The sequence below is a fragment of the Pseudomonas sp. HT11 genome, from assembly GCF_044875395.1.
Lineage (GTDB): Bacteria > Pseudomonadota > Gammaproteobacteria > Pseudomonadales > Pseudomonadaceae > Aquipseudomonas.
Genome location: NZ_CP173217.1, coordinates 5531411 through 5589081, shown reverse-complemented (window position 1 = coordinate 5589081; position 57671 = coordinate 5531411). Strand labels below are relative to the sequence as shown.

Genomic DNA, 57671 nt, shown 5'->3' with positions numbered 1-57671 from the left:
CACCATGAAAAGCAGCTCTCCATCGAGCCCGCCAGCAGGGCCCGATCCTGATTCAGCAAGCCGCAAGGGAGAGCGCTTGAAGTCGCCCGCGAAAAAACCATCGAGCTTTTACATGAAGCAGATGCGCGCGGGCCTGACGGCCGCCGGTTATGTGAAACACGAGACTTGGGTGCTTCCCGAAAACCGAAGCCTGCTCAAGCAAATGGAGAAACAGCTTCGCCAACCGATTCTGGCTGGCTCATTCATGTCGGAGAATTTCATGAGCGCAGGTACTAACTGGAATATCGATCGCCTCTTCACAGCGCTTCAGGCCTTGGATGAAGTGGTTTCCAACGACATTACGCTTTCTCTCGTTCAGGGCGCCGAGTCCAGCATCAAGCTGGAAATGAACGACTTCGGGGGCTTGCCGATTTACATCGCGGTGGTCGGCGAACAGATCATCGTGGACACCGTGCTGGTCGACGTCGAGTCCATCAATGACGTAACGGCATTCAATGACGCGGTGCTGCGCAGCCGCGAAATGTTCCCGCTTTCGTCGATCGGCATCGAGTCCATGCCTAACGGCCAGGTTGTTTACAACATGTTCGGTGCGTTGAGCTCCGACTCCAGCCTGACCAACATCGTGACTGAGGTGAAAACCCTGGTCGACAACGTGCAGCGCGCCAGCGAAGCCTTCGAACGTTTCTTCAATTAAGTATTCGGGAGTATCCAATGACTCAGTCCATCTGGAGCAAATTGTTCACCGCGCTGCGTGGCGGTGCCAGCGAAGTCGGCGAATCGATCGTTGACCAACAAGCCCTGCGCATCCTCGACCAGGAAATTCGCGACGCCGACACGGCGCTGGCCAACGCCAAGCGTGAGCTGGTGAGCATCATGGCCAAGCACAAACTGGCGACTGATCGCGTCGGCGAGTACGACGCCAAGATCAAGGACCTGGAGTCCAAGGCCATGGCCGCTATCCAGGCCAATCGTGAAGACCTGGCCATGGAAGTGGCCGAAGCCATTTCGACCCTGACCAACGAACGTGACGTCGAGCAAAAGCAGGCCACGGAGTTTGGCGGGTACGCCGACGGCATGCGCAAGGACATCACCAAAGCCGAAAGCCGGATCAAAAGCCTGCGCCAGCAAGTGGACATGGCCAAGGCGCGCGAAAGCGTACAGAAGGCCCAGGTCAGTGCGTCCATCGCCAGTGGTGGCGCCAACGGCAAGCTGGAAACCGCCGTCGGTACCCTGAATCGCTTGCAGGCCAAACAGCAGCAACGTGCCGCTGAACTGCAAGCCCAGGATGAACTGGCTGAGGCATCCACGGGCACCGACCTGGAGCGCAAGCTGCGCGACGCCGGTATTACGCCGGACACAGGCAGCGCCAATGCGATTCTGGAACGCCTGAAGCAAAAGTCGGCCGAGTAAGCCGCGCCGAAGCAAGAAGGGCAGGCGCTGCCCTTCTTTTTTTACATCGAGGTCAGGATGGATGCCCTGAAGGGTTTCAAGACAATCGCAGGCGTGGCGCTGTTGATGGTCGCGCTGCAACTGGTCAATGTGGCGACCGGTTATAGCCTCATGGCATTCGGCCTGATCCCGAGAACGGTGCAGGGGCTGCTCGGCATCCTCACCTCACCGTTTTTGCACGCGTCGTTTGCTCATCTGAGCGCAAACCTGATCGCCTTTTTGGTCCTGGGCACCTTGGTCATTGTCGAAGGAGTCCATCGGTTCATTGCCGTCAGTGCGATCATTATTCTGCTGGGCGGTTCGCTGGTCTGGCTGTTCGGTTTCAGCGGCGTACACATCGGTGCCAGCGGCTGGGTATTCGGGCTCTGGGCCTACCTGCTGTCTCGCGCCTGGTTTCATAGAAGCTGGAGCAACCTGATAACGGCCGGTGTTGTAGCGGTGCTGTATGGTGGCCTGGTCGTGGGTTTCCTGCCTCGTCAGGGGATCTCGTTCGAGGGGCACTTCTTTGGCGCGTTCGCCGGGTTTATTGCAGCCAAGGTACTTCTATCCTCGCCGCGCAGCAGGTTTAATGCCGGGTGAACGCGCTTGAGCCTCCACACGCCGAGGCGATCTTGTCATTCGCAATCAAATACCCAGGGAGTCAGGGGCCAAATGTCGATGTTTCTTTTGTTGCGCCTGCGCGCCGCCTCCCTCTTTCCCCGCTTCTGCATCGCCTCCGCTCGCCTCAAGGAAATCTCCAATGGGATGGTTTAAACAATTGATGGGGCTTGAGGCCCCGAAAGCGAATACAGCGTCGCAATGGACAGCCGGCAACACCCAGCCGGTCACCGGGCCACTGGGCCTGGCACCCGGCAAAGGCGTGATGTTCGACGCGAGCCTGAAATTGTTGCTCGATGAAAAAACCACGGTAGTGATCCCCGGCTCCCAGGAAATCTGGGCCAACGGCACCGTTGATCTCGGCCAGTCGACCTGGCTGTCGCGCTATTACATGAACGACGAAGATTACTGGCTGCAGGTGCACACCACCGGCGAGATCGCCGGGCAGGTCGAGTCGGTGATCCTGTTCAATTACCTCAGTGTCGTCACCATCAGCAGTGAAGCGGAACTGCGTCGACTGGCGGGGCCACAGAGCCTGATCGGGCTGCCGACCTACACCCACAACGGCGTGGAGTACACCCGAGTGTGGGGCAGCGAGGCAGGCCAGACAGAGCTGGTGGCGATGACCGAACAGGTTGTAAACCCCGAGGACGCCTACAGCGTCGAGCACCGTTCGATGCTGTACGCCCGCGACACCGGCCTGACTGATCGTCGCGAGTTTCTGCTGTTTTCCGTCGAAGAAGACGCAGAGGGCACCGTCAGCCTGAGTACGTCGCTGGGCATTTCGCTGTACACAACCGACCTGACTACGCTTTAAAAAAGGAAAACCCCCATGCTGGAAGCTCTCTCTATCTCCCTGAACAAAGCTGCTGTGTTTGGCTTTGTCACCTACATCCTCGGTGCGGCTGTGCTGTTCGCACTGTTCCAGTTCATCTACACCCGCATCACGCCGCACAAGGAGTTCGAACTGATCCGTGCGGGTAACGTGTCGGCTGCGGTCGCCTTGGGCGGCGCTATCATCGGTTTCGCCATTCCGGCCAGCAACGTGATTGCCTACTCGATCAGCCTCCTCGACTTCGTCGTCTGGGCCGTGATTGCCGCCGTCGTCCAACTGTTGGCGTTTCTGCTGACCAGCCTGGTGCTCAAAGGCACGTCCGAGCGCATCAAGAATGGCGAACTCGCCGCCGGTATCTACGTGGCCGCCGTGTCCATCAGCGTCGGCATGTTGAATGCCGCGTGCATGACGCCTACCCAGAACTGATCGCGCACGGAGCTCCCGATGAAACGAAGCAAGTACGTCCAGTTGTCGCTGGCAGCGTCGGTCGCGATGGCGATATCCGGCTGCGGGCCGACCGAAAAAACCTACGATTTGCAAAAGAAGTACAACTTCCAGTCGGTTCAGCAATGCGCCGATGAAAAGCTTCCAGTGGACGTGTGCTCGGACGCCTACATGACGGCCATGGCCGAGCATCGGCGCATTGCCCCGGTGTACGACAGCCAGGCCGATTGCGATGCCGACTTTGTCGCCAACTGGTGTCAGCAGGACTCCAACGGCAAGTTCATCCCCAAACTGGGCGGTTTCGAACTGACCGCCGCCGGCCAGGTGACGCAATCCCAGGTCGATGCGGCCAACGCGCAAGTCGGCGGCGCCCAAGCGAACAGTGGCGGCTCAGGCTTCTCCACCAGCAGTCTGCTGACGGGCCTATTGATCGGCAACATGCTCAGCAACAATCGCAACAGCTACCGCTCCGAACCGGTGTACCGCTACCGCGATGATCGCGGCGATTACGGTTCTTCGACGCTCAACCAGCGGGTCTCGAATGGGGCGACGTTCGGCCGGTCCAACCAGGCCAGGTACGGCAGCAGCAATTACACCAACACGCTGCGCTCCTCCAGCAAGCCGGTGTCCGTGGCGTCCTCGACCTCCCGTGGCGGCTTTGGCAGCAAAGCCAGCGCCCGCAGCGGCTGGGGCGGCGGCGGGTCGAGCAGTTAAGGAAACCGGGCCATGAAAAAGATCCACTGCGCAGAGCGTCATGACTGGAAACGGACCGCCGACAGCCTCGGCTTTCTGTTCCACACCATCGACGACGAACCCTACTGGGACGAGAGCGCGTACTACCAATTCACGCTCGAGCAAATCGAGCGCGACCTCGAAGACCCGACCACCGAAATCCATGACATGTGCATGGACCTCGTGGCCCGCGTGGTGCAGAGCGAAGAGTTGCTTGAGCGGCTGAGCATTCCCGCGCCGTTCTTCGACATGATCCGAACCTCATGGCTCGAAGGCCACCCGCATCTGTACGGGCGCATGGACTTTTCCTACAACGGCAGCGGGCCCGCCAAGCTGCTGGAACTCAACTACGACACACCGACCAGCCTCTACGAGGCGGCGGCGTTTCAATGGGGCTGGCTGGAACAATGCATCGAACGCGGCCTGCTGCCCAAGCACGCAGACCAGTTCAACAGCATCGACACCAAACTGCATCAGGCCTTCGCCCAATTGCAGGTCAACCAGCCGTTCTACTTCGCCTCGATGAAAGACTCGGTCGAAGACAAAGGCACCACCGACTACCTGCGCCTGGTCGCAGAAAAAGTCGGCATCGAATCACGCCACATCGACATCGAAGACATCGGCCTGACCAGTGATGGCCGTTTCGTCGACCTCGAAGATCGCTGGATCCCGCACCTGTTCAAACTGCACGCCTGGGAATTCATCTTCCACGAGCCCTTCGGCGCCGCGATTGCCCAGTGCGATACCCAGTTCTTCGAGCCCGCCTGGAAATCCATCCTCTCCAACAAAGGCATCCTGCCGCTGCTGTGGGAATTCAACAAAGGCCACCCCAACCTGCTCGCGTCCCACCTGGATACCGACCCCGGCAAAGCCGTGCCAAAGGGCTGGGTGCGCAAGCCGTTCTTCTCCCGCGAAGGCGCCAACATCGAACTGCACACCGCCGACGGCCTGATCGTAAAAGAAGACGGCCCCTACACCGACGCGCCGTTTATCCTCCAGGAGTTTGCGCCGCTGCCGCGCTTTGGTGACAGCTACACGCTGATCGGCTCCTGGGTGATTGGCGATCAAGCGGCGGGGATTGGCGTGCGGGAAGACAATAGTTTGATCACCAAGGACTCAAGCCGGTTTCTCCCGCACCTGATCCTCGACTGATCGCGCGGGCTTGCCCCAATACTCAAAGCAGCAAAGATCAAATGTGGGAGCGGGCTTGCCCGCGAAGACGGTGTATCAGTCACCGAATATATCGACTGATTCACCGCCTTCGCGGGCAAGCCCGCTCCCACAGGTTTTTGGGAAACCCTGTCAACCTCAGCCCTGACGCGCTGTCACCGCCGCATACCCATTCATCAAATTCCGATAGTTAGGAATCCGCTGGGACAACAAATTTCCCAACCCTTCCATGTCATTGCGCCAGTCGCCCTGCAACTCACACGCCACCGAAAACCAATTCATCAACTGCGCACCGGCCTGCGTCATCCGGCTCCACGCCGCCTGCTGCACCGTGGTATTAAACGTGCCCGACGCATCCGTCACCACAAACACCTCAAACCCCTCCGCCAGCGCCGACAACGTCGGGAACGCCACACACACATCCGTCACCACACCCGCAATGATGATCTGCTTGCGCCCAGTCGCCTTGACCGCCTTAACGAAGTCCGCGTTATCCCACGCATTAATCTGACCAGGGCGAGCGATATACGGCGCTTCCGGGAACATTTCCTTCAGCTCCGGCACCAACGGGCCGTTAGGGCCTTGCTCGAAACTGGTGGTGAGGATCGTCGGCAAGTTGAAGAACTTGGCCAGGTCGGCCAGGGCCAGCACGTTGTTCTTGAACTCGTTGGGGGAGAAGTCCTGCACCAGCGAGATCAGACCGGTTTGGTGGTCGACCAGCAGGACTACGGCGTCGTCTTTGTTCAAGCGGCTGAGGGTTGGAGTGCTCATGGTTGAAATCCTTTTTTGGTTGGGTTGGTTGGGCGTTGCGTTCAACATGGGCACAGATTAATGGGTGGGAGGTGGGGGATAAATCGGGTGGGGTGAGTCTTACTGTCAACTCAAAGGTGACAGTGGTTGAAGAGCCAGCAGTACCGGTCCCTTTCATTTGCAGGACGTTTCCTAGAGAATCCGAGCGGCTTGCGCCAGCAAAATCCCGCGACTAGGCTGCGGACCGTCACTGCACATTCAGTGATCGGGTTTAGTCGCCCGGACTTCGCTAGGCGCACGCGCCATCCCAAAGCCAGGTGTCTCCTCATCTGCACTTTATGGTGGCTGTGCGCAGGGCACCTTCGGGTGCGCCGGTGCCTAGCGGCCGGTCGACTAACCTGCGTACAGCCGCCACCTCTGCTCGTTTAGTCGCGAAAGGACGGTGGTAATTACTTACCGCTAGAGGTTTTCTATGGATAACGTTGTTTCGGATTCGCTGTTATCGGTTGCGACTGAGCCATTCACTGTTAATGAAGAGCTGAGCTTTGAGGATGCCTGGGGGCGAGTGGCGGAGTTGCTGCAATGTGCGGTGGCTACGTCGCAGGCGCTTGGTGAACCGCTTGGTGCGCCGCATCGGGCGGTGATGCATTTGGTGGAGATGGCGAAGATGGTGGCAGATCGGGCTGTGGAGTGTATGCAGGCTACGTAAGACAAGTCGCCTGCTCTTGCGCTTGAAGTGCAGGCGGCACACCCTTTCCATAATTTATACGCGCTTGTCGTTTCGTGATCGGGGAATGAAGTGCCCGACCAGCATCTCCATATCGCTATGTTCATGTCTTCATTTATCGTTTTTGCGACACGTCTTGCCATCATGTCTTTGCTGGCGAAATATCTATTCGTCCTTTCCAAATTTAGGCAGCAGCCTGCAGCCCAATTGCGCTTGCCGCCAGAATGGAGTGCGACGGTGATAGAGTCGTGAAAAGCTATTTAATCAAGGATGCAGTAATTGCCTATAAAAACGGATGTTTGGACCGTCGGTATTGCCCCGAGCAAGCTACCTCTGGGCCAATTGGTCAGCGAGCAGTTGCTTGAAAATATGATCCTTAACTCGCCTGGCATTCTCTCGGACGAATGGATGCTCATAGGCAAGCAAGTAAAAACCAGCTCGGGTGGACGCATTGACCTGCTGGCAATCGCCCCTGACGGAAACCTTGTACTGGTTGAGCTCAAACGCGACCGCACTCCTCGTGACGTTGTCGCCCAGACGCTCGATTACGCGGCTTGGGTTCAGGGTTTGCAGCCCAATGAGATAGGCGCAATTTATGAGCGATTCAAGCCAGGGAATACCCTCTACGCGGACTTTTTAGCTCGTTTTGGACGCGTCCTGGACGACGATGAGCTTAATCAAAGCCATCAACTGGTCATCGTTGCAACAGAGCTAGATGCAAGCAGCGAACGGATTGTTGAATACCTCAGTAAACGAGATATTCCGATCAACGTGCTGTGCTTTCAGATCTTCCAAATGGGCGAGCATCAATTGCTTAGCCGGTCCTGGCTGCTCGACCCTGTTCAAACGCAAGTGAATGCGGTGTCAACGAGTGAAGGGCATGTCGAACCTTGGAACGGCGAGTTCTATTGTTCGTTTGGAGATTCGAATTCACGATCCTGGGAGGATGCCAGGGAGTTTGGATTTATCTCGGGTGGTGGTGGGGCTTGGTACAGCAGGACTTTGCAGCTGCTTTCTCCAGGTGATCGAGTGTGGGTGAATATCCCTCAGCAAGGTTATGTTGGCGTCGGAAGGGTTCGCAGTAAATCGACCCCAGCAAACGAGTTCACTGTGAGCGTAAACGGTGAGGAGCTGCCTGTGCTCGAGGTTGCTAAGCGCGGCAGTTACCACGCTGAGTTTGTGGATGATGCTGAGCTATGTGATCACTTTGTGTCGGTCGAATGGTTGCAGACCGTGCCAATTGGCCAGGCTGTGCGGGAAACGGGGATGTTTGGTAATCAGAATACGATTTGTCGTCCAAGGACGCAGAAGTGGCGGTGGACTATCGAAAAGTTGAAAGAGGAATTTAGTGATTTTGATAAGGTGGTTGCGAGCATGCTGTAGGGGGCGGTGCGCCGCTAGAGGTTTTTTTAGTGGGTTAAAATTTAAAAAGCCGGCTTGTGGGCGGCGTTATTGTTGAGTTACGGCCTTGTTTTGCTGGCGTATACGGTCACTTGAAGTTTTGTCCCCCCATTTGTCCCCCCATTTCGTTTGTGCGTAACCGATTCTGTCCTGAAATTTGTTCCAATGGGAGCATAAAAAATGGCAAGTCGGGTGACTGCCCCACCAAGCCTCGGAAAGAGGAATGAGGGTGAGACCGGTTTTACAAACCTGATGCTTCAATGTCGGAGTTACGGCAGGCGTAAGCGTCCAGCCAACACACCTTCCTGATCCCAATGCTTAGGGCGATCGTGTCCGCCTATTTTAAGTGGTGATCTTTTCATGATTGTTGAATCAGACGTCTCGGCGATTTTTCTCGAACCGTTGTGAAAAACCAAATCGTAGGCGCCAACCGGCTAAGCTTTGCCGAAATAGGCATCTCAATCAGTTGTGCTTGAGCCGAAGCTGCCAAACGTCGTTCATGTAGCGTTGTAGCGGTTGTCCGCCATTAGGCTACCGTTGGATACCAACGACAACGTTTTCTGAGGAACTGGAATGAACGAGTTGCTGCATGCATCGGGAGCGGTGATAGCACTTTGGCTGGAGACAAAACTTCCTTCGCTAAGCCCAAGGTGGTGGGTCGACAATGTCTTTAACCGTTTGACCTTTCAGCAGCAACGAATCGTCGAGGAAAAGCGCATCCAGTCTCTCTCAGGGCTTGACCTAGCCGCTATCCTTCGCGTGCTTGATCAGAACTGGACTGAAGTGGCAGGGTCCGAGCCCCTCCCGAGAGAGGCGAGAAATTGGGTTAAGGAGCTGCAAAGCGTTCGCAATCGGTGGGCTCATGCTCCTGCAGGTGGCTTGAACTCCACGGACGCTTATCGAGACGCTGATACTCTGAAGCGGTTCCTTTACGTCATTAATGCTGATGATGCTCTTCTAAACCGAGTCGAAGAGTTCAAGCAAGCTACTCTGGCCAGGATGGCATCACAAACTCAAGTGCCAGCAGCGTCAATACAGGGCTCTGCCCAGGCCGTCCTAACTGCAGAGAGCCCTGCGCTCGCGCCAAAATCGGCACAAAAGTTTTCAGTTGGAGAGCTACTCTGCCTGCGCTCGAATCCAAGCGCCGTGTTCCCCGTTTTGGAGGTAGTTCCGAGCGTAGAGGCAGAGACCCGCTACCGGGTCTTCGAGAATGGAGCGAGGCAGATTTACTATGAAAGCCAGCTCCAAGCACTGGATGAGCCAGCTGAAAGCCATAAGGTCCTGACCGCGACCGAGCTCTCCGCAATGCTCAGTGCGGTGCAACTGTCCTCGCCGTCGGCCTCTACGCTCTACTCATTGAATTCCGGCCGCGTTCGGTTTGTTCCGTACCAGTACCGACCGATATTCAAGCTCATTCGAGCAGACCGGCCACGCCTGCTTGTTGCAGACGAAGTTGGTGTGGGTAAGACAATCGAGGCTGGGCTCATCCTCAAGGAGTTGCAGGCCCGTAGTGACATCAAGTCCGTCCTCATCATCTGCCCCAAAACCCTGGTAGCCGAGCGCAAGTGGGAACTGGAAATGAAGCGCTTTGATGAGCACTTCGTCGCGTTCGACGGTTCACTGCTCCGCCACTGTATTAAAGAAACACACCTCAGTGGTGAGTGGCCTGCCCAATACGAGAAAGCCATTCTTCCGACCTCACTGTTCGACGGCGATCTACTGTTTGGCAAGCCGGGTAAGGGGAAGGCGCGAGACCTTGGTCTGCTTGAGCTGGATCCCTCACCGAAGTTCGACCTAGTCATCGTTGATGAAGCGCATCACATCCGCAATGCAGATACGTTTCTGCACCAAGCAGTGCGCTACTTTGCGGATAATGCGGAGGCGGTGGTATTTCTTTCGGCTACCCCGGTGCAACTTGGTCGTGAAGACCTCTACACGCTGCTCAATGTCCTGCGCCCCGACGTCATCATTGATCCGGCCAGCTTCAACCAGATGGCTGAGCCTAACCAGTTTATCAACGCCGGCATTCAGGCCTGCCGTCGGGGAAGTTCAGGCTGGACAGAGGAAGTGCGAGAGCAACTTCGTAGCGTTGCCAGCACTACTTGGGGGCGCGAGGTGCTCGCGGTGAACCCAGGGTTCCAGCACATCTATGACGGGCTAGCCTCAGGATCTGAGGACGGCGCTGCTCGCATTAAGACCATCCAGGCCCTGGAAGATCTCTACACTTTTAGTTCGCTCATCAATCGCACCAGGCGCCGCGACATCGGTGAGTTCACGACCCGAAAGGCTGAGACGGTTACCACTGAGTTCACCCCAAGCCAAAAGGCTCTTCACGACGACCTACTCTCCGTCATCGCACGCATTTTCGCTCGGCTGCATGGCAATCAGAACGTCAAGTTCATGATGACAACGATCAGCCGACAGGCTGCTAGCAGCCTATATGGCTTGGCTCCAGCTCTCGAGGACATCCTTTTGGGCAAGTTAGCCCGTCTTGAAGCTGAGGACGACGGTGAAGACGTTGAAGAGCGCTCCTTCGACTTCGTGGACCAAATTAGCGAGGACATCGAGTCGCTTGTCGAGCGGGCCAAGCGTCTGGATCCGAAGGACCCGAAAGCAGAAGCCTTCATGCAGGTGGTCACTGACAAACTGACCATGCCTCGCAACAAGCTCTTGGTCTTCAGTACCTTCAGGCACACCCTTCACTATCTCGTTGGCAAGCTGAAGGCGGCCAACATCCGCTTTGGCCTAGTGCACGGAGGTATCTCCGATGAAAACCGGGCGTCGCTGCGCTACCGCTTCTCTTTGCCCAAGGAAGATGAAGACGCAATTGATGTGCTCTTATCCTCGGAGGTCGGTTGTGAAGGTCTGGACTTCCAGTTCTGCGATTGCCTCATCAACTTCGATCTGCCTTGGAACCCGATGCGAATCGAGCAGCGCATTGGCCGTATCGACCGCTATGGGCAGCAAAGCGATGCGGTGGGCATCTTCAATCTGGTCACACCTGGGACGATTGACGCGGAAATTTATGACCGCTGCCTATCTCGCATCGGAGTGTTCCAGCACGCCATTGGCGGCAATGAGGAAATCCTGGGTGACATCACGCGAGAGCTTCACAGCATCGCTGAGACCTTCAGCCTCAGCGAAGAGGAGCGGGCCCAACGACTTCAGCAGCTGTCCGACAATAAGATTCGACAAATCGAGGAAGAGCAGCGCCTCGAAGAGCGCCAGGGCGAGCTGTTTGGACTCAATATCGCTGCGGCGAGCTGGGAACAGCGTCTGGCGCAGTCCCGGAACCATTGGCTTGAACCTCATGCGCTTAGCCGTGCAGTGGCATCCTATCTGGGCCGACGTCTTGGAAAAGAGCAGGATTTCCTACTTGGCGACAAACCACTGAAAACCTTGCGTCTCAGCCAAGAGGCCCGCGCTACGTTGCTCGAGGACTTCCGCAAGCTTCCGCGTTCAACAGACCCGATGCATCGAGGATGGGAGAGGTGGCTCAAAGGCTCTGTGCCAACGCTGCAAGCCACGTTCGAGCAAGAGTGTGCTGTAGAAAATCCATCAGCGGTGCTTCTCTCCCTGGGGCACCCATTGCTCCGCCAAGCGGCGGCCTTCCTCAAAGAGGCGGAGGTGGTCATCGTTAAGGTTTCGGTTATGCACGAGACTTTGCCTGTTGGCACGTATCCATTTGCGCTTTACCGCTGGTATAGGCAGGGCGTGAAGCACGATGAAGAACTGGTGCCTGTGGCTGCTGAAGCATCCATCGCAGAAGCACTACTGGAGTTACTTCAAGGGGCAACTGACGCGCCTAGCGTTGAGATGCCATCGCAGCAAGTCTGGGATGGCCTGGATGGTGTCCATCACCAGCTGTGGCTGGCAAAATCGACACAACACGCCGAAGACAATCGGCAGCTTGTTGGCGTGCGAATTCAGAGCCTGACGGCCAGCTTTACCGCTCGTAAGGCCTTATTGGAAGAACATATAGGGCGTGCCACGAACGACAAGATTCGTGTGATGAAACAGTCCGAGCTAGAGCGTGCGCAAGTTGACTTTGATATGCGTATTGCCGCCTTACGTCGGGCTGCCGAAAGTGGCGACATTCGAGCCACACCTACGGTGTTCGGTATTCTAGAAGTCAGGAGGCCGACATGAGCTTTTTGAAGGATCTTGCTGAGCAGCGTCAGCGCTTCCTTGATGGCATCGAGGCCAATCAGGGGGACATCAACCTCAGTATCTTCGAAGACTTCTACCCAGACGAAGCTCACTTCATCTACGAGCTTCTTCAGAACGCAGAGGACGCTGGCGCCACCGAAGTCACGTTTGAGCTAGGGCTTCACGCATGCTATTTCGAGCACAACGGTGGTCGGCATTTCAATGAAGCCGACATTCGAGCAATCACAGGAATTCACAACAGTAGCAAGAAGAACAACCCTGACCGCATAGGCAAGTTCGGCGTCGGGTTCAAGTCTGTGTTTGTCTACACTGAGACGCCCATCATCTACTCGAGGGACTACAGCTTCAAGATTTTGAAGCTGGTGATGCCTCAGGCAGTGTCTCAGCATCCCGGTCTGGGTGAAAAGACGCGTTTCGAGTTTCCATTCAACACCCCGAAGAAGAACGTCAAAGATGCCTATGAAGAGGTCAAGTCGGGCTTGGAGCTGCTGTCTGAGACGACGCTACTGTTTCTGAGCAATCTTCAGTTGATTCGGTGGAAGGTTGGCAGTCAGGAAGGCGCTGTACGAAGAAATAAGCACTCAGAGTCACACATTGAGGTGCTGAAGCAAATCGATGGTCGTGACGTTTACAGCTCTCACTGGCTTAGATTTTCCGCCCCTGTCGAGAATGTCCATCAGTTCACGGCTCCGGTTGATGGTGTTGAGCATCAGAGTGTTGCTGTCGCATTCGAGTTGGTTTTCCGTAGTGAGCAAAGCTCCTTCGACCAAACCAGGTCGATTGCAGAGCAGTTGCGTATTGCTCCCGCAGTCAAGGGGAAGGTTTCAGTCTTCTTTCCAGCGGAAAAGGAGTCCTCGGGCCTTCGATATCACTTGCACGCACCCTTCATACCAGAGCTGAGCCGAGCAAGCATCAAGAACTCTCCGGAGAACACCCCACTCATTGACCAACTCGCGAAGCTGAGCGCGCGGGCACTTCATTCAATAAAGAACATGGGGCTTCTCACTGGAGACTTCCTGGCAGTACTTCCGAACAACGATGACCCATTGGCAGACCGATATAAGATTATTCGTACGGCCATTATAGAAGAGATGAAATCCCAAGCCCTTGTGCCTACGTACGCTGGGGGCTTTGCGCCCAGCTCGCGGCTTTGGCAGTCACGGGCATCGATCAAAGCATTGCTTTCCGATGAAGACCTTGCCTTTGTGACTGAGCGGCAAGACAAACCAACATGGGCCATTGGTGCAACCCAGAGGAATCAGAACCAAGACAAGTTTCTGAGCAGTCTTGGCATTCCAACTTGGGATGTCGAGGACCTAAAGGACTTCTTTGAGGCACGTGCGTGTGTTACCTCTTACTCTTGGACCAATGCGCGGGTCGACCCATCGGTATTGAAGTGGCTAGGTTCCAAGTCACCAGAATGGCATCAAGCACTATATGCCATTCTGAACAAGTACTGCGAGGAGGAGGAGGACTACTTCTCGTTGGACGAGACTCAGATTGTTCGCATGGCCGATGGAACTTACCGTCTGCCGGAGGGCGCCTACTTTCAGACCGGCCTAGCAAGTGCGGAGGATCCCTGGCCTCGAGTCGATGAGGAAGTATTCACGTTCGGAGCTAAGAAGGGACAGCAGTCGGAGGCGCGGAAGTTCCTCGCCAGTATCGGGGTGAAGGTCCCCGGCGAACTCGAGGAAATCACCCTTCTTCTCCAGTCTCGTTACGGTGCGGAAGGAGAGGCTCCTTCCGATAAGGTCTACCTGGCAGACCTCAAACGGCTCATGGCGTTTGCTGAGAAGAACCCGCAGAGCCGAGAGATTATGGCGGATGCATTTCTATTTCAGATTGACTCACCCGACTTTGAGTGGGGCCAAGCAGAGCATGCATATCTGGACGCACCATTCGTAAATACGGGACTTCGTGCCTTCTATGAATCCATCAAGGACGACAGAATTAGGAGATGGCCACTTAGTGCTTGGTACAAGGATCAGCCGATCGAACTCGGAAAGCTGGTCAAGTTCTTCGAGTTCGCTGGCGTTGAGCGAGAGCTCAATGGGCTCTACGTCGAGACGACCTGTGAGAAGAACGTGAATTACTCGTACCTTAGACAGGTTGCCGGCGAGAGATACACATCGCCCATAAACCGCGATTTCACACTAACCCAGCGCGCCTACGACATGTTGAAAATAAACACAGTCGAAGGGGCAAGGTTGGTGTGGGCGGCAATGTGTCGTGCGAGCTATCGTGTACTGCAAGCCTGCTATCGAAAGAACGAGAGCAGTGGTGCGCGCTATGCTAACTCGCAGCTCATCTGTTGGCTCCGAAACCTAGCGTGGGTCCCACAGAAAGACGGTGCCTTCGTCAAGCCTAGTGCCGCCAATGCTTCGCGATTGCCGGAGGGCTTCCCAGTCGATGCCGGGTTCAAGTGGCTTGAGTTTGTCGAGTTTGGGACAGATGACAAGAAACGAGTTGCTGACAACACTATCCGTGCGGCGCACCGCACTGAGTTTGGGTTCAACTCGGAAGAGGAACTGGAGCGGGCTCAAGCATTCAGCAAGCTTCCGGTAGAATTGCAGCGGCGCATCCTCGAATCGGCGACAAATTTCGATCCTGAACCAATTGAGCTTCCGGAACGACTTGTTCGAAACTCTGAGCTTCGTCAGCAACGTGTGGGAGATGAGGCCGCAAAGACCCCAGAAAAGACTTCCGTGCAGCGGCAGCGTTCTGTGCAAATAGGGGTTGCTGAGGCAAAGGCAGCGGCGAAGGTTTATCTCGCTGATCAGTACACCAACTCGAACGGGCAAATGGTTTGCCAGGCATGCAAGGGCGAGCTTCCGTTCAAATTACCTACAGGGGCGTATTATTTCGAGGCAGTGGAGCTCCTGGTTGATTCGCCCAAGCGCTACCGAGAGGCTTACCTTGCACTTTGTCCAAACCACGCCGCTGCGTACCTGTATGCCAACGAACAACGTAACTCAATGCATGATCTCGTCGCCAAATCTGAAAGTAACGAGATCGAGATAGCCTTGGGCGGCGACGTGACACCTCTCTACTTCACGCACGTGCACATGGTCGATGTTAAGGCATGCTTGGACTCGGAAGGAAGTGAGGAATAGTTCCTTTACCCTAGAATGTTCGGTCATCCGGAACAACGGATCGCGAGCAAAGATTTGTTGGTCGGGGACTCAGGCTTTTATTCTCGACCAACATCCTCCAGATTCTTGCGTATAAATTTCGCGAGTCGCTCTCCTGTCACCTTTGCCTTTTTGGCAGACCCGACCTCACATTCCCAAATGACGAATACTTTCCATCCTGATTCCCTTAGAGACGATGTCACACGATTATCCCGGGCGACATTTTTCTCGAATTTCTCCACCCAAAATGCTGTATTGCTTTTCGGTGTTGTGGCAATGCTGCAGTTGGAATGCCGGTGCCAGAAGCATCCGTGAACGAAAACCACGGCCTTATACCGTGGAAATACAAGGTCAGGCTTGCCGGGCAAGCCAGCCCCATTCAGACGGTAGCGCAGGCCGAGACCATGCAACACTTTGCGCAGTGCTATTTCTGGGCGAGTGTTACTCCCCTTAATTCGGGCCATCCTCTCTGACCGCTCTTTAGGAGAGAGGAAGTCGGTCATATCCGACCTCCAGATCGAGAGCTCCTAGGCCGGGCTTTCATCTCCCTCCTTAACCAGTTCGTAGAAGGGTAGGCCACGAATTACCTCTCCCGAAACATCGAAAGACTTATAGAGACAGTGATGGTTAGGTAAGGTCTTCACACGCTCTGATAGTTCAGCAAGATCCGATGTAAAGCCAAGGACGCCCAGTTCGGCAGGCGTGATGTTTGGTACCTTGTGGATGAACCAGGACAGTAAAGGCTCCCTGTAGTCGGTCGCACCGACCTTAAAGTGCCTAAGGAATTGCGAGGCTAGTATCACGCCAGTGCCGAACTCCCGCCCCTGTAGCAACAGCTTGCGTAGAACGTCGAACTCGTAGCGCATGATATTGTCGGCTTCGTCCACCAATAGGTAGGAGTCGATCGCTCTGAGCTGCGGGTCGGTGCCTGTAAACGCTCGCTTGGGCACCTTGAGCATGTTCTCGTAAAACATGTTTAGTAAGATGGCGACGAGCATGTTTTTGCTTCGGTCATCTTGTCCCATTGAGCTCAGGGATATCACCACGACGCCATCGAAGAATTCGTCGAAAGGTTTTGTCTCACCTTTGGTCTTTGCAAACACCTCCATGTCCACCAGATCGTCAATAATTGCCATTGGAGCGTCCGACTTCCCGCCAAGTATTTCTCTGTACTCCGCATGGATATCGTAGATCGTAGGCTGGCGGTCTTGAGTATTAGCTGATTCGTAAGCGTTACGGACAGCTGCTTTAAGTTTGTCCCGCTGCACTGGACCTATGCCCGAGTACACCTTGTCGAGGACATCTGCGAAAAACCGGAACCGATCCAACCATGGTGCTGAGGATTCCCCCATTCCGGTGGTATCAAATAGGTTCAGAGGTAGGTGGTAGGGCTTCACCACCTTTGCCCCAGTAGCCTCTACGAAATCCGGGCTACTAAAGTCGCTCTTATAGTCGAAGATCAAGAAGCGTGGCTTGATCCCACGGTTTGCATCGCTGGCTCTGGATATCTGCAGGATAAGCGATTTGAGAAATTGGGTCTTGCCTGTGCCGAGGTCACCTGCCACACCGATGTTCAACTGATTGAGTCGAGTATCGGATATGTTCAAACTTAGCTGTCTTGGCTCGAAACCATCAACTGTTTTACCTACGGAAAGGATTACTCCGCTGCCTAACTCGTCAGGAGGCAAGGAAGATGCGATCTCTCCATTTGAATTGCTGGAGGATGTTTCTTCATTGATTAACTGCACAACGGGTACGTTGTTTGAATTTATCGAAGAGTCTACCGACTGCTCGCTTTCCGCTGCAGAACTGTCGAAAGGAGGCAAGCTGGTAGTCTGGGCGAGCAGGGGAGGCAATAATTCCCAATCGCCCACCTTGGCCCGCACGGCGTCGTAGAACGACTGTGGATCACTGTCGAGTACGATACGACCTGCATCCTTGCTTGAAATGACAATCGTCTCGTCAAAATTGTCGCCATCACGATTATGTGGGCCGCTGAGGCTTGATTCGTCGACGACGATAAGTCGTCCCCGTAGGTCTAGAGTAGGTCTCGAGTCAGGATCGAGGATCGCTGCGGCGATTAGCTCGTGGTACCCGGCCCAGCGGGTAGCTTGTCCTTCTACTGCCTGATGCTGACTGTAGACTCGTAAGCCAAAGCCAATCATCGAGAGTAGTAGATGTTGGTAGGCCAGGCTCCATGCCAAAGATTTATTGGCGCGTTCCTCGATGGCTTGCAAGAGTTTTGAGAGTGCTCTGGCTTGAGAAAGGGCTTCGACGGAGTCGGTGGCTCCGAACACGCTTCCTTGGCGGCACTTGACCTCTATCGGCGTCAGATGCAGATGAACTTTGTCGCTGCTGATTCGCACGCCGACGACAAGCAAGTCGGGGCGTGAAAGGGAGGTTTCTTTGCGCTCCTTGCCGAGGGAGCGTGCAAGGTCGGCAAGATAACCTCTGAACGGGTCGACGGGAACGATTATCGCGATTGTGATTTCCTCTGGCGAACCCGCGAGCACTGGTAACAAGCTGTTCAGGTTTCCTTCGGTCCGGAACTGGTCTTGAAGGAGTCGGACCGCTAGGAATAGGCCCAGGTCGCCTGTAGCGCCTGTATCGTCCCCGGAGAGACCGCGAACGGTGGGGATTCCTCTCCTAGCGACCTCTAGAAGAATCTGCTCGATCTTTGAGTCGTCTAAGTTGTCGCATCCTGGAAGGGGCTTCAGAACACGGCGTAAGGCATCACGATCGGCTTGCTTGACCTGCGACAAGAGGTAGTAGCCGCTGGTATCGCCTGCGCGATGGGAATACGAAGGGAGGTCGTAGTCCCACAGGTAAGTGCCTTCGATCCAGCCACCCAAAAAACAAGCTGGGTCAATTGCAGAAGACGAGACTGCAACATAGCCGGCGCTATTTTCCTTAAGCATGTCGGACACTGCGTGAACGCTAGGCGAGAACTGGAGTCCAACCTTACTGTCCCTCATCCTTTCAACCATAAGCATGCATGCTGAAACCTTGTCGGCGAATTGTTCGCCAGAGGGAGGCATCTGCCGGCCTTGACGGGATTCACTTAGGAATGAGCCTTGAAGCTGACGCCTGACTCTGTGTCTGATTAGGCCGCCAACACCCATCGGTGACAGCATGCCTACATCCTTGGAGCCAGGTTCTGCCGAATCCAGTTGTGCAATGATGCCTAGATCCGGCGTGGCGCCTAACGGTTGTTTGTCATACCAGCGAACGTGGTTATCGGTGTCCTCGGAGAGGTTGGCGATAGTGGCCTGGTCAGGCCTTCCTGAAAGCCTAGTATCGAAAACTTCCAAAATCTTCGCACCGACGCTTTGCATAGGTGTGTTCGCGCCTCCGTTACCGAACCGCTTTGTACACCAATTGGTCAAACCTTCGTTGCAGGCATCAGTGGTACCACCTGCGCTAGACACTACTAAACTGATAATGGGCTTTGCTGCAAGAAGGTTGGTTACATCGTCGAGTGCGCGCGAAACCTGAGCTGGGCTGAATCCACTTGAGATACCGCCGACAGTTAGGCCGAAGGTGTTGTCGAAGGGGGGGCGTCGGGTACGGGCTGGTAGCTGGCCCAGGCGAGAGCCATTCCAAAGGACAGACCAGTAGTCGGAACTGCATTCGACGGACAGGAAGTCAATCCGCTCAATGCCGCTCGGAGACTGAAGCGAGATGGTCAGCAGGTCGGGAACACAATCTGGGTCAAGAATACTTGCCGCCGGACAAGGCAAGGGTGAGTCGCCTTCCACCTCGTCCCGTAGGACTTTCTGGGCAAGACAATGCCATGCAAGTCGCAATGGATGAAGGGGGGAAAGGATGATGGCTTCTGGAATTCTACTCAGGGTTCGTCCGTCTAGTTCTAGCGAGCAGACCGCAACGGTATCTATCCAACAAGCAATGTCCGGGTCGGTGTCGAGCCAAGACATGTAAGCATCGAGATAGGTTTCGGCGAGTACGCGAAACTCAGTATCCTCCGAGAGCCAGGCTCCTAGCGTCGCAGACTCGATGAGTCCCGACTGGTCATCGCCTCGTATGTATTTTGCAATCTCTTGGCGAGTTTCCACGAATCCCTTTGGTGGCTGGAAACTCAGGATATTGGGGCGCGGGTCATGCAGGAAGCGGCCTTGCGAGAGAATGGGGCCATTAGTGGCATTCCAGTCGGGTGGAACCCAACTAGATACGTAGTCATCTGCTATCACTAGGGGTCTGAACGATTTGGCTACGTTCTGCTCCTCAAGTATCCAAGACTGCAAACTTGAGGCGCGCGCATTCCGGTCCAGATGGACGACGGCCTTTGTATCAAATTTTTCAAGATGTCGGCGGTTCAGCTTTATTAAGCGCTCGAACTCGCTCCGGCAGCCTTCCTCCTTTGCCTCATCGCAAGCAAGGTAAACTCTGCAGGTTTGAGGGGAGGTCTCACCCAAGAGGTTGAAGGCTATATCTAGTTGATACTTACCGTCGGCCTCCACTTCTACTAGATATTCATCCTCTCCTACGAGGCGCGCGTCGAGGGATTGTTGCTGTCCTTCTAGTTCAGTAGCATCGTCCGGCATGCCCTCCACGTTGCCAATGGTTGCTCCTGGTGACAGGTGGAGACGCAGTTCATATCGACCCGAACCAGGCAGCGAAAGGGATGTCTCCCAGTCCATCGCTGCAGTCTTTTTACTAGGTTTCTTAGGCGGCGACAGTTTTGTCGCTAGCCTGCAGGTTACCAGTATCCCTGGCTTCCAGTTTATTAAGGAAATGACCCGGATACTTGCAGGCTTGCACCCCGTAGAGGTGACCTTATAGGTAATGGGTGTCTTGTGTGCGGGAGGGAGAAGATCTGTGTATTCATTAATTCCGCTAGAGGATGCTAGTAACGGAGTTGGCGCCTTACCATAGGAACCCCCTGTCAGTAGAAACTCTTCTGGTTGACCGCTTTCGCTCGTAGAGATGGCTAGCTCCACCTTGTCACGCACGATCGCTGGTAAGCCCTTGGTTGCGGGAATAATACTATTTGTGCATCGAATGCTGATCTCTCCGATGACTTCATCGGGCTCTTCGGCAAGCAGATCAGTCCATTGCTCTATAGTTAGCAGCGTCCACCAAAGGGGGGGAGAAACTAGCGCTAGCGTTTTCCCTGGCAAATAAAAAGCCTGGGTTGCACGTTCAAAGGCAGTAGGGACGTCGCAGCTTGCTTGAAGGTGGTGGAGCAACTCTCGAAGAGCTTGAGCGATTTCGCCAGGGGCGCCGTGTGCTAGGCGTTCAATACCAGTCTTGAACCCATCAGCAAGCTCATCTGCAATTTTAGCTATGACGGAGAGCTGTGCCTTCGAGGAGATCCCATTGTCTGCCATTGGGGGGAGACCGCATGCCAGAGCAAGCGCATTTCCAGGTGAGAGATGTAGTTGGGCGGTCTCTATCGAAAATATGCGAGATAGCATGCGCCATGAAGCTGCGTGGTTGGCGTGTTCTGGGTCCACTTCGTCGATGGAGCTGGCAGCTGCACGGATTAATTGCTTCGCATCGTCTCTCTGCGAATCTACGATACCTGCGACGAGCAATGCCTCATTTACCGATTGCTGCACAAAACCATCGTCCCACCATTTTTCGAGATCGGCACTCATGCCGAAGACATCACTTGAAGACTCGATCGAAAGGTTGTTGTGCTGCCCCGCAGGAACTAGGGCTACGAAGCTGGAATTATTTGGATCATTTCGTACATCCAGCAAGTGGTCGTTATCGCATTTGCCAGACTCCCCGATACGAAGCTTATGGCTACTCATCTGGTCAGTTGGATACTGGAGCAGTACTGGTAGAGTCACCATGCTGCCGTCTATTCCAGACATGACTTGAATTCCCCCATCACGAGCGAGCTCCTCGTAGACTTGCTCGAGAATCTCAAGGGGGGGGCCGCGGAAAATCAGCCGGTACTCAAATTTCTTGCCGCTAAGCCCCTGTGTTGCACCCAAAGCTTTTTCACGGACAATTGACGCGAGCCAGTTTGCGAGTTTATTCATGATCGTACTCCTGAAGGACTTGGCTCGTGTGGAACGGTGGCAATAGCAGCATGCCGCTCTCGGCATCTGGGCTATCGAGCACAAGACCTAGCATCCTTAGCTGGTGCCCCAAGTCATTCCTGGCAATTTCGTGTTTATCTACGGTCACGCCATAGGCTTCGAGGTGTAGCCCTAGTCTATGGATTGAGCGGGGTCCACCCATCCCGGCGAGGGCGCAGTGGACTAAAGCCAACACAGCTACAGGTCCAAGGGATACGATCCATGGACTGGATGGACTGCTTCCTTTTTTCTTGAGGATATATCCCTGGTCATACCCCCTGAGCAACGGGACTGCAGTCTGGCGTTGCCCGAGCGCGTGCCTCGCGAACTCCAGCAGATTCGAGCCGATGCCTTTTCTGCATAGCAACGCGCGAGCTTCTTGCTCGCGTATATCGATAATGGTTTCGAGAGTCCCTGCGCGAAGGAGGGCATTTTTATGGTTTTGAATATGCAGGCAAAGTGCGGCAATTCCTTTACTTGAGGAGAAATCGCCTTCGTAGGGGCTTCCTATTTGCTTGAGTGACCAAAGGAGCGTATTTATCCCCAGCCTGGCGTTTAGGTAGCTGGAAACCTTGTCTTTGATACCTTGAAGAGCCTTTCCTCCGTAAGCCATGTATTGCGGGGACTCAGGGAAAATTGCGATCCTTACCTCTTTCTCGTTAGGCGCAGCTCCTTCGGAAAGTGCTGCGGAGAGACAGCTCCAAATCCTCGCGTGGACGTCACATAACCATGTCACATGGGAGACTGCTCCTAGCCGCAACACAGCCTCTAATAAACTAGTCCATTGCCGGCGAGTCATTGAGTCTTTCGCCTGCATGATGGCTTGCAGGTCCTTGGCAAATCGTCTGGCTGGCAGAAAATGAATATCCTGAAAGTCGGACGCCGTCAGTGTTGTCGCTTCCTCTTCCGGGATCCGCGCTAGAGACCATGTTCCTGCGCCTTGATTCCACGACGATGTCTCCTGCTCAAGCCAGCGGGCGAAGAAGTCGTCTTTATCATTGACACTTAGAGAGTCAAAGAGATTTTTCCAAAGGCGCTGCGCCGATTCCTGATCCTTTGATCCCAGGCAGACCATGCGGCGTATCAAACTGCCGGCAGGCCAGGAATTGCTACTTAGCCGAGCGGAGCCGGAGAAGATCGCCGCTCCTGGCACGAGTGGAGTAACCTGCACAAAGCGTTTGGAAGACTGGTTAGGAAGCTTCGGGCTCTCCAATATCCCGTGAAGCACTGTATGCCAGGCATCCACGCCTATCACGGCTCCACTTGGCGGCAGTTGGCTCTTTTCCCGAAGTTTCTGTATGCGCCGATCTAAGTCACGTCCCGCCTGTGGCACGCTGCCTTCGCTTACTGATTCAAAGCCTATCGTCCGGTAGAGCGAGGCTAGAAGGACCTCTGAGCTTGCGTATTCCGGCGCAGGGCTCATGGCTAGAGCCGACTTCTGATAAATGCTGTTGGAGAAGCGCCAAGGTGCTTGCTTGAATTCCATAAGGCTCATTCGACATCCTCCTTGCTCGCGACTAAGCCATCCCATGAGCGCGCTACTACAGTGCCATCTGACCCGATGCGGATTTTGGCATGCTCGAGAAGTTCCTCATCCCGGACGATGGAACCGGAAAGACGAGCTTTTGTTGTATCTAATAGGGCCAAGACCGTACGGGGGAGAGAAGCAGGGGATAATCCCCTCTCTAGCTCCTTCACTGCCTTGAACAAGTCATAGGTAAGGGGGATTGCTTGCGCCGAATGCACATGGCCGACCCCGAGGTAACAGATTGGTGGGCGAGGCCGTCCTGGAGTGTTCTGGGGCAGCATCCTAACCTGGCGTAGAGGCACAACCAATGTCGCCTGACGTTGCTTGGGTGGAAGAGGTTGTCCGAATGTAGTGGTTAGTGAGACCTCGAATTCCTGACCTGTATTCAGCAGTCCCTTCACTTGCTGTACAACCTCGTAAAGCTGGTGCTTGTCATTTTCTTCGACGACCAGCTGGAAAGCCTGCAGGATCTTGAAATCGGCAACTACTGCCGTTCGGGTACAAATACTTCTGCGGACTAGGCGGCAAGCAAAGTCGCGGAGTAAATGTTGAACACGACTGGCCGCGACAGGTCTCCTTCGTCGGACAATAGGCATTGAAAGCATTTCGTCTGCATTAGAAAGTCGCTTGAGTAGCTCCAGCTCGTTTCGCGATAAGACTTTATATTTGCGGATGAACTCTATTCCGCCGGCTAGGGAGCGACTGAAGCGAATGTCGAGGTCGCCGAGGCTAACCATGCTTTGGCTACTTACCGCGACCTGACTGTCGGGACTTGCGAATGCTGGATCTAAGGTATCGACGAGGCCTTCCAGCAATGGCGCAATTGTAGCCGGAAGGTAATGTGTCTTTCTCTCTGCAAGAAAGTGCACGAGCCCCATCAGGGTTCGCCCTGCTTCGGCGTCTAGCTCCTTCTCGAGACCTAGGTCCTTGAGATCACGGCGGAGCGAGGTCGCCGCATCCTTGTCCCAACGATGGAATAGTGCATGTTGGTAGCTTGACGTTGCTAGGTGGAAAATCGCAGTGAGTGTTTGCCTGTTGTGCTTTTTTGTCCCTGCTGCTTTGTGGTCAAGTTCGACGAGGTTCTCGGCCCATTGGCAAGGCGTTGATTGGTGCGTGTGTCTTGCTGAGTCATGGACTACAGGATGGTGCCCAGCCAGCAAATACGAAGTAAGGGAGAAAAGGTCTCGGAAGCTCCAACGCTTGCCGCTGGCTAGCTCATACCAGCGTAGTATCTTTAGCAACGCAGTTCGGTGTTCGTCTCTGGCCAAGATGGTCTGGCTGGTACAGAAGGGGCATTTCTCGCCCGCTGGACATGCTCCCTTTGCGGGCCACATTTCGGATTCAGTGGCCTGGCCAATGAGGATTTCCGCTGGCGCCGAAGTCACATCGTCAGGCTTTACTAGAAGAGATTCTGCATCCATTGGCCAGACTGCAATCGATGGGAAACCCTCGAGCGGCCAGCATGAGGGTGCATCGTACGCCAGGCTCACAGCCCTCGTAACAGCTTCGAGGATGGCTCGTGGCTTCTCAAGATTATTGTCGATAGCATGGATCAGCGCATCATCGAGGACGCCACGGTTAACGCAGCATAGATAAGCTTGGGATGGTGGGCCATCCAGAAGCCTATCGAGCTCTTCGATGAGGAGTGCTGGTGCAGTGTTTCCCTCGTGACCAGCTGTCGAAGTGGCATCCTGAACTATATCCAAGCTCAGACTACTATCGAATCTTGAAAGGCTTCCGGCATCGATGCTAACTATTCGTGGGACTTTGAAGCCGGCGGATGGATGGAACGCCTTTGACAGCTCTTCGATGAGCCGTCCCTCACAGCCTAGGCTCGCGTCTAGCCAGTGGATTGTGGATTCGATCGCTTCGGTTTTTCCATTACCTGGTCCGCCAACCAGAAGGATAATCCTCGGGATGCCCGTGCTGTCGGCCGGAAGCTTTTCTGTCCAGGCTTGGAGTCGAGCCAGAAGGCTTGTCCTTAATAATAGTTTGTTGGGCTGCCCGCTTTCGTTGTCTAAAAGCCGCTTCACTCCCCCCGAGTGATGGCCGGCCCAGTCGACAAGGGCTGCGGGGTAGCGCGCCCCTTCCAGTTGGGTGCTATCCATTCCCCTCGACTCCTATGTTTTTAAGCTATGGCTAAGATTTCTTGTTCTGGTTCACTGATTGTTTTTTGACTAGCTGTGGCCATGGCTTCTTTTAGTACCGACTCGATGGCTATACCAATGGCTCTTGCAAGGTAAGGAGGAACAGCGTTGCCTACCTGCGTGTAGCGCGGGCATTCCTTAGTACGTCGGCTCCCGCCGGTGGTGAATTTGCCTCGGAACTGGAACCAGTCGGGAAAGGACTGCAGGCGTGCAGACTCTCGGACGGTCAGTATCCTGGGCTCGCTGTAGTGGAGCACATCGTCGGGCAAAGTTGTTATTGTTGGTGCGGGATTTGCTTCGTGCATTAGGCAAATGCGGTGCTTCTTGAGGCCATATTTTTCCCTTTGGGCCAAGCTCATCAAACCACCCCTAACGCACTCGGGGTCCTGAATGATCCTCATGAACCGTTCACTGATTTCGGGTTTGTGTTTGGCTAAGCGTACGCTGTCCATAGAGTCGCCGCTCCCTTGATGCATGAGGGTTTGGTAATGTGTCCGAGGCCCCTTATATGCGAGCTCTAGAAAGCCGGTACGAGAGGAGAGATCAGTACATGGTCTGGTCCCAACGTGCTTTATTTCTAAATCAGAAATGGCCTCCGAAGCGCTGACAATTTCTGGAAGGCCAAGCTCCTGCAGCTGGTTCAGCCTTGCTTCCTCCAGAAGCTCGAAAGCTCTGTTAGCGCCGCCACGGAGATGGCGAGAGAGATCTTTGCGGATCCCTATCACGATTAGGCGTGGGCGCTTCTGCGGAACTCCGAAGAGTGAGCAGTCCACTATTTTACCGAGGACCTGATACCCGACCCTATCCAGGCTTTCGACAAGCTTGTCATAGTAGGAATGGGGCTTCACTTTCGTTAAGCCAAGTTCTTCTTTCCAAGATTTGGCTTTATGCGCGACCTTCATGCCCGGTACGTTTTCCAGGACAATGGCCGCTGGCTGAATAGCCTTGACCATTTCCACGTACTTCTCAAACAGTTGGTTTCGGGGGTCGGACTCTAGTCGCTTCCCTGCGAAACTGAATCCTTGGCAGGGAGGGCCTCCTGCAAGTACATGCACTTTGCCCTTGAGCTCGGAAAGTTTAAGTGGGTGCTGTTCAAGAATTTCATCGATACCCCAGGCTTTTCTTTCCAGCCAATCGGGCCATTCGAATTGAGGTGCAGGCACGTTGCGCCCTTCGAGCAGGTTTGCCGAAAGGGTAGAAAATGCCATTTTGTCGCGTTCGACGGCAAAAACGCCGTTTAGCCCTGCGAGCGATAGACCTAGAGATAGGCCTCCACAGCCCGCAAAAAGATCTGCGAACATCAAAGGTTGCCCGTGGGCGGATAGTGAGGGGAGGGTTTCGAAATTTTTCATGGGCTCCTGCCCGGATACGGTCGTTTTCAGGGTAGGGAGCGTCTCGCGAAGCCCTCGGCTATCGCCAATAAAGGCAGCACGATGGTGGTCTTTTTTCGCCACTGATGCTGGATGCTTACTCGGCATGCTGACTAGAGGTAGCTCGGTAGGCGTCGAGGGGGCAATAGTGGTGGATAATGGATTGCCCTGCAAGCAAACGCAATGGCTTGGGCCGCCTGACGGCTGGATTGGTTTGAGATTGTCCAATTCACTTATGTCTTTGAATTCATCCAGAAATATTGCGTCGGCTAAGCCTGGGGCTTCGCTTGGTGGTACCCACATATTGAGCTCCTTCAGCCGGTTTGAAACCCGAGTAATCTTTCCTCAGCGCAGCCCTGTGCTGGTCTAGCCAGGAGCTAGCTGAGTGAGTGTATTGAAGAGTAAGCAGATAGATCCAGGTGTTTTGGAAGGCGCCGGTCTGTGGTGCTGTAATTATGTACAGTATTAGCCTTGGGGAGATTCGTACAGTCACGTTCGTCGACTGGTGCGGAGCTCCTTGATTTAAAGAGGCTCTGCATAGCAATACTCGCACCCCTTCGTCCGCGAAAGTGCCGCGCGGCAATTACTCCTGACGTTAGCGAGGAGCGCCTAACAAGGAAGAACGGCAGACCGCGCAGAAACAGAGCTCGGATTTTCGATCGGCCAGATAAAAAAATGAATTTATGCCGGCAGGAGGCGTGTCTGCCTCCTGTCCAGCTTCTGCCGTTTATTCGAATCTGGATTGGCGCTGGAGAAGCCATTGAAAGAGCAATAAAGCTATGCCAACGGCGATCAGGATCGGCGGGAATCGTAATATCAGGATTACAGTCAACACTACTGCTGAAGCGCTTGCCAGCACGCCGATAAAGGTGAAAAGTGTGATCAAGAAACGTATCAATGCCATGGGAGTCTCATTGTTTTAAGTGATTTGGCTCGGTGAGAGTTTTAAGCGCCACCTTCCTAAATTGGCTCGTACGCGCCGCTTACAGATGCCCTCGCTCTGCCATTGATTTGCAGCCTTCATGGGCCACCACAACGTGATCCAAAATCTGGGTGCCAACCATATTCAGAGCTTTTTTAAGAGGAGTTGTGAGTGCGCGATCGGCTTGACTGACCTCTTGGGTGCCAGAGGGTTGGTTATGAACCAAGATCACAGCCGCAGCGTTGTGTTCCAGTACGATTTTCACCACTTCCCGTGGGTACACGCTGGCGCCTTCCAGAGGGCCGCTAAATAGCTCTCTGAAACCAATAACCCGGTGCTCTGTATCGAGCAGTAACAAAGCAAAGACTTCGTAATCATGAAACTGCAGCAGAGTTTGTAGGTGGCTGAATACGAGTCTGCGTTCAGTCAATGCACGTCCTTTTGACAGGCGATACATAGCGAGTTGTTGAGCCATCTGTAAAACGTCCGCCTCGGTGAGCGGTGATTCCAGGGCATAGGTGTCGGTCGTTTCACCGGATTTGAGCTTGGGATATTTCATGCTGGGATTCCTATCCAAACGCGTGAAAGTACAAGAGGGTGGGTGCGCAGTTACTGAGGGCGGTGCTGGGATAAAAAGATTCCGAACGCCCCATTGGAGAAGGCGCTCGGCGATGCTGTGTTTGATGGTTCACGCAACGAGTTGTAACGCTGCATCGAGTGCCTTCTGTTTGATTACTGCGCCTTGCCCAAACCATGCCGAATCCATTCGATACTCAGAACTCCTGGCACGCTTTTCATGATCCACATATTCAGTCACGGCATTCAGCAAGCCCCATGCTGTTCCGCGAGCGGACTCCATTTCAGATCCTCGGCCTTTACCTTCGTAGAGGCTTTGCACCTTCTCCATAGCTCGTTTGTTGGGCAGTACATTTGGAATGGGGTCATGCGCGCCGGTGTCGCATAACACTTCCATAAAGAAGCCGATGACTTCTTTCGTCTGAACTTTGCGTTCGGCGAGGGCGCGCATCCGATACATGAATTCGTCCCATCGCGAGACGGCAATACCCAGTCGCTTTTTGATGGTTTGCGGGTCAAAACGCGTGCTGTGCGGCACTTTTATGGCGTGACTGGCGCTGTTCAGGGAGATGCTCAGGGTGTTGTTGCAGACCACGCGAACGGTGGTGGGGGTCGCAGTGGTAGCCAATGTGCCGTCGCACGAAGTCGCCAGCAGTAGATAACCGTTGACTTGATCCTTGCCCCTTAGGGTTGTCGCCTGGCCTGTTCTGGCGAGAGCCCAGAACTTACGACCACCTTTGAGCACTCCAGCGGTTTCAAGTGCGTAGCCCGAGACTTCCGTCAGTTCTCGATAGAACTCCAAAACTTCACGGGGCTGGACCACTTGATAGCGATGCGAGACCACCGACAGAGGTGCTTTAGTGTCGGATCGGTACAGCACCTTTTGCTCCGGGAATGAGTGAATGGTGCCTAGGTGACGGGCGGCATCGGCTTTGAAATGAACTGGGCTGTCCTGAATCTGCCAGTTCATGCCGGCTTCGCGTTGCCAGACTTCCAGGGGTTGATTCGGTGACAGGGCAGAGCCCAAGCCATGCCAGGGCGTAGCACCAACATAAGCCATTTGTTCAATGAGATGAGCCATATGTGATTCCTTTGAGTAACGGTCGGCATAAGCGCTGCGCAGATCGCAGCACGAGCCAGGATGATTAGGTGTGCTGATTAAGTAGGCAGGTTGAAGCGATGTCCGCAGACCAGACAGAGGTTGTTGGCCAGCGCATGGCGATCCAGCTTTTCGCCGAGCTGAGCGCCGAGCGCGCAGCCGCCCACGCTCCCGGCGAGCCCGCCAAGTAAGGCACCAGAGAGGCGTCCAAAGTTGATGCCCAGCGGACTGATAAGAGCGCCTGCGGTCGAGCCTATTTGGCTATCGATGAGCGCTGTGCTTGCTCCGTGCGTGGCACCGACGACAGTACCCACGAAGGCAGCAATCTTCATGGCCGGTTGGAGGTAGGCAATTTTTCTGGAGGTACAGCAAGGGCACTGAAATAACATGGTGTTGGATTCCATGAGGGATATTCAGTGTGGTGATGTAGTTATGAAATTAGTTTCAATATCGTTTTGGTGGCGGGGGCTAGCGGAGTTGGCAGCCAAAGGCCATGCGGAGTTAGTTCCTCAGCTACTGAGTTAGTTCCTACGGTTCAGAAAGCTCCTTTTAAGCGGGGATTTTTGGGTACTTGCGAAGGTTTTTTGCCAACCGATGCGTCGATGGAAAACTACTTGAATGGCCAATGATGTGTCCGGTCCTCTAGAGCAGTATTCACGAAAAAGAAGCAGAGGCAGCGGAGCTGTAACCCAGAAACCACCGCGAGGTCTCACAGGCACGTCATACGAATTGACGGAATAGATGCATGAGGGCAACGTCGAGCGAGGGGGGGGGGGGGAGAGACCACTTCCACGGATCGGGAGGCGGGCAGCGTGTTTTCACATTTGAGAAGTATGCCAATTCTCAGGAAAAAAATACTTGTCGCTGCCGGTCTTATTGTTGCGGCACGCTCGCTTTAAAGTCGCATCACTCCCAAACACATAACGAGTAGCCAAGTGACAAACACCCAAACTGTTTTCTACCCGAGGATATTGCGCCTTAAGCAATTGACCGAGCGTATCGGCCTTGGGCGGTCAACGATTTATGATCGCATGGACGTCCAGTCGCCGAGGTACGACGCTACGTTCCCCAAACCGATCAAGCTGGGGGCCTCGGCCATTGGCTGGATCGATTCCGAAATCACCACTTGGATTGAGCAGCGCATGTCTGCCAAGGAGGCAAGCTAATCATTAAAAGGCCTCTTCACCGGTGAGTAGGCTGAAATTTTCTGACTATTTTTGTGCTGAATTCGAACACTAACTCTGTATGGAATTTTAATTAATATCTTTATTGTGAGGTGCGCTACTGGCAGTGCTTTGATCGAACTCGGCTTGCCTAAATATTTCTGGCTTATATGTTATTAGCAGTAATTAGTAGTATCTCTCTTTGCGATTGGTAATGGCTCTACTGATGATGAGGTTCAATGCTAATCAATGTCATTTTACTTATCCATCTGATAGAGAGGCATGCCTGAAGAATGTGCAGAAGAATGGATTGACTTGATCTAAGGCAAGTCAATCAATAATCAACATAAATCTATTGAGTGCTTAAGGGTATGAAGGGCTATGTAAGCGTGTCTAATCATGAGCGCTATAATGCGCTCTTGAGCACGTGTCGTATGAAGCTTGAGAACGGTGACATACAGGGCGAGTTAGATATCGGTTTGGTCTGTGAGCTGAAACGAACATCGTTTTTGGCTCAACAGCTTATCAAGTCGGAGGGGGACGCATTTGAGTTGTATGTTGACAGGGACGGTGGCAGCGCTCTGAAGTTCAATGCTGCGGGTGATATATTACGTAAGCTGGTAAAAATGCATGTTTTCAGTGATGACCGATTTGGTGAGTTGTATAGGTTTGAGCCGTATATCGACTTGGTCGTCAGGCAGATTGCAGATGCGGGTTTGCATCACACGTATTTGTCGCACAAACGAGCAGCACTATGCGGTGATGCTCAGGTGCTGCTTGCATTGTTTAACGGTTGTGTTAATAGGATTCGCCAAGAGGCTAAATCTAAGCAGTTCCAGTCCAAGCTTAAAAACTACCAGCGTTCAGGCAATAAAAATTACAAAGAGCTGACGGAGTACGTAGATGCATTGTTTGAGCGCTATTCCAGATTGTTGGTGCTGAGGGTTGATCTAGGCTACCGCAAAGAGTTCTCCAAGACGACACAGGCTGAAGCCAAGCAAGATCGAGAGCACCTGTTCCAGAACACTAGGTCGAACAAGCTGTTTGGCGATATGGTGGGTCACATTTGGAAGCTGGAGCATGGGCCGGATAAAGGCTTCCATTATCATATGATGTTTTTCTTTGATGGCTCCAAGGTTCGGGAGGATGGAACGCTGGTCAAGCGAATAGGCCAGTACTGGCTCAATGTGATTACTAAAGGCCGAGGCGTGTATTACAACTGTAACGCGGACAAATCGCGCTACAAGAGCTGTGGGATCGGTATGGTCGATCACCGGGATAGCCTGATGCGGGATGGGTTAGGCAAGGCGGTGCTCTACCTGACCAAGATTGATCTCTACATGAAGCTTCAAGCGGTTGGGCGCGGCATGGGCAAAATGGAACGACCGCGTCAGAAAGACCCGCGCGGTAGGCCTAGGGCAGTCCCCACTGATAGCACTCGCGCTGCATAGGGGGAACGCAGCCAAAGGCTCTCAGCGGCACTGAGGGCCGTATGGTCGATCTCGAAAGCACAGCTGCGGGAAATCTGAGCTTTATTGTGCATCCGCATGTTTATTCTTTTTCCAAGCAGGATTAACGAGTTTATCTTTAGGAAGCCAGGTTTTCTCTAAAAGCTCTCGAATATTCGATGAGGTCAAACCAAGTGGGCGGGTTTTGAGAATGAACTCAGCCAGATCCTCCTCTAGTGCGATTGCTGCGCTACTGTAGCTTGGCCAGCCACCCTCCGGTTTCAACTCCTCAAGCAGTCTTATTGCTTCTTCTTGGACTGGTAGGAAGTTTTTAATTCGAGCTTTTCCGTTTTTGCTGTTTTGTTGAGAGCGTTTTTTAGATTCCGCGTGTTTTTGGATGGCTGCGGATTTTTCTATTATTTCTCCGACCATTAGGCTGGCGTGGTTGTTGAAGGCCCAGGCGCGGACATGTTCGTTGCTTGCTTCGGCGGTCCTAGCCAGTTCAATGTACAAACAGGCGTATTGAGCCTCTTTGAGAACGCTCTTGGTTTCGTCGTCATACTCATTGACTTCGCTGTCCCACGCCTGCTCAAGTTCCGTTTGTAGTGCAAGATCGCTTGTGACCAAGCTGATGTCATTTAACAGTTTGATATATACGTCGCGGCCAAGAAGCGGTTCGAAGAAGTGTTCGAAGAGTAATCCGTGGCTTCTCGCGATTGCTTCCCCAATGCTGGTATTGCCGATACGTACATTCAGATGTGTTGCGAGTTGAATCGCTGAAAAGAGTGTTGACGTCGTTTTTTTCATTGTGTGGTTCTTTATCGTGGCTGTTGACGTTGTGTGGCGTTCGAGACCTCAGTTTCTCAGGGCAGTAAAGATACATATCCGCATTTTTTGGACGGCAGGTAACGTAGGCATGGTTCAAGCTCAAAGTTTGGCAGCGGTTGTGGGAGTGGTTAGAAAGCTGCTCCAGTCGTTCATCAACGCACGGCGCTTGTCGAGAAAATCGGAGCGAGAATAGGCGCCTTCAGTTTGGTCGCGTTCGTCATGTGCCAGCGCCATTTCGCATACCTCGCGTGGGTAATGGGTACATTCCCCGGCCCAATCCCGAAAGGAAGACCGAAAGCCGTGTCGCGTGATGTGCTCGTACCCCATGCCTGTAGGAGCGTTCGTACTGCGTTTGCATGCATGACCCCCGTCTTACCCTGACCAGGGAATAGAAAGGGGCTTCCTTCATCTCGCGGAATGCTCTGCACTAGCTTTACGACTTCCTCGGCAAGCGGGATTACAAATGCGACTCGCATCTTCATACGTTCATCCGGTAGAGACCAAGTACCAGCTTTCAGGTCAAACTCATCCCAGCGTGCAAACCTCACCATGTGCGCGCGTGCGCTGGTCATGATCAAGAGTTGAGTGGCCAAGGACGCTGGTGTGGTGTTTGCGCTGAGTTTAGCCATCAGCGTGGGTACGTCTTGCCAGCGTAGAGCTTCGAAGTGTTCGCGTTTCCGAGCCTTCTTCTTTTCAGCGCGACTCAACAGATTGTCTAAGTGCCCACGCCAGCGAGCAGGGTTCTCACCCTCTCGCAGGTTGCGTGCCTTGGCGGCATCCAGAACCTGTTCAATTTGCCCACGTACCTCATCGGCGGTTCTGGTTTTGGTGGCCCAGATTGGTTGCAGCACCTTGAGCACCTGGGGTGTACCGATCTCCTCGGCTGACAGTTTGCCAATGTGGTCAAACGCATACAGCTCCAGCTTCCGCAGCCAGCCTTTACGCCACTTCTCTGACCAGGTGCCCCCGTGTGCTTCGCAGTAGTCTTTCGCGAGTGTCTCGAACTTCAGCTGTTTCGCTTCGCTGGTTCGCTGCGCTTCGCGTTGTGCAGCGCGTTCGATGTCGCGAGCGGCTAGGGGATCTACACCGTCGCTCAATTGACTGCGTTTGGCGCTGGCTTCTTGTCTGGCTTTCTTGAGGCCCACTTCAGGGAAAGAGCCCAAGCCCATTTCCCTACGACGGCCTGCCAGTTGGAAGCGAAGGAGCCAGGACTTACGCCCGGAAGGTTTGACGACCAACCGTAGCCCATCACCATCTTCATAGGTACCGGGTTCGGTCAGGTTTTCGACTTGTTTCGGATTCAGCTTACCCATTGGATTTCCCCTATCGTTCCTTTTGTCCCCCCACCTGTCCCCCCACTTCATCGTCGGATGAGGTCAAATGGTGTCGAACACCATCGGACAGGGGAGCGACTGAAACACCCGTGATAGCTAGGCTATCGGCAGGATTCTCGGATGGGATAGGATTATTTAGGACAATTAAAAAGCCGGCTTGTGGCCGGCTTCTCGGGGACTGCCTCAGCTTGTTTTTGACAAACCTCACCAGCCTTCAAATCGCTCAGCCAACTTACCGTCTGACTGAATAGTAGGGGCATCCGCGGGAACTCCTCCGCATCGCCAGGCAGGATGGATAGCGCAAAGCCACCCCCTGCCAAATGTGCGGCGGATGATACCCACATTCACTTCAAATGCCTACCTCCGGGTCCGATTTAGAGCCTTCCCAGCCCAGCAGTTGTTCGTCCAGCGGCACCGGTCGGCGGTTGTTGAGGGTGGACCACCAGAACACCCAGCCCACGATCTGAAAGTTCTGTTCGAAGCGTTGCTCGTGGGTGAGGTATTCGTCCGGGTGTTCGCTGGCGTTGTGGCTGCGCATGCGCAGGCCGCCGCCGGGGCGGTTGTAGAGGTATTTGATGCGCAGCATGCCGTCGTGTTCGACGGCGTAGATTTCGCCGTCGGTGATTTGGCTGCGGCCGCGGTCGATGGCGAGGGTGGCGCCTTGTTGGATGATGTCGATCATGCTGTTGTCGACCATGTAGGCGCCTATGGCGCGGTCGGGGTTTACGTTGAGGGTTTCCAGAGTATGCAGGGAGACGCGGATGCGTTCGCTTGAGGTGAAGGTGGGGTGGAGGGCGATCTCCACGTCGATTTTTTCCGGGAGGCAGGCGGGGCCTGTGAGGTATTTGCCGCTTTCTTCGCGGGTGGGCAGTCCTTTGGTGGTGCCGGGGCCTTCCAGCAGGAAGTTGGCCGGTGGGTGTTTGAGGCCTTCGCCGGTGCGTAGCCAACGGCTGGAGACGCAGAGCAGTTCTGCGATCTCGTTGAGTCGGCCCATGGGCACGCCGCGTTTGAACCAGTTGTTCACGTGTTGAGGCGTGACGCCGCGGTTCTTGGCGAAGTCGGAGGCGGAAAGATGAACTTCCCGTAATAACGCTTTTAGTCGATCACCTGATGTATTCATAAACGCAGAGTTTACTGGCCGGAAAAAGACATCAAATAAACTATGCGTTGAATTGCGCGTGTAGGGATTTACTTAGTTGTAGGTCGATATGTCAGTGTCTTAACGCTGTTAAACATTGCGCATTAAACATTGCACTTGGAGTTTAATTTTTCCCACAAAAAAAGCCCCGAATAGTCGGGGCTTTTTTGATTGCCGGGGCAATGAGGAGCGGGTATCAGCCTTTGTAGGCAGCCACCGACTTCATGATCTCGGCGCGGGCGGCGTCTGCGTTGCCCCAACCGTCGATCTTCACCCATTTGCCTTTTTCGAGGTCTTTGTAGTTCTCGAAGAAGTGCTTGATCTGTTCCAGCAGCAGTGGCGGCAGGTCGGTGTATTCCTTCACGTCCACGTACAGCTGGGACAGCTTGTCGTGGGGTACCGCGATAACTTTGGCATCGCCGCCGCCGTCGTCGGTCATGTTCAGGATGCCGACTGGGCGCGCGCGGATGACCGAGCCTGGGGTAACCGGGTAAGGGGTTACGACCAGCACGTCGAGGGGGTCACCGTCGTCAGCCAGGGTGTTGGGGATGAAACCGTAGTTGGCCGGGTAGAACATTGGGGTGGCCATGAAACGGTCAACGAACAGGCAGTCGCTGTCTTTGTCGATTTCGTATTTGATCGGCGCGTGGTTGGCCGGAATTTCGATGGCGACGTAGATGTCGTTCGGCAGGTCTTTGCCAGCCGGAATCTTGCTGTAGCTCATTGGGCGTTGCCCCCGTAGTTGGCCATTGAACATGGCCGGATTGGCCTAAAAGTGGCGGCGATTATAGGCATATTCTGACGCCGATGCCATGCGTCAGACGTCGTACGGCGCGTGGCGTTCTGTCTGATAGCGCGCGTCGCTGGCTTGCAGTTGGTGCAGGCGGGCCAGGGGATCCTGGCGATAGAAGCGGCTCAGTTGCGCGTACACCTGTGGATAAGTGCTGACCAGTAAATCCGGGGCGCTGAAAAAATATTCGCTGGTGACGGCAAAGAACTCCGCCGGGTTTTCGGCGGCGTAGGGGTCGATCTCGGTGTCCGCGTCCGGGTTGGCGTCCAGCTGGCGATTGAGGTCATCAAAGGCGCTTTGCATCACGCTGGCCCATTCCTGCACGCGCATGTCGTGGTGCAGCGGCGGCAGGCCGTTGGCGTCGCCGTTGAGCATGTCGAGTTTGTGCGCCAGCTCGTGGATCACCAGGTTGTAGCCTTCCCACTGGCCGCTGGCCAACACGCCGGGCCAGGCGAGAATCACCGGGCCTTGCTGCCAGGCTTCGCCGCTGTGTTCGCCGTCCCACTCGTGTTCGACGCCGCTGGCATCGCGATGGCGTTGCGGGCTGACGAAGTCGTCGGGGTACAGCACGATTTCGTGGAAGCCTTGGTACCAGTCGAGGTCGCCCAGGTTCATCAACGGCAGTTGCGCCTGGGCGGCGAGCAGCAGGCGCTGTTCCTGGTGCAGCTCGACGCCGGGCAGGGCGGTGAGGTGTTTTTCGGCGAGGAAGACTACGCAGGCTTCGCGCAGCCACTGGTCTTGCTCGGCGCTGATGCCGTCGAGAAAGCTCAGGTGGTGGCGCACCCGTTGCCAGGTGTCATCGGCAATCGGGTGCTTGGCCAGCAGGCGCCGGCGACGCCAGGCGCTGAGGGACCACATCGCAGGTTACTGCGGTTTGGCTTCGGAGGACGAGCGGCCAAAGCGGCTGCGGAACACACCGATGATCATCGGGATCAGCGACAGCAGGATGATAAAGACCACCAGCAGCGACAGGTTCTTCTTGATGAACGGCACATTGCCGAAGAAGTAACCCAGGGTCACCAGGCCGCCGACCCACAGCACGGTGCCGAACACGCTGAACCCGAAGAAGCGCGGGTAAGGCATTTTGGCGATGCCGGCGACGAAGGGTGCGAAGGTGCGCAGGATCGGCAGGAAACGCGCCAGGGTCACGGTTTTGCCGCCGTGCTTGTCGTAGAACTCGTGGGTTTTTTGCAGGTAGTCGCGGCGGAAGATTTTCGAGTTCGGGTTGCTGAACAAGCGTTCGCCCACTGTTCGCCCGATCACGTAGTTGGTGCTGTCACCCAGGATGGCCGCCAGCATCAGCAAGCCGCCCAACAGGATCGGGTCCATGCCGCCGCCTGCCGCGATAGCGCCAGCGATGAACAGCAAGGAATCACCGGGCAGGAATGGCATGACCACCAAGCCGGTTTCGCAAAAGATAACCAGGAACAGAATGGCGTAGATCCACACTCCGTAGTTTCTCACCAGCATGTCGAGGTACACGTCGAGATGCAGGATAAGGTCGAGCGGGTTGAAATCCATGGATGGCACCTGTGTGAATGGCCCGGCTCAGCAGGCCAGTGCGGGGTCTACGGGTAAGTAAGGCTACAAGTGTATGCCGTATTTCTTACAACCCTGAAAGGTCCGCATTATACGTATTGAGAGGTGAAAAGCGTGTGGGTTTTGTAGCGGGGCATGTCGTGGGTATGTCCGATCTACATTGATCCAAATAGGGGAGCGGGTCTTCTGTGGTGAGCTGACTGAGTGTGGCCAGCGGGCTTGCTGTGGCGAGCGGGCTTGCCCCGCGTTGGGCTGCGAAGCAGCCCCCCGAGAAGTTCTGCATTCCTTCAGTTATAACTCGGCGGCTGTTTTTGGGGCTGCTGCGCAGCCCAACGCGGGGCAAGCCCGCTCGCCACACTCAGCCTGCTCGCCACTGTAAGGCCGTTCACCACAAGGGGAAGCCGAAGCCATTCGGCGTTATCAGTTTTCGCTGATCGGCAACACGTAGTTCTTGAACTCCGTATCTTCGCGAAAGCCGATCGACTCATAAGTCTTCTGCGCCACCTCATTGTCACTGCTGGTCGACACCCGCAGCCGCACCGCCTGGGTTTCCTTGGCCATTTTCTTGGCCGTGCGCATCAGGTTGTCTGCCACCAATTGCCGGCGCGCATCTTCGGCCACATAGATATCGTTGAGGATCCACACGCGTTTAAGCGACAGCGACGAAAAGCTCGGGTAAAGCTGACAAAAGCCCAGCAACCGCTTGTCATCATCGTCGGCCAGGGCCAGGTAGATCACCGACTCCTTGCGGCGCAGGCGTTTTTCCAGAAACGCCCGCGATGAATCCGGAAACGGCAGCGCGCCATAGAACTCGCGGTATTTGACGAACAACGGGGTCAACAGGTCCAAGTGTTCCAGGGTCGCTTGAGTAATCCGCATGCCAGGCCTCAACTTCCAAAGGGGGGATGACCACACAAGCGGCCGTGACCGGATGCTGCCTAATGGCGCGAAAAAGCGCAATCGTGCGGCTATCGTTCATTCCGGCGGGCTGAGCAGGAAATTGCCTTTCATCAGGTCAGGATCATCCGACTCGAGGGTCTGCACCTGTGCCTCGTCCTTGAGATTGACCCCCGACAGCTGCCGGCGACACGCCTCTTTCATCAAGTAAAGCAGGCGATGCGCGGCCATGCCGTAGCTCAGGCCTTCCAGTCGCACGTTGGAAATGCAGTTGCGATACGCATCGGTGAGCCCGACCTTGGGGTTGTAGGTGAAATACAGCCCCAAGCTGTCTGGCGAGCTGAGCCCCGGCCGCTCGCCGATCAGAATCACCACCATCTTGGCGCCCAGCAATTGGCCAATTTCATCGGCCACCGCCACGCGGCCCTGTTCCACCAGGATGACTGGCGACAAGGACCACCCTTCGGCGTGAGTCTGTTCTTCCATGCGTGTCAGAAACGGCAGCGTGTGTTTATGCACGGCCAGCGCCGACAGCCCGTCGGCCACTACCACGGCCAGGTCCACGCCGCCAGGGTTCGCGGCGGCGTAGTCGCGCAAGCTCTGCGCCGACTCATCACTCAGGCGTCGCCCCAGGTCCGGGCGTTGCAAATACATATGCCGGTCAACGGCGGCACTGTGCAGCAACAAGCTCTCACGGCCGCGCTCGGCCAATTGGCTGCTCAGGCCTTCATGGTCAAAAGGCAGGTGCACCGCATCGCGCGCCTGGGCGTGGGCGAATTGAAAATCCAGCTGCGCGCTGGTGGGAATGCTGGTGCCGGTGCGGCCCAGGGCGATGCGCGCCGGGGTCAGGCGGCGCAGTTCCAGCCACGGGTTGTCAGGCAGTTCTACTTGCACAGGCGGCTCCTTCATCCCAATTGCTTCAAGGCGTGGCGAAACGCCGGTGGCAGGCTGTTGCCGAAGTGCACCTTGCCGTCGGCTTGCGTGAAGATGCCCATCTTGGCCAGCCACTGTTCAAACTCCGGCGCCGGTTTTAAACCCAATGTTTGCCGGGCGTATAACGCGTCGTGGAACGAGGTGGTCTGGTAGTTGAGCATGATGTCGTCGGAGCCGGGGATGCCCATGATGAAGTTGATCCCGGCCACGCCCAACAGGGTGAGCAGGGTGTCCATGTCATCCTGGTCGGCCTCGGCGTGGTTGGTGTAGCAGATGTCGCAGCCCATCGGTACGCCGAGCAGCTTGCCGCAGAAGTGATCTTCAAGGCCGGCGCGGATGATCTGCTTGCCGTTGTACAGGTACTCGGGGCCGATAAAACCTACAACGGTGTTGACCAAAAACGGCTTGAAATGCCGCGCAACGGCGTAGGCGCGGGTTTCGCAGGTTTGCTGGTCGACGCCAAAGTGCGCGTTGGCCGACAAGGCGCTGCCCTGGCCGGTTTCGAAATACATCAGGTTCTGGCCCAAGGTGCCGCGGTTCAGACTCAAGCCTGCGTCGTAACCTTCCTGCAGCACGCTCAGGCTGATGCCGAAACTGGCGTTGGCCGCTTCGGTACCGGCAATCGACTGGAACACCAGGTCCAGCGGTACACCTCGGTTGATGGCCTCGATGGACGTGGTCACGTGAGTCAGCACGCACGCCTGGGTGGGGATTTCGTAGCGCTGGATGATCGCATCGAGCATCTCGAGCATGGCGCAGATCGAGGCGATGCTGTCGGTGGCCGGGTTGATGCCGATCATGGCGTCGCCGTTGCCGTAGAGCAGGCCGTCGAGAATGCTCGCGGCGATGCCCGCCGGTTCATCCGTCGGGTGGTTGGGCTGCAGGCGCGTCGACAGGCGCCCGCGCAGGCCCATGGTGCCGCGAAACTGGGTGACCACGCGGATCTTTTGCGCGACCAACACCAAGTCCTGTACGCGCATGATCTTGGAGACGGCGGCGGCCATTTCCGGTGTCAGCCCCGGCGCCAATGCGCGTAGGGCGTGTTCGTCGGCCGCGTCACTGAGCAGCCAGTCGCGCAGGCCGCCGACGGTCAGGTGACTGACCACGCTAAACGCCTGTTTATCGTGGGTGTCGATGATCAGCCGGGTGACTTCGTCGCTTTCGTAGGGGATCAGCACTTCTTCGAGGAAGTGTTTCAGCGGGATGTTCGCCAACGCCATTTGCGCGGCCACGCGTTCGCCGTCGTTCTGCGCGGCCACGCCGGCGAGGAAGTCCCCGGAGCGCGCCGGGCTGGCCTTGGCCATCACGTCCTTGAGGCTGTCGAAGCGGTAGGTCTGTGCACCCACCGCGTGGGAAAAGCTTGCCATACAGTGTCTCCTTGGCGACGCGGGCCAACTGCCCGCGTCGAGGTTTACGGCATTCAGTGCAAGGCGGCCTCTGCGGCCTGGATCGCGGCGAATTCTTCTTCGGGCGTGCCTGCTACCAAGTGATGCCGGCTGTAGAAAGCAAAGTAAGCAATTAATACTCCATAGATGATCGCGGCGCCAATCACCACCCGTGGATCCACCAGAAAGCCCGCTACTACGGCTACGCAGGCCAGTACCAGCGCGACACCTGAGGTGAAAATGCCGCCCGGTGTGCGGTACGGACGGTCCATTTTGGGGCGGCGGATGCGCAGGGTGATGTGCGCGGCCATCATCAGTACGTAGGAAATGGTCGCGCCGAATACCGCCACTAGAATCAGCAAATCACCCTGGCCGGTCAGCGACAGGCCAAAACCGATGATGCCCGGGATCACCAGCGCCAGCACCGGCGCCTTGCTTTTGTTGGTCTGCGACAGTTTGCGCGGCAAGTAACCGGCGCGGGACAAGGCGAAGATCTGCCGGGAATACGCGTAGATGATCGAGAAAAAGCTCGCGATCAAGCCTGCCAAGCCGACCAGGTTGACGAAGCTGCCCATCCAGGTCGAACCGCCGTAGGACAGTGCCAGCGCCTCAACCAACGGGTTGCCCGACTTGATCAACGCGTAAGTGCCCGCGCCGCCGGGGGCGATGACCAGAATCAACAGGGCAAAACTGGTCAGCACCACAATGGCGCCGATCAGGCCACGAGGCAGGTCACGCTTGGGGTTCTTGGTTTCTTCGGCAGCCAACGGCACGCCTTCGACGGCGAGGAAAAACCAGATTGCATAGGGAATCGCCGCCCATACGCCGACGTAGCCGAACGGCAAGAACGTGCTGGCGCCTTTGGCCTCGGTCACCGGGATGTCCAGCAGGTTCGCAACGTTGAAGTGCGGCACCATCGACACCAGGAACACGCCCAAGGCAATCGCTGCAACGGCGGTAATCACAAACATCAGCTTCAAGGCTTCGCCCACGCCGAAAATGTGGATGCCGATAAAGATGATGTAGAACGCCAGGTAAATCATCCAGCCGCCAATGCCGAACAGCGACTCGCAATAAGCGCCGATAAACACCGCAATGGCGGCGGGGGCGATGGCGTATTCGATCAGGATCGCGGTGCCGGTGAGGAAGCCGCCCCAGGGGCCGAAGGCGCTGCGGGCAAAGCCGTAGCCGCCGCCGGCGGTGGGGATCATGGAAGACAGTTCGGCCAGGGAGAAGCACATGCACAGGTACATGGTGGCCATCAGCAAGGTGGCGAGGAACATGCCGCCCCAGCCACCTTGGGCCAGGCCGAAGTTCCAACCGGCGTAGTCGCCGGAGATCACATAGGCAACGCCAAGGCCGACCAACAGCACCCAGCCGGCGGCGCCTTTTTTCAGTTCGCGTTGTTGGAAGTAGTCGGTGCCGACTTTTTCGAAGTCGACGGAAGAGCCAGTAGGTTCGCTAGGCATGGGAAAGTACCGTCCATTCTTATTGTTTTTAACTCGGCCTCTTTGTGCCGAATGCGAGTTGCGAGTACTTGCGAAGAGCTAATGTGGGCGCTGGCTTGCCTGCGAAAGCAGTGTGTCAGCCACCACACGCTTAGTTGATACACCGCCATCGCAGGCAAGCCAGCTCCCACACTTGATTGCATTTCAAGTTGAGAACTGGTCGCCTGTTACAGGTTTAAGTTAGAAGAAACCCAACGGATTAATGTCGTAGCTCACCAGCAAGTTCTTGGTCTGCTGGTAGTGATCCAACATCATCTTGTGCGTCTCACGGCCCACACCGGACTTCTTGTAACCGCCGAACGCGGCGTGCGCCGGGTACAGGTGGTAGCAGTTGGTCCACACGCGGCCGGCCTTGATCGCGCGGCCCATGCGGTAGGCGCGGTTGATGTCGCGGGTCCACACACCGGCGCCCAGGCCGAACTCGGTGTCGTTGGCAATTGCCAGGGCTTCGGCTTCGTCCTTGAAGGTGGTGATGCTCACCACCGGGCCGAAGATTTCTTCCTGGAACACGCGCATTTCGTTGGTGCCCTTGAGCAGGGTCGGCTGGATGTAATACCCGCCGGCCATGTCGCCGCTGAGCTTCTCGACCTTACCGCCGGTGAGCAGTTGCGCGCCTTCGCCCTTGGCGATTTCCAGGTAAGACAGGATTTTGTCGAACTGCTGCTCGGACGCCTGGGCGCCGACCATGGTGTCGGTGTCCAGCGGGTCGCCGCGTTTGATCTGCTCGATCTTTTTCATCACCACTTTCATGAAGTCGTCGTAGATCGACTCTTCCACCAGCGCGCGCGATGGGCACGTGCACACCTCGCCCTGGTTGAAGAACGCCAGCACCAGGCCTTCGGCGGCCTTTTCGATAAACGACGGTTCGGCTTTCATGATGTCGGCGAAGAAGATGTTCGGCGACTTGCCGCCCAGCTCAACGGTGGACGGAATAATGTTCTCGGCCGCCGCGTGCATGATGTGCGAGCCCACCGGCGTCGAGCCGGTAAAGGCGATCTTGGCGATGCGCTTGCTGGTGGCCAGGGCTTCGCCGGCTTCTTTGCCGTAACCGTGTACCACGTTCAGCACGCCTGGCGGCAGCAGGTCGCCGATCAGCTCCATCAGCACGTTGATGCCCAGCGGCGTTTGCTCGGCGGGCTTGAGCACCACGCAGTTACCGGCGGCCAGTGCTGGCGCAAGTTTCCACGCGGCCATCAGCAGCGGGAAGTTCCACGGGATGATCTGGCCGACCACGCCCAGCGGCTCGTGGAAGTGATACGAGGCGGTCAGTTCGTTGATTTCAGCGCTGGTGCCTTCCTGCGCGCGGATGCAGCCGGCGAAGTAGCGGAAGTGGTCGGCCGCCAGTGGGATGTCGGCGTTGAGGGTTTCACGCACGGCTTTGCCGTTGTCCCAGGTTTCGGTGATGGCCAGCAGTTCGAGGTTCTGTTCGATGCGGTCGGCGATTTTCAGCAGCACCAGCGAGCGGTCCTGGGCTGAGGTCTTGCCCCAGGCATCTGCGGCGGCGTGGGCGGCGTCGAGGGCTTTGTCGATGTCTTTGGCCGTGGAGCGCGGGAAGTCGGCGATAGGCTTGCCGTTGACCGGCGAGGTGTTGGTGAAGTAGTTGCCATCCACCGGCGCGACGAATTCGCCGCCGATGTAGTTACCGTACTTGGCCTTGAACGAAACGATCGCGCCTTCAGTACCGGGATGTGCATAACGCATGGTGGGTATCTCCTGACTTTTATGTTTATTGGAGTTCAGCGGTGTTGCGCTTGATAAAGCGTAGAGCAAAGGTCGGGCCATTGCTTTGCAGGCCAGGTAAATCAAGGGCTTGAGGTTTATTGCAAAGCGTTGCTGTGACAGGGCTGGTACAGGCGGGGTGACAGTGTGTGCCATAAACGGTACAGCCTGTGACCGGCGGGTCTGCCCGGGATTGCAATGCCTGGATGGCTGGGGGATGCTGGCTGTTCTCACGCAGAGAGAATAATAAGAACATGCAAAACGATCATTTCAGTCGCCATGCCCAGCAAGTCCTCACCGTCACCCGTGGGCAGGACCTTGCCCAAGGCCCTGGCAGCGACCCGTCCATCGCCCGCTCCTGGCTGCGTTGCCTGGAGGATTATCACCTCGACCCCGCCTTGAGCATCGCCCCCACCGTGCTCGAACATGGCCGCCTGCTGGAAAGCCGCGAACGCCTGCAGCAGGTGCTGCACATCGCCGGCAGCGAAATGAACAGCCTGCATCAGCAGCTTTCCGGCGCCGGCCATGCGGTATTGCTCACCGATGCGCGTGGGGTGATTCTCAACTGTGTGACAGCACCTTCGGAACGCAAGATTTTCGAGCGCGCCGGGCTGTGGCTGGGCGCCGACTGGAGCGAAGCGTGCGAAGGCACCAACGGCATCGGCACCTGCCTGGTGGAGCGCCAGTCCCTGACCATTCACCGCGATGAGCATTTTCGCGGCCGCCACACCGGCCTGACCTGTTCGGCAAGCCCGGTGTTCGACCCTCAGGGTGAGCTGTTGGCCGTGCTGGACGTGTCGTCGGCGCGTGAAGCCGTGTCGCGTCAGAGCCAATTCCACACCATGGCGCTGGTGAACCTGTCAGCGAAGATGATCGAGAGTTGCTACTTCCTGCGTCATTTTGAAAACCAATGGTTGCTGCGTTTTCACCTGCAGGCCGAATCCGTGGGGCTGTTCAGTGAAGGGTTGCTGGCGTTCGATGGCGAAGGGCGGATCTGCGCCGCCAACCAAAGCGCGCTGAACCTGCTGGCACAGGCTCGTGGCGGTTTGCTGGGGCAACCTGTGGAAGCGTTTTTCGAGTGTTCCCTTGATCAGCTGCTTGGCCGTGCCAGCGCCAACGCCACGGCCAGTTGGCCACTGCGTACCCGTGATGGCCGGCATCTATTCGCCGCATTGCGCGGCCAGGCGCGCAGCGTACCGGCACCGCTGGCCAAGCCCGAGGCCCCGCGCCTGGCGGGCATCTGCCTGGGCGACCCGGTGCTGCAGAATGAGTTTCGCAAGGCGCTGCGCGTGTTCGAACGTGACGTGCCGTTGCTGATCAACGGTGAAACCGGTTCGGGCAAGGAAGCCTTCGCCAAGGCCGTGCATCAGGCCAGTCAGCGGGCCGACAAGGCGTTTGTTGCGCTCAATTGCGCCGCCATCCCTGAAAGCCTGATCGAAAGCGAGCTATTCGGGTATCGCGGCGGCAGTTTTACCGGCGCGCTCAAGGAAGGCATGCGCGGCAAGTTACAGCAGGCCGACGGCGGTACCTTGTTTCTCGACGAGATCGGCGACATGCCCCTCGCATTGCAAACCCGTCTGCTGAGGGTGTTGGAAGACCGTCTGGTCGTGCCCATCGGCGGTGAGCCGCAAGCAATCAATGTGCGAATCATCAGCGCAACCCACCGTGATTTGTTGGCGCGCGTAGCCAGCGGCAGCTTTCGCGAAGATTTGTACTACCGCCTCAATGGCCTTGAAATCGACGTACCGCCTTTGCGCGAGCGCAGCGACAAAGCCCAATTGCTGGACTTTTTGCTCGCCGATGAGGCGCCAGGGCAGGTCGTGTTGCTCGACCAGATAGCGCGTCAGGCGCTGCTGGACTTTACCTGGCCGGGCAACGTGCGGCAGTTGCGCAACGTATTACGCACCTTGGCGGCGTTGTCCGAGGATGGGCGCATCAGGTTTGACGACTTGCCGCCAATCATTCGCCGGGCCCGCCCCGCCGTGGCCTCTGAACCCGTTCCCGGTCTTGCCTTGAACGATGCGGAGCGCGTGGCCTTGCTTGAAGCGTTGCAGCAACACCATTGGCACATGACCCACACCGCTGAGCATTTGGGGGTGAGCCGAAATACGCTTTACAGAAAGTTGCGCAAACACGGGATTGAACGAAGTTCTTGAGCTTAATCAGGCCATTAACGCCGGTTATGTGTTGCGTAATGTAGAGAGAGAAACAACCAGTAATTGACATATCCGAACGCAGACTTTTTGGCAGTCTGTTGTGATGTTTGTAGGCGGTTGCACCACTCAGTGCGTGAACAGTCAGCCAGACTGTTTTGCCTGCGAGGTGTTGAATGACTAATGTTTCGAAGTTTAGTCCACAGCCAATCTTTGCAACTCATGCAGCGGCGCCGGTCGTGAAGTCCGCCCCGGCGCCTGCCGATAGCCCTGCCATTGGACAGGCGCGCAATACCGCGTTGCCGGACAGCACCGAGTGCCGTGCCACGGGGGATGCCCAATTGGCGAGGTTCTTCGCAAGCGCATTGGCCACGCGTTCCTACCAGACGTCGGGGATGTCGCCTGATGTTCAAGTGCCCGCGGGGTCCACGCTTGGGCGTTGGCGCGCCCAGCTGGACAGCGCGTTCAAAGCCCCTGGGTTCCTCGCGTGGGCAAAAGGGCAGGGGCTTGATACGGCGGGCATGCAACTGGACCCGGCGCGCGGGGAGCTTGCCGGCATCGTCGACGGCAAGGTGCAGACTTTTACGCTGCGGGACGATTCGGGGTGGTCTGATGTTTCCCGAGCACTGTTGTCGATTGCCAGGGTAATCGCGCCTCAACCCGGGCATGGGTTCAGTTACCCCTGGCCGGAAGGCAAAGTGCCGTTGTACACAGTGGGCCGGTTTTACAACCAGCCGATAGACCTCACGCCGGCGCAAGCGGCCTTGCACCGCAAGAAGCTGGCGAATAAGGCGCTGTTTGAATTCGCGCCCTCGGCTTATGCATCGCTGCGGTCTGCAGAGGCGTTGGCCCAGCAGCAGACGGCGCTGGGTGATGACGCTGACTGTCATGCGCTCATGACTGCGCTGAGGTCTCAGGCAGACGACGCCAGCGGGAGCATCGACCTGAACCAGGTCATGCTCCAGATCGACCCGCGTTCCAGCCGATTTGCCAGCGAGCAGCGCCGCCAGATGAGCGTGGCGCAAATGCTCAGGCAGGATGGGCATAAAGTGCCCGTCAATAGTCAGCAGGCTCAGGGTTTGGCGCTGGCGTTATCGTTTGACCTTGCCCACCGGGCGCCGCGGGCGAACGCTGGCGGGGCAAGGCCGATCGCTGGTTTATTGAGCGCAACCTCACTGCGCAAGGTCCGCGCAACGGTAGTTCAATGGCACAAGGCCCAAGTAACCCACCGTTCAAATCCTCAAGCGGGTGCCGGCAGCTTATTACGGGGGTTGATCAGCGAGCTTCCTCCGGCCACCAGGGCGACGATAGCGAGCAACCCTGCGTGGGCATTGGACCAGCTGATTCGATCACCCAAGGCGCGGGCCCTGGGTCAGGAGATACAAAAAAAGATCAAGGTGATCGAGACGCCCACCAGTGTCATTGAGAGTGTAAGTGTCGCCCTGGTGCAAGAGCTTGATCCTGGAATGGGCAAGTCTTGCTTCAACCTGGCGGGCTACAACCTGTATCAAAGGGACAACGCAGGTTACTCACCGGCAACCATCGTCAAAAGTTTCATCACTCACCTTGAGCGTAAGGTCGGGGTTGAAGCCGCGCCTCTTGCTGCGCAGCTGTTATTAGCGGCAGCCGCCCCGGAGTTCCTGGTAAAAGACATCCCGCCTAACCTTGTTTATGGCTCTCATACATGGGCGAACTTTTCCATAAAAGTTTCACGTATAGAACAACAAGTGCCTGGCGCTTCGGGGAACATGACGTTCAGCCAAGTCATGGCGTTTGGTGAAGCGCCACTTACGTCCCTGGAAAGCGAGGATCAGCTGAGCGCTGCGTCAGGTATTGCAATTATTACCTGGGGCCTGGCCAACGGCGTTATCGCGCATAAACCCGACCACAACTATACGTACACCGACGTCAAGCGTTCCCAAGAGGCGTTGAATAAACAACAAAAAGAGCTGGCATGGGCGCGTGATACCTTGTCAGCGCCTGCGACGACGCGAGAGCAGTTGGCGGCGGCTGAGTTGAAACGGGTGTTTCCTGAGTTGGACCCCACCCAAAAAGTATTGCAGGCACCGTGGGTCAAACATGACCCTGTTTCGCTGCTTGATGTCTATATGAGCGGGCCGATCAAGCCAGAGCGCTGGCGGTCGCTGAATAACAAAGCGCTGCCTTGGGCGGCAATAACGCCACGCCTTACTCAACTTGTTCCCGATATCAATCAGGTATTTTCTACAACGTTTGAGAACTATAAAGTGGCGCACGACAGTGCCTGGGCCATTCAGTTTAAGTATCAGCTTTCGCTTTTACCCAGGGAGGATCAAGCGCGTATTGAACAGTCCGCGGTCAGTTTTATCGAGGTGTCTCGCCCCTTTCTCAATACAGCGCCCGCACCGTGGTTGTCCTGGAACAGTGTAGAGCCTGTATCAGGACTCTCCTTGCACACCGATATCAAGCCCCGCACGCCGACAGCACAGGAGATAGAGGCACTCAAGGGCCGGCATGGTTTGCTCATGAAAGCTGCGGGGAGTGCGGGCCAGGCCAGCTACTACAGTTACTTCCCGGCATTGGGGCGGTTCGTCAAGGAAAGCGGGTTTCCGGGTGAACACACCAATGCTAACGATGGCGCTTATTTTGGCGGGAGCACCCAAGGCCGTGTTCCGGGCACGTACAACGTCTATACGCAATACGGCGCGACCCACCACGGGCCTGATCCCCTTGAACGCCCCGGTACATTACACGGGACGTATTTTTCCGCCAAAAGCGGTGCCCTTGGTATCACCGCAGCCAGCTTTTTTACCCGAGACTATGAGGCGCTAAAGTCCAAGGCGGCCGGCATGACAGCGATAGAAAAAGGAAAGCGCTACGACAAACAGTTGAAGGATTTTTTTCTTGGGCTTATCCCTTTCTACGACGGTATTCAGGACGCGATTAAGGGTGACGTATCGGGCGCGATCTTTAATATCGGCTTCGATATTTTAGGCTTTGCGCTTCCGGCGCTTAACACGGCTCGAAAAGCAGTCAAGGGCGGTCAGTCGCTCGGCAATGTCATCAAGAGTTCGGTCTTTTCCGGGGTCGGCGCTTCGGTGGGCTATACCGATGCGGCCGATATTGCAAAAAACCTTAATCGAGGGGCGAGCGCTGGGTATAAAGATATCAAGTACGTGCTTGAACATGGCGACGAGGTGTTGTCCCGATTAAGAGGGCGCTGGCGCAGCTATGATGTGACAAAAGTTTATAAAGACGATGATATCGTTAAGGGGTTTCATCGCACGCAAAGCAATAATTTGTGGGTGCCCGTGGTTGCTGTTTTCAAGAAAGGTGCGTGGTACGCCTACAATATTCTCACTAATACGCCGTTTGGGCCTCAGTTGCTGCAGTTTGGTGTAGTAAGTGCGATAGCCCCTGCGGCCAAATAATTTGGCAAGTAGTTACATTGTGTTAACTGATGGTCTCTTGGTATTTGAGAAGTTATGGCTGTGGGTAAGTGGCGTGCTAATTAATCGGTTGTATATTTATGGGCTCTGGTCGGAACGTTATTGAGTGTTTTGCCACGTATTAAATGAAGGAAATGGATGACTTTCTAATGTTAATCAACCATTAGGTAAATCATTATGATGTTTTCAAATTCAATCTCGCGGCCATTGGCATTCTCAAAGATCGGCGATCTTTTCTCCACGGGTTTTAACAGGGTGGATGTCTCGGGTGTTCCTTCCGGTTCTACGCGAGTGATTGACGCGCCGAAACTGGAAGGCGGGGCAGGCAGTAAACCCGGGGCTGGCAATCAGGGCTATGATCAGCAGTTCGTGGACGCACACGTGAATGGCTTCAGCGCGCCAGGCCATGCGAGCGGTACCCGCACGCCGGGAGAGGCACCTGATACGCCTGACACACCGGAAATGGCTGATTATCACGCCAGGCATCAAAAAGAATGGCAAGCCCAGAAAGATGCTGGATTGCGAGATAAGTTGTTCGCGCAGCCGACGCCCGGTCGAGTAGAGGGCCAGGAAGTCGAACCGTTTTCTGCACAGGGCCTGGAAGAAAACGCAGTAGAGTTGGTGCAGGCCAGCAGTGCGAAAGCGGACCGCGCGCTTCCACTTCAGCGCAAGGACATTGCAAAAGTCGCCAGCATCACGGCCGCGGTCACAGTACCGCTGTCGACGGTCGGCGTGGTCGTCAGCGGAGCCATTCTGGAGGTTGTAAAACCCCTCATCAGTTCGGCGCAGACGGCCGCCACTGAGCAAAGTGTTCAGGATGGGCGTTTGGTGGATCATAGTCAGAAGAGCGTATTCCTGTTGGCGAATACCTTGGCGGATCTTCGTTCCGAGCCGCATGTACAGCCAGGCTTGGAATGGGTAGCGAAGACAAATGAAGAGCGAATGGATTATCTCGATGAGATGCTTGATTACATTGAGCCGGCATTTGCCAACGAAGCGCAGAAGCTGAGTATTTCCTTTCAGGCCGCCTCAACCGGGGCCGCAAAAGACGACATCAAAAGCCGGGCGCTTGGCTTGGAGTCCAGGATGGCGGCCCTTACCGCATTGATGGGGGCAATGAAAGTCAAGCATAGGGCCAGCGCCGCCTAGGTGAGCGCCGACGTTCCAGGCTCCGAGCCACGGAGCCAGCAATGAAAGAAGTGCTGTTGTGTTCGATGGGTTGCGTACTGGCAACCACAGCGTATGCGGCGGCACTTCTTTTTTGGTAAACGGACCTCGGGATTGACCCCCGTCAGCGCTGCACGCCGGCAGCTAAAGAGTGCGATTTTCCCCTCCCTGCGCTAACCTGCCTCGATGTTTTACGAGGTCAACCATGCACATTCATATTCTCGGTATTTGCGGCACCTTCATGGGCTCGATGGCGGTTCTGGCCAAAGAACTGGGCCACCACGTCACCGGCTCCGACGCCAACGTTTACCCGCCCATGAGCACGCAACTGCAGGCCCAGGGTATCGAGTTGACCCAAGGCTACGATCCGTCGCAATTCGACCCGGTGCCAGACCTGGTAGTGATCGGCAACGCCATGGTGCGTGGCAACCCGGCGGTCGAGTACGTACTCAATAAAGGTTTGCCTTATGTCTCCGGCCCGCAGTGGCTGGCGGACCACGTGCTGCAAGGTCGCTGGGTACTCGCGGTGGCCGGCACTCACGGCAAGACCACCACCAGCAGCATGCTCGCCTGGGTGTTGGAACACGCGGGCATGAGCCCAGGCTTTTTGATTGGCGGTGTGCCGCAGAACTTCGCGGTGTCGGCGCGCCTGGGTGACACGCCGTTCTTTGTGATCGAGGCGGATGAATACGACAGCGCGTTCTTCGACAAACGCTCCAAGTTCGTCCATTACCGCCCGCGCACGGCGATCCTGAATAACCTTGAGTTCGATCACGCCGACATCTTCCCCGATCTGCCGGCCATCGAGCGCCAGTTTCACCACTTGGTGCGCACCATTCCGAGCGAAGGCCTGGTCATCCATCCGACCACCGAGCCGGCGTTGCAGCGCGTGATCGACATGGGCTGCTGGACCCCGGTGCAAACCACCGGCGCGGGCGGGCAGTGGCAGGTCAAGCTGCTCAGCGAAGACGGTTCCAGATTTGAAGTGCTGTTTGAAGGGCAAGCCCAAGGCATCGTCGAGTGGGGCATGACTGGCCAGCACAACGTCGCCAACGCCTTGGTCACCCTGGCGGCCGCGCGACACGTGGGCGTGGTGCCCGCCATGGGCATCGCCGCGTTGAGTGCCTTCAAAAGCGTGAAACGCCGCATGGAGAAAGTCGCCGACGTCAACGGCATTACCATCTACGACGACTTTGCCCACCACCCGACGGCCATTGCCACCACGCTGGATGGCCTGCGCAAGCAGGTCGGCGATGCGCCGATCATTGCCATTGTCGAGCCGCGCTCCAATTCCATGAAGCTGGGCGCGCACCGCGATGGCCTGCCGGAAAGCGTCAACGACGCCGACCAAGTGGTCTGGTATGCGCCGCCCAACCTTGGCTGGGACCTGCCGGGCATTGCAGCGCTGTGCACTGTGCCTTCCACCGTCTGCGATTCCATCGAGGGCATCATTGAACACGTCAAGCATCAAGCCACGCCGGGCACCCACATCGTGGTGATGAGTAACGGTGGCTTCGGCGGCCTGCATGGCAAGCTGGCCGAGGCGCTGAAATGAGCGGCCCGGAACGCGTCACGCTGGCGATGACCGGTGCCTCCGGCGCGCCCTATGGCCTGCGCCTGCTCGATTGCCTGGTGCGCGAAGACCGCGAGGTGCATTTTTTGATCTCCAAGGCTGCGCAGTTGGTGTTGGCCACCGAAACTGATGTCGCGCTGCCGCCCAAAGTGCAGATGATGCAAGCCTTCCTCACCGAATACACGGGGGCGGCGGCAGGGCAGATCAAGGTTTACGGCAAAGAGGATTGGATGTCGCCCGTGGCCTCAGGCTCCGGAGCGCCGGCGGCGATGGTGGTGGTGCCGTGCTCGACCGGCACCTTGTCGGCGATTGCGACGGGCGCCTGCAACAACTTGATCGAGCGCGCGGCGGACGTGACCTTGAAGGAGCGCCGCCAGCTGATTCTGGTGCCGCGCGAGGCGCCGTATTCGAGTATCCATCTGGAGCACATGCTCAAGTTGTCGAACATGGGCGTGACCATCTTGCCGGCGTCGCCCGGCTTCTATCACCAGCCACAGACCATTGATGACCTGGTGGATTTCGTGGTCGCGCGGATTCTCAACCTGCTGAATATTCCCCAGGACATGCTGCCGCGTTGGGGCGAGCACCATTTGAGCAGCGATGAATAAGGCGCTGCTGGTGATGCTGGCGCTGCAACTGACGGGCTGCGCCACCGCGCGCACGCTCGACGCCGCGCAGCCTGGCGCGCCGGTGGTGTACGCCGGCACACGGCTGGATTTGTATGCGATTAACGGCGGCTGTTGCGCCAAGGACCGGTTTGGCGCTGAAGCGCCGAGCTACCCGCACATCGACCTGCCGGCCAGTGCGTTGCTCGACACGCTGCTGTTGCCGTTGTCGGCATTGACGGTATTGGGCGTGGGCTTCAATGCAACCGGTGGTCTGTAGCTCTGACCTCGCAGGCAACACAAAACCAATGTGGGAGCGGGCTTGCTCGCGAAGGCGGCGTGTCAGTCGATGCCTAAGTTGACTGGTCCACCGCCTTCGCGAGCAAGTCCGCTCCCACCGTTTGTTGCGTGCCAGAGCTCAACGACGTTACTTGCCGAGTTTGCGTAGCTCATCCGACTCGACAACCCGCACCCCGTCCTGCTCTTCCAGCGCCAGGCGCCACATGGCCCGGGCCAGCTCGCAGACTTCAATGCCGTGGTACTTGCCTGGAATCAACCGCGACAACGGCCCGGCGAGCTGTTCAGCCAAGCGTGGTTCCAGGCGCTCTCCCAGCAGCAGCGAAGGGCGCGCGATGGTCAGTTGCGGCCAGTCCTGAGCCTTCAACGCCTGTTCCATTTCGCCTTTGACGCGGTTGTAGAAGATCGAGGATTTCGGGTCGGCGCCAATTGCACTGATCACGATCAGGTGCCGCGCGCCCATTTCCCGAGCGCGCTTGGCGAAGGCCACCACCATGTCCAGATCGACGGCGCGAAAGGCCGCTTCGGAGCCAGCCTGTTTGATTGTGGTGCCCAGGCAGCAGAAGGCGATATCGACCTGGCCGCTCAGTTGCGGCAGCAACGCCACTGGGTCACCCACCGGGTTTTCCAGGTGCGGGTGTTCAGCCAGCGGCTTGCGGCTAGGCGCCAGTACGCGGGTCACGGTAGGTTCGTTGAGCAGGCGGTCGAGCAGGTGTTCGCCGGTGAGGCCCGAGGCCCCGGCGAGCAAGATATGTTGTGGTGTCAGGTACATGGTGTTTCCCCCTTGTAACACGTTACAGCTTAGTTGCCTTTGGCTTCCTTGCTATTCATTGAGACGCTTTCGAGCGCCTTTCGTGCCTGCTGTTTACGTAATAACTGCCAATGGGCGATCACGCCTTTGGGCGCCCAGATCTGCGGTTCGGACGCTTCGAAGTTGTCCGCCTGTTCGCGCTCGGCCACGTGCATTTGTGCCAGTTTGAAAGCCTGCTGTAAGTCATCTGTCTGGTTTAAAGCTTGTGCGAAAAGGGCATCGCCAAAGTAGGTGAAGTCCGCTTCCTCGGAGCAGCCAAAGGACACGCGATCGGCACGCGAGGCGGTCATGATCAGCGTGCGCTCATCTTTAAGCGCCGGGATAAACCCACCGGAGTAGCAGGCGGAAATCACGATGACCTTGTCGCGGTTTTTCAGGGGGGCGAGCACGGCCGCCAGTTCATCGGCCGGCAGGTCGGCCAGTTCCATGCGCGGTTGGTCGAGCACCAGTTCGTGTTCGTGGGTGCCATGGCTGGTCATGTAGATAAACACCAGGTCTTCCGGCCCCGTGCGCTCGGCAAGGGTTTGCACGGCGCGGCGCAGGCTTTCGCGCGTGGCCAGAGGGCGGTCGGCAATATGGTCGCGGTGGTTGACCAGGCGAATCTGCCCGCGCGCGCCGAAACGGGTAGCGAGCATGTTGCTCACGTAATCGGCTTCGCGCAGGAACACGCTTTGCTTGCCGTCGCCGGCCAGCACCAGGGTGTACAGCTCGACGGCGGGGGTGGAGGCGGGTACGGCGGCAAGGGCGGCATCGAGCAAGCGGCCTTGGGCCAGTATGCCGATTTCCAGCGGGTCGGGCAGCAGCTTGCCGTCGGCGTCGCGCACGCGCATGCCGTTGACCCAGGTGCCGGCCTCTACCGTGCCATCAGTGAGCACGAGGGTGCCCTTGCCTTGATAGCTGTCGCTGTCGAACCCCCCGATATAGAAGCTGCCGTCGGTGAGGTTCAAGCGACCTTCGCCAGTGAAGCGCCAGTCGCTGAACTGGCCGACATAGTGGCTGCCGTCCACGCCGATCAGCTCGCCTTTGCCGCTGAGGGCGCCTTCCTTGAACTGGCCGATCCACACGTCGCCGTCGGCGTTTTCATAGCGGCCTTTGCCGTTGAGCTGGTTCTGTTTGAACTGGCCGACATAGATGTCGCCGTCGGCGCTGTTGAACGTGCCATTGCCTTCGAGTTGGCCATCGACAAAGTGACCGCTGAACTGGTTGCCACTGTCGTCGTTACGCTGGCCTTCGCCATTCGGTTTGCCGTGGGCGAACTGGCCCTGGTATTGGCTGCCGTCGGCCAGCTCGAGGCGGCCAAGGCCGGAATATTGATCGTCCTTGAATTCGCCGCGATAGGTCATTTGCCCCTCTTTGAGGGTGCCCTCGCCGTTGCGCCGGCCATTTTTGAAACCACCGACGTAACTGCTGCCCGCCGTGGTCAGGCTGCCCTGGCCATCGAAAAGGCCTTGCTTGAACTGACCTTTATAAACCTCGCCGTTACTGCCATGCCATTCACCCTGGCCGTGCCATTGGCCTTTGTCGAACTGGCCGGCGTACCAACTGCCGTTGGGGTAGTCGACCCGGCCTTGACCTTGCAGCAAACCATTGACCACATCGCCCCGGTAACGGCCGCCGTCGGGCAGGCGCGCATCGGGCGGCAACAGCGATTCGCCGTCTCCGCAAGCGGTGAGCAACAGGGCAAGGGCAAGGGGAGCGAGTGGGCGCATAGCGGGATCCGGATAATTGAGCGCCGAGTATGCCGCAGCTGCGAGTTTCATACATAAATTTACATACGCTGTGGTGAGGTTTATATCCCCACCACAGGCGCGGGCTTACACGAAGTAGAGCGACAACGACTCGGCGACGTAAGCCGGTTTTTCCTGCCCTTCGATTTCCAGGGTGGCGGTGGCTTTGAGTAGCCATTGGCCAGGCTTTTTCTCGGTGACGTCATTGAGCGTCACGTTCAGGCGCACCTTGGAGTTGACCTTGACCGGTTGGATGAAGCGCACGCTGTCCAGGCCATAGTTGACCGCCATCTTCAGGCCCTCAGGCACGATCAGAAGGTCTTCCATCAGCTTGGGTATCAGCGACAGCGACAGGAAACCGTGGGCGATGGTGCCGCCGAACGGGGTCTGCGCGGCCTTGACCGGGTCGACGTGGATGAACTGATGATCGCCGGTGGCCTCCGCAAACAGGTTGATACGCGCCTGGTCGATGGTGAGCCATTCGGAACGTCCCAGTTCCTTGCCGACATAATCTTTGAGCTGCGCTACGGGTACATAGGGCATTGCGACTCTCCTTGGTTCATCGTTTTTATAGGTGGGCCAAATCCAGGGTAGATCATCATGGGCAACCCACCCGGTCAACCCACCATGCTTTTGGCGAATGCCGAAGCATAGAGCCGGCGTGCTTATAATGCGGGCGGATTTTGAGGGGGAGATAAGCGATGCTGTTAAGGGGCCTGACATGGCTGGTGCTGTTTCAATTGATCGGCACCGCGATCAACCATCTGCTGGTGCCGGTGCTGCCTGGGCCGATCATCGGCTTGCTGCTGATGCTGGGCTTTCTGATCTGGCGCGGTGAAGTCGGCGAGCCCTTGAGCCTGGCCGCCAGCAGCCTGTTGCGTTATTTGCCATTGCTGCTGGTGCCGCCGGCCGTGGGCGTGATGGTGTACGCCAGGGACATCGCCGCCGACTTCTGGGCTATCGTCGGCGCACTGGTGTTGTCGCTGGTGATCGCCATGGGCTTCGTCGGTGTGCTGATGCAGCAGATGGTCAAGCGCAAGGAGAAGGATCAATGACCTTCGATTGGCAAGGCGCATGGACGGCGGTCATTCATCACCCTCTGTTCGGCATCGGTATCACCCTTGGTGCCTATCAACTGGTGTTGGCGGCTTTCGAGAAAACCCGCTGGATCTTCCTGCAGCCGGTGCTGGTGTCCATGCTGCTGGTGATCGGCGTATTGCTCAGTTGTGGCCTGACTTACGTCGAGTACCGCAAAAGCACCGAGATCATGGGCATCCTGCTCGGCCCGGCGACCGTGGCCCTGGCGGTGCCGCTGTTTCTGAACCTGCGGCGGATCCGCCAATTGTTCTGGCCGATTTTTACTACGCTGGTGGTAGGGGGCGTGTTGGCCACTGGCCTGTGTGTGCTGCTGGGCTGGTGGTTTGGCGCTGAGCATAGGATGCTGATGACCATGGCGCCCAAGTCGGTGACCTCGCCGATTGCCATGCTGGTGGCCGAGCAGATCGGTGGCGTGGCGGCCCTGGCGGCGGTGTTTGTGTTGATCACCGGAGTGGTCGGCGCGATGATCGGCCCGGCGTACCTGTCGCGCCTGGGCGTGCACAGCCCCGAAGCGCGCGGCATGGCCCTGGGCATGACCGCCCATGCGGTCGGCACCTCGGTCGCGCTGCAGGAAAGCGAAGAGTGCGGCGCCTTCGCGGCGTTGGCCATGAGTCTGATGGGCGTGGCCACGGCGGTGTTCCTGCCGCTGGCCGTGTCCGTGATCGTTTAAACCGGGTTTGAAGGAAACCTCTATGAGTCTGGCGCTGTTCCCGCTCAATACCGTGCTGTTCCCTGGCTGCACCCTCGACTTGCAACTGTTCGAGGCGCGCTACCTGGACATGATCAGCCGCTGCATGAAAAAGGGCGAAAGCTTCGGCGTGGTGTGCATCTTAAGCGGCAGGGAAGTGGGCATGGCCCCGGACGGCTACGCGCTGATCGGCTGTGAAGCGCTGATTCGCGACTTCAAGCAACAGGACAACGGCCTGCTGGGGATTCGCGTCGAAGGCGGGCGCAGGTTCCGCGTGCGTGATACCGGCGTGCAGAAGGACCAGCTACTGGTCGCCGAGGTGCAGTGGCTCGAAGAGCTGCCGG

Annotated in this window: 45 protein-coding genes and 1 pseudogene (1 of these 46 cut by a window edge); 22 read left to right on the top strand and 24 right to left on the bottom strand. The window is 56.5% G+C overall.

Features of this window, described 5'->3' with window-relative positions:
- Window positions 1-112: 112 nt before the first annotated feature.
- From ABWL43_RS25795 to ABWL43_RS25765, 7 genes are all read left to right on the top strand, one after another.
- Window positions 113-694 (top strand): YjfI family protein, encoded by a 582-nt coding sequence (locus tag ABWL43_RS25795; RefSeq protein ID WP_145162716.1) that lies wholly within the window; start codon window positions 113-115, stop codon window positions 692-694.
- A gap of 17 nt (window positions 695-711) precedes the next feature.
- Complete coding sequence (locus ABWL43_RS25790; protein WP_145162567.1) at window positions 712-1410, top strand: PspA/IM30 family protein; 699 nt, start codon at window positions 712-714, stop codon at window positions 1408-1410.
- A 57-nt stretch (window positions 1411-1467) separates the two neighbouring features.
- Window positions 1468-2028 carry a rhomboid family intramembrane serine protease gene (locus tag ABWL43_RS25785; RefSeq protein ID WP_404485266.1) on the top strand — a complete coding sequence of 187 codons (561 nt, stop codon included), beginning with the start codon at window positions 1468-1470 and terminating at the stop codon, window positions 2026-2028.
- A gap of 160 nt (window positions 2029-2188) precedes the next feature.
- Window positions 2189-2863 carry a DUF2491 family protein gene (locus ABWL43_RS25780; protein ID WP_404485264.1) on the top strand — a complete coding sequence of 225 codons (675 nt, stop codon included), beginning with the start codon at window positions 2189-2191 and terminating at the stop codon, window positions 2861-2863.
- A 15-nt stretch (window positions 2864-2878) separates the two neighbouring features.
- The gene (locus tag ABWL43_RS25775) at window positions 2879-3307 is read left to right on the top strand and encodes a DUF350 domain-containing protein (RefSeq protein WP_106580265.1); all 429 of its coding nucleotides are present in this window, start codon (window positions 2879-2881) and stop codon (window positions 3305-3307) included.
- An 18-nt stretch (window positions 3308-3325) separates the two neighbouring features.
- Window positions 3326-4039, top strand: coding sequence for a DUF1190 domain-containing protein (locus ABWL43_RS25770; protein WP_159960212.1), 714 nt, complete (start codon window positions 3326-3328; stop codon window positions 4037-4039).
- A 12-nt stretch (window positions 4040-4051) separates the two neighbouring features.
- Window positions 4052-5209 carry a glutathionylspermidine synthase family protein gene (locus ABWL43_RS25765; protein ID WP_404485260.1) on the top strand — a complete coding sequence of 386 codons (1158 nt, stop codon included), beginning with the start codon at window positions 4052-4054 and terminating at the stop codon, window positions 5207-5209.
- Between the two features lie 156 nt (window positions 5210-5365).
- Here the strand turns inward: ABWL43_RS25765 and ycaC are convergent, their stop codons facing one another.
- On the bottom strand, window positions 5366-5998 hold the full coding sequence (gene ycaC, locus ABWL43_RS25760; protein WP_242201397.1) for an isochorismate family cysteine hydrolase YcaC: 633 nt from the start codon (window positions 5996-5998) through the stop codon (window positions 5366-5368).
- Between the two features lie 451 nt (window positions 5999-6449).
- Between ycaC and ABWL43_RS25755 the strand changes: the two genes are divergently transcribed.
- The 4 genes from ABWL43_RS25755 to ABWL43_RS25740 all read left to right on the top strand — a co-directional run bounded on the left by ABWL43_RS25755 (window position 6450) and on the right by ABWL43_RS25740 (window position 15388).
- Window positions 6450-6686: a hypothetical protein gene (locus ABWL43_RS25755; protein ID WP_404485258.1), complete on the top strand. Its 237-nt coding sequence runs from the start codon at window positions 6450-6452 to the stop codon at window positions 6684-6686.
- 297 nt (window positions 6687-6983) lie between these two features.
- The gene (locus ABWL43_RS25750; protein ID WP_404485255.1) at window positions 6984-8087 is read left to right on the top strand and encodes a nuclease; all 1104 of its coding nucleotides are present in this window, start codon (window positions 6984-6986) and stop codon (window positions 8085-8087) included.
- Between the two features lie 591 nt (window positions 8088-8678).
- Window positions 8679-12254 carry a DEAD/DEAH box helicase gene (locus ABWL43_RS25745; RefSeq protein ID WP_404485252.1) on the top strand — a complete coding sequence of 1192 codons (3576 nt, stop codon included), beginning with the start codon at window positions 8679-8681 and terminating at the stop codon, window positions 12252-12254.
- A complete protein-coding gene (locus tag ABWL43_RS25740) occupies window positions 12251-15388 on the top strand; it encodes a sacsin N-terminal ATP-binding-like domain-containing protein (RefSeq protein WP_404485250.1) in 3138 nt (1045 codons plus the stop codon). The genes ABWL43_RS25745 and ABWL43_RS25740 overlap by 4 nt, the downstream gene beginning before the upstream one ends.
- A 77-nt stretch (window positions 15389-15465) precedes the next feature.
- Here ABWL43_RS25740 and ABWL43_RS25735 read toward each other — a convergent pair whose 3' ends face one another.
- From ABWL43_RS25735 to ABWL43_RS25695, 9 genes are all read right to left on the bottom strand, one after another.
- The gene (locus tag ABWL43_RS25735) at window positions 15466-15909 is read right to left on the bottom strand and encodes a very short patch repair endonuclease (protein ID WP_404485247.1); all 444 of its coding nucleotides are present in this window, start codon (window positions 15907-15909) and stop codon (window positions 15466-15468) included.
- A 24-nt stretch (window positions 15910-15933) separates the two neighbouring features.
- A complete protein-coding gene (locus ABWL43_RS25730) occupies window positions 15934-21417 on the bottom strand; it encodes an ATP-binding protein (RefSeq protein WP_404485245.1) in 5484 nt (1827 codons plus the stop codon).
- Window positions 21410-22951 carry a hypothetical protein gene (locus tag ABWL43_RS25725; RefSeq protein WP_404485243.1) on the bottom strand — a complete coding sequence of 514 codons (1542 nt, stop codon included), beginning with the start codon at window positions 22949-22951 and terminating at the stop codon, window positions 21410-21412. Before ABWL43_RS25725 ends, ABWL43_RS25730 begins: the two co-directional genes overlap by 8 nt.
- Window positions 22948-25092 carry a hypothetical protein gene (locus ABWL43_RS25720; protein ID WP_404485240.1) on the bottom strand — a complete coding sequence of 715 codons (2145 nt, stop codon included), beginning with the start codon at window positions 25090-25092 and terminating at the stop codon, window positions 22948-22950. Before ABWL43_RS25720 ends, ABWL43_RS25725 begins: the two co-directional genes overlap by 4 nt.
- Before the next feature lie 20 nt (window positions 25093-25112).
- Complete coding sequence (locus tag ABWL43_RS25715) at window positions 25113-26483, bottom strand: DNA cytosine methyltransferase (protein ID WP_404485237.1); 1371 nt, start codon at window positions 26481-26483, stop codon at window positions 25113-25115.
- Between the two features lie 745 nt (window positions 26484-27228).
- Window positions 27229-27405 carry a hypothetical protein gene (locus ABWL43_RS25710; RefSeq protein WP_167337373.1) on the bottom strand — a complete coding sequence of 59 codons (177 nt, stop codon included), beginning with the start codon at window positions 27403-27405 and terminating at the stop codon, window positions 27229-27231.
- 79 nt (window positions 27406-27484) lie between these two features.
- Window positions 27485-27982: a JAB domain-containing protein gene (locus ABWL43_RS25705; RefSeq protein WP_404485234.1), complete on the bottom strand. Its 498-nt coding sequence runs from the start codon at window positions 27980-27982 to the stop codon at window positions 27485-27487.
- A gap of 129 nt (window positions 27983-28111) precedes the next feature.
- Entirely contained in the window at window positions 28112-29080 is a 969-nt protein-coding gene (locus ABWL43_RS25700) for a DUF932 domain-containing protein (RefSeq protein ID WP_404485231.1), read from the bottom strand.
- 77 nt (window positions 29081-29157) lie between these two features.
- Window positions 29158-29430, bottom strand: coding sequence for a hypothetical protein (locus ABWL43_RS25695; protein ID WP_404488491.1), 273 nt, complete (start codon window positions 29428-29430; stop codon window positions 29158-29160).
- A 603-nt stretch (window positions 29431-30033) separates the two neighbouring features.
- On the opposite strand from ABWL43_RS25695, the gene ABWL43_RS25690 reads away from it, so the two are divergent.
- Complete coding sequence (locus ABWL43_RS25690; RefSeq protein WP_404485228.1) at window positions 30034-30264, top strand: helix-turn-helix transcriptional regulator; 231 nt, start codon at window positions 30034-30036, stop codon at window positions 30262-30264.
- A gap of 431 nt (window positions 30265-30695) precedes the next feature.
- Entirely contained in the window at window positions 30696-31712 is a 1017-nt protein-coding gene (locus ABWL43_RS25685; protein ID WP_404485226.1) for an inovirus-type Gp2 protein, read from the top strand.
- A gap of 81 nt (window positions 31713-31793) precedes the next feature.
- Here the strand turns inward: ABWL43_RS25685 and ABWL43_RS25680 are convergent, their stop codons facing one another.
- The 11 genes and pseudogenes from ABWL43_RS25680 to ABWL43_RS25630 all read right to left on the bottom strand — a co-directional run bounded on the left by ABWL43_RS25680 (window position 31794) and on the right by ABWL43_RS25630 (window position 43762).
- Window positions 31794-32516 carry a hypothetical protein gene (locus ABWL43_RS25680; RefSeq protein ID WP_404485223.1) on the bottom strand — a complete coding sequence of 241 codons (723 nt, stop codon included), beginning with the start codon at window positions 32514-32516 and terminating at the stop codon, window positions 31794-31796.
- Window positions 32517-32636: 120 nt separating this feature from the next.
- Window positions 32637-33850: pseudogene (locus ABWL43_RS25675) on the bottom strand (tyrosine-type recombinase/integrase).
- A 370-nt stretch (window positions 33851-34220) separates the two neighbouring features.
- Window positions 34221-34991 (bottom strand): helix-turn-helix transcriptional regulator, encoded by a 771-nt coding sequence (locus ABWL43_RS25670; protein ID WP_404485220.1) that lies wholly within the window; start codon window positions 34989-34991, stop codon window positions 34221-34223.
- 214 nt (window positions 34992-35205) lie between these two features.
- On the bottom strand, window positions 35206-35733 hold the full coding sequence (ppa, locus tag ABWL43_RS25665; RefSeq protein WP_003176323.1) for an inorganic diphosphatase: 528 nt from the start codon (window positions 35731-35733) through the stop codon (window positions 35206-35208).
- Window positions 35734-35826: 93 nt separating this feature from the next.
- A complete protein-coding gene (locus ABWL43_RS25660; RefSeq protein WP_124418538.1) occupies window positions 35827-36657 on the bottom strand; it encodes a zinc-dependent peptidase in 831 nt (276 codons plus the stop codon).
- A gap of 6 nt (window positions 36658-36663) precedes the next feature.
- On the bottom strand, window positions 36664-37320 hold the full coding sequence (locus tag ABWL43_RS25655) for a DedA family protein (RefSeq protein ID WP_106579396.1): 657 nt from the start codon (window positions 37318-37320) through the stop codon (window positions 36664-36666).
- 438 nt (window positions 37321-37758) lie between these two features.
- Window positions 37759-38217: an N-acetyltransferase gene (locus ABWL43_RS25650; RefSeq protein ID WP_145162530.1), complete on the bottom strand. Its 459-nt coding sequence runs from the start codon at window positions 38215-38217 to the stop codon at window positions 37759-37761.
- A gap of 96 nt (window positions 38218-38313) precedes the next feature.
- On the bottom strand, window positions 38314-39144 hold the full coding sequence (gene eutC, locus ABWL43_RS25645; RefSeq protein ID WP_145162527.1) for an ethanolamine ammonia-lyase subunit EutC: 831 nt from the start codon (window positions 39142-39144) through the stop codon (window positions 38314-38316).
- The gene (locus ABWL43_RS25640) at window positions 39141-40535 is read right to left on the bottom strand and encodes an ethanolamine ammonia-lyase subunit EutB (RefSeq protein ID WP_404485215.1); all 1395 of its coding nucleotides are present in this window, start codon (window positions 40533-40535) and stop codon (window positions 39141-39143) included. Before ABWL43_RS25640 ends, eutC begins: the two co-directional genes overlap by 4 nt.
- Window positions 40536-40588: 53 nt before the next feature.
- Complete coding sequence (eat, locus tag ABWL43_RS25635; RefSeq protein WP_145162522.1) at window positions 40589-42022, bottom strand: ethanolamine permease; 1434 nt, start codon at window positions 42020-42022, stop codon at window positions 40589-40591.
- Between the two features lie 219 nt (window positions 42023-42241).
- Window positions 42242-43762 (bottom strand): aldehyde dehydrogenase family protein, encoded by a 1521-nt coding sequence (locus ABWL43_RS25630; protein ID WP_106579392.1) that lies wholly within the window; start codon window positions 43760-43762, stop codon window positions 42242-42244.
- 272 nt (window positions 43763-44034) lie between these two features.
- Between ABWL43_RS25630 and ABWL43_RS25625 the strand changes: the two genes are divergently transcribed.
- The 6 genes from ABWL43_RS25625 to ABWL43_RS25600 all read left to right on the top strand — a co-directional run bounded on the left by ABWL43_RS25625 (window position 44035) and on the right by ABWL43_RS25600 (window position 52986).
- Entirely contained in the window at window positions 44035-45936 is a 1902-nt protein-coding gene (locus ABWL43_RS25625; protein ID WP_404485212.1) for a sigma-54-dependent Fis family transcriptional regulator, read from the top strand.
- 392 nt (window positions 45937-46328) lie between these two features.
- A complete protein-coding gene (locus ABWL43_RS25620; RefSeq protein ID WP_404485210.1) occupies window positions 46329-49343 on the top strand; it encodes a hypothetical protein in 3015 nt (1004 codons plus the stop codon).
- Between the two features lie 195 nt (window positions 49344-49538).
- Entirely contained in the window at window positions 49539-50510 is a 972-nt protein-coding gene (locus ABWL43_RS25615) for a hypothetical protein (RefSeq protein WP_404485207.1), read from the top strand.
- Between the two features lie 223 nt (window positions 50511-50733).
- The gene (gene mpl / locus ABWL43_RS25610) at window positions 50734-52083 is read left to right on the top strand and encodes a UDP-N-acetylmuramate:L-alanyl-gamma-D-glutamyl-meso-diaminopimelate ligase (RefSeq protein WP_145162507.1); all 1350 of its coding nucleotides are present in this window, start codon (window positions 50734-50736) and stop codon (window positions 52081-52083) included.
- Window positions 52080-52709, top strand: a complete 630-nt coding sequence (ubiX, locus tag ABWL43_RS25605) for a flavin prenyltransferase UbiX (protein WP_003219402.1) — start codon at window positions 52080-52082, stop codon at window positions 52707-52709. The genes mpl and ubiX overlap by 4 nt, the downstream gene beginning before the upstream one ends.
- Window positions 52702-52986 carry a YceK/YidQ family lipoprotein gene (locus tag ABWL43_RS25600; RefSeq protein WP_145162504.1) on the top strand — a complete coding sequence of 95 codons (285 nt, stop codon included), beginning with the start codon at window positions 52702-52704 and terminating at the stop codon, window positions 52984-52986. Before ubiX ends, ABWL43_RS25600 begins: the two co-directional genes overlap by 8 nt.
- 147 nt (window positions 52987-53133) lie before the next feature.
- Here ABWL43_RS25600 and ABWL43_RS25595 read toward each other — a convergent pair whose 3' ends face one another.
- The 3 genes from ABWL43_RS25595 to ABWL43_RS25585 form a co-directional block, all read right to left on the bottom strand.
- Window positions 53134-53775 carry an oxidoreductase gene (locus tag ABWL43_RS25595; protein ID WP_106579386.1) on the bottom strand — a complete coding sequence of 214 codons (642 nt, stop codon included), beginning with the start codon at window positions 53773-53775 and terminating at the stop codon, window positions 53134-53136.
- 29 nt (window positions 53776-53804) lie between these two features.
- Entirely contained in the window at window positions 53805-55523 is a 1719-nt protein-coding gene (locus ABWL43_RS25590) for a C13 family peptidase (protein WP_145162501.1), read from the bottom strand.
- Between the two features lie 105 nt (window positions 55524-55628).
- On the bottom strand, window positions 55629-56084 hold the full coding sequence (locus ABWL43_RS25585; protein ID WP_369302439.1) for a MaoC family dehydratase: 456 nt from the start codon (window positions 56082-56084) through the stop codon (window positions 55629-55631).
- Between the two features lie 158 nt (window positions 56085-56242).
- Here ABWL43_RS25585 and ABWL43_RS25580 point away from each other — a divergent pair, with 158 nt between their 5' ends.
- The 3 genes in view from ABWL43_RS25580 to ABWL43_RS25570 are tightly spaced (at most 22 nt apart) and all read left to right on the top strand, a layout consistent with a single transcriptional unit that may run on beyond the window.
- Window positions 56243-56596 (top strand): CidA/LrgA family protein, encoded by a 354-nt coding sequence (locus ABWL43_RS25580; protein WP_145162495.1) that lies wholly within the window; start codon window positions 56243-56245, stop codon window positions 56594-56596.
- The gene (locus ABWL43_RS25575) at window positions 56593-57309 is read left to right on the top strand and encodes an LrgB family protein (RefSeq protein WP_106579382.1); all 717 of its coding nucleotides are present in this window, start codon (window positions 56593-56595) and stop codon (window positions 57307-57309) included. Before ABWL43_RS25580 ends, ABWL43_RS25575 begins: the two co-directional genes overlap by 4 nt.
- A gap of 22 nt (window positions 57310-57331) precedes the next feature.
- Window positions 57332-57671, top strand: partial view of an LON peptidase substrate-binding domain-containing protein gene (locus tag ABWL43_RS25570; protein WP_145162492.1) — the 5' portion only. Its footprint extends 254 nt past the window's final position; 340 of the gene's 594 nt are visible here — the first part of the coding sequence; the start codon lies at window positions 57332-57334; its stop codon lies off the right edge, out of view.

Coding starts and splice junctions, on each gene's coding strand:
- ubiX (WP_003219402.1), top strand. CDS start 52,080: ATGAGCGGCCCGGAACGCGTCACGCTGGCGATGACCGGTGCCTCCGGC.
- ABWL43_RS25755 (WP_404485258.1), top strand. CDS start 6,450: ATGGATAACGTTGTTTCGGATTCGCTGTTATCGGTTGCGACTGAGCCA.
- ABWL43_RS25695 (WP_404488491.1), bottom strand. CDS start 29,430: ATGAAGATTGCTGCCTTCGTGGGTACTGTCGTCGGTGCCACGCACGGA.
- ABWL43_RS25615 (WP_404485207.1), top strand. CDS start 49,539: ATGATGTTTTCAAATTCAATCTCGCGGCCATTGGCATTCTCAAAGATC.
- ABWL43_RS25775 (WP_106580265.1), top strand. CDS start 2,879: ATGCTGGAAGCTCTCTCTATCTCCCTGAACAAAGCTGCTGTGTTTGGC.
- ABWL43_RS25590 (WP_145162501.1), bottom strand. CDS start 55,523: ATGCGCCCACTCGCTCCCCTTGCCCTTGCCCTGTTGCTCACCGCTTGC.
- ABWL43_RS25700 (WP_404485231.1), bottom strand. CDS start 29,080: ATGGCTCATCTCATTGAACAAATGGCTTATGTTGGTGCTACGCCCTGG.
- ABWL43_RS25680 (WP_404485223.1), bottom strand. CDS start 32,516: ATGAAAAAAACGACGTCAACACTCTTTTCAGCGATTCAACTCGCAACA.
- ppa (WP_003176323.1), bottom strand. CDS start 35,733: ATGAGCTACAGCAAGATTCCGGCTGGCAAAGACCTGCCGAACGACATC.
- mpl (WP_145162507.1), top strand. CDS start 50,734: ATGCACATTCATATTCTCGGTATTTGCGGCACCTTCATGGGCTCGATG.
- eat (WP_145162522.1), bottom strand. CDS start 42,022: ATGCCTAGCGAACCTACTGGCTCTTCCGTCGACTTCGAAAAAGTCGGC.
- ABWL43_RS25705 (WP_404485234.1), bottom strand. CDS start 27,982: ATGAAATATCCCAAGCTCAAATCCGGTGAAACGACCGACACCTATGCC.
- ABWL43_RS25600 (WP_145162504.1), top strand. CDS start 52,702: ATGAATAAGGCGCTGCTGGTGATGCTGGCGCTGCAACTGACGGGCTGC.
- ycaC (WP_242201397.1), bottom strand. CDS start 5,998: ATGAGCACTCCAACCCTCAGCCGCTTGAACAAAGACGACGCCGTAGTC.
- ABWL43_RS25640 (WP_404485215.1), bottom strand. CDS start 40,535: ATGGCAAGCTTTTCCCACGCGGTGGGTGCACAGACCTACCGCTTCGAC.
- ABWL43_RS25685 (WP_404485226.1), top strand. CDS start 30,696: ATGAAGCTTGAGAACGGTGACATACAGGGCGAGTTAGATATCGGTTTG.
- ABWL43_RS25765 (WP_404485260.1), top strand. CDS start 4,052: ATGAAAAAGATCCACTGCGCAGAGCGTCATGACTGGAAACGGACCGCC.
- ABWL43_RS25740 (WP_404485250.1), top strand. CDS start 12,251: ATGAGCTTTTTGAAGGATCTTGCTGAGCAGCGTCAGCGCTTCCTTGAT.
- ABWL43_RS25715 (WP_404485237.1), bottom strand. CDS start 26,483: ATGAAAAATTTCGAAACCCTCCCCTCACTATCCGCCCACGGGCAACCT.
- ABWL43_RS25790 (WP_145162567.1), top strand. CDS start 712: ATGACTCAGTCCATCTGGAGCAAATTGTTCACCGCGCTGCGTGGCGGT.
- ABWL43_RS25670 (WP_404485220.1), bottom strand. CDS start 34,991: ATGAATACATCAGGTGATCGACTAAAAGCGTTATTACGGGAAGTTCAT.
- ABWL43_RS25730 (WP_404485245.1), bottom strand. CDS start 21,417: ATGAATAAACTCGCAAACTGGCTCGCGTCAATTGTCCGTGAAAAAGCT.
- ABWL43_RS25660 (WP_124418538.1), bottom strand. CDS start 36,657: ATGTGGTCCCTCAGCGCCTGGCGTCGCCGGCGCCTGCTGGCCAAGCAC.
- ABWL43_RS25650 (WP_145162530.1), bottom strand. CDS start 38,217: ATGCGGATTACTCAAGCGACCCTGGAACACTTGGACCTGTTGACCCCG.
- ABWL43_RS25725 (WP_404485243.1), bottom strand. CDS start 22,951: ATGAGCCTTATGGAATTCAAGCAAGCACCTTGGCGCTTCTCCAACAGC.
- ABWL43_RS25580 (WP_145162495.1), top strand. CDS start 56,243: ATGCTGTTAAGGGGCCTGACATGGCTGGTGCTGTTTCAATTGATCGGC.
- ABWL43_RS25710 (WP_167337373.1), bottom strand. CDS start 27,405: ATGGCATTGATACGTTTCTTGATCACACTTTTCACCTTTATCGGCGTG.
- ABWL43_RS25795 (WP_145162716.1), top strand. CDS start 113: ATGAAGCAGATGCGCGCGGGCCTGACGGCCGCCGGTTATGTGAAACAC.
- ABWL43_RS25585 (WP_369302439.1), bottom strand. CDS start 56,084: ATGCCCTATGTACCCGTAGCGCAGCTCAAAGATTATGTCGGCAAGGAA.
- ABWL43_RS25625 (WP_404485212.1), top strand. CDS start 44,035: ATGCAAAACGATCATTTCAGTCGCCATGCCCAGCAAGTCCTCACCGTC.
- ABWL43_RS25735 (WP_404485247.1), bottom strand. CDS start 15,909: ATGACCGACTTCCTCTCTCCTAAAGAGCGGTCAGAGAGGATGGCCCGA.
- ABWL43_RS25770 (WP_159960212.1), top strand. CDS start 3,326: ATGAAACGAAGCAAGTACGTCCAGTTGTCGCTGGCAGCGTCGGTCGCG.
- ABWL43_RS25575 (WP_106579382.1), top strand. CDS start 56,593: ATGACCTTCGATTGGCAAGGCGCATGGACGGCGGTCATTCATCACCCT.
- ABWL43_RS25655 (WP_106579396.1), bottom strand. CDS start 37,320: ATGGATTTCAACCCGCTCGACCTTATCCTGCATCTCGACGTGTACCTC.
- ABWL43_RS25630 (WP_106579392.1), bottom strand. CDS start 43,762: ATGCGTTATGCACATCCCGGTACTGAAGGCGCGATCGTTTCGTTCAAG.
- ABWL43_RS25785 (WP_404485266.1), top strand. CDS start 1,468: ATGGATGCCCTGAAGGGTTTCAAGACAATCGCAGGCGTGGCGCTGTTG.
- ABWL43_RS25620 (WP_404485210.1), top strand. CDS start 46,329: ATGTCGCCTGATGTTCAAGTGCCCGCGGGGTCCACGCTTGGGCGTTGG.
- eutC (WP_145162527.1), bottom strand. CDS start 39,144: ATGAAGGAGCCGCCTGTGCAAGTAGAACTGCCTGACAACCCGTGGCTG.
- ABWL43_RS25720 (WP_404485240.1), bottom strand. CDS start 25,092: ATGGATAGCACCCAACTGGAAGGGGCGCGCTACCCCGCAGCCCTTGTC.
- ABWL43_RS25595 (WP_106579386.1), bottom strand. CDS start 53,775: ATGTACCTGACACCACAACATATCTTGCTCGCCGGGGCCTCGGGCCTC.
- ABWL43_RS25745 (WP_404485252.1), top strand. CDS start 8,679: ATGAACGAGTTGCTGCATGCATCGGGAGCGGTGATAGCACTTTGGCTG.
- ABWL43_RS25780 (WP_404485264.1), top strand. CDS start 2,189: ATGGGATGGTTTAAACAATTGATGGGGCTTGAGGCCCCGAAAGCGAAT.